49 protein-coding genes (2 of these 49 cut by a window edge) are annotated in these 57,671 nt (G+C 62.0%); 26 read left to right on the forward strand and 23 right to left on the reverse strand.

Features of this window, described 5'->3' with window-relative positions; all coding sequences use genetic code 11:
- A protein-coding gene (locus A3AI_RS0113480; RefSeq protein ID WP_024516083.1) for an AMP-binding protein crosses the window boundary here: on the forward strand, positions 1-236 show its end. Its footprint begins 1,150 nt before the window's first position; 236 of the gene's 1,386 nt are visible here — the last part of the coding sequence; its start codon lies beyond the left edge, outside the window; the stop codon is at positions 234-236.
- A complete protein-coding gene (locus A3AI_RS0113485; RefSeq protein WP_024516084.1) occupies positions 229-957 on the forward strand; it encodes an SDR family NAD(P)-dependent oxidoreductase in 729 nt (242 codons plus the stop codon). Before A3AI_RS0113480 ends, A3AI_RS0113485 begins: the two co-directional genes overlap by 8 nt.
- A 91-nt stretch (positions 958-1,048) precedes the next feature.
- On the opposite strand, the gene A3AI_RS47505 is transcribed toward A3AI_RS0113485, so the two are convergent.
- Both A3AI_RS47505 and A3AI_RS0113495 read right to left on the reverse strand, forming a co-directional pair.
- Positions 1,049-1,270, reverse strand: coding sequence for a hypothetical protein (locus A3AI_RS47505; protein ID WP_024516085.1), 222 nt, complete (start codon positions 1,268-1,270; stop codon positions 1,049-1,051).
- A gap of 46 nt (positions 1,271-1,316) precedes the next feature.
- On the reverse strand, positions 1,317-2,222 hold the full coding sequence (locus A3AI_RS0113495; protein ID WP_024516086.1) for a LuxR C-terminal-related transcriptional regulator: 906 nt from the start codon (positions 2,220-2,222) through the stop codon (positions 1,317-1,319).
- A gap of 405 nt (positions 2,223-2,627) precedes the next feature.
- Between A3AI_RS0113495 and A3AI_RS0113500 the strand changes: the two genes are divergently transcribed.
- On the forward strand, positions 2,628-3,272 hold the full coding sequence (locus A3AI_RS0113500; RefSeq protein WP_024516087.1) for a LuxR C-terminal-related transcriptional regulator: 645 nt from the start codon (positions 2,628-2,630) through the stop codon (positions 3,270-3,272).
- 162 nt (positions 3,273-3,434) lie between these two features.
- On the opposite strand, the gene A3AI_RS0113505 is transcribed toward A3AI_RS0113500, so the two are convergent.
- From A3AI_RS0113505 to A3AI_RS0113515, 3 genes are all read right to left on the reverse strand, one after another.
- On the reverse strand, positions 3,435-3,935 hold the full coding sequence (locus A3AI_RS0113505; RefSeq protein WP_024516088.1) for a DUF4399 domain-containing protein: 501 nt from the start codon (positions 3,933-3,935) through the stop codon (positions 3,435-3,437).
- A 21-nt stretch (positions 3,936-3,956) separates the two neighbouring features.
- A complete protein-coding gene (locus tag A3AI_RS0113510; protein WP_024516089.1) occupies positions 3,957-5,507 on the reverse strand; it encodes an SUMF1/EgtB/PvdO family nonheme iron enzyme in 1,551 nt (516 codons plus the stop codon).
- 818 nt (positions 5,508-6,325) lie between these two features.
- Positions 6,326-6,673 (reverse strand): hypothetical protein, encoded by a 348-nt coding sequence (locus tag A3AI_RS0113515; protein ID WP_024516090.1) that lies wholly within the window; start codon positions 6,671-6,673, stop codon positions 6,326-6,328.
- A 912-nt stretch (positions 6,674-7,585) separates the two neighbouring features.
- Between A3AI_RS0113515 and A3AI_RS42670 the strand changes: the two genes are divergently transcribed.
- The 4 genes from A3AI_RS42670 to A3AI_RS0113535 all read left to right on the forward strand — a co-directional run bounded on the left by A3AI_RS42670 (position 7,586) and on the right by A3AI_RS0113535 (position 12,291).
- Positions 7,586-9,922: a coiled-coil domain-containing protein gene (locus A3AI_RS42670; protein WP_051382388.1), complete on the forward strand. Its 2,337-nt coding sequence runs from the start codon at positions 7,586-7,588 to the stop codon at positions 9,920-9,922.
- Between the two features lie 65 nt (positions 9,923-9,987).
- Entirely contained in the window at positions 9,988-11,028 is a 1,041-nt protein-coding gene (locus tag A3AI_RS0113525; RefSeq protein ID WP_024516092.1) for a TAXI family TRAP transporter solute-binding subunit, read from the forward strand.
- Positions 11,025-11,657, forward strand: coding sequence for a hypothetical protein (locus A3AI_RS0113530; RefSeq protein ID WP_024516093.1), 633 nt, complete (start codon positions 11,025-11,027; stop codon positions 11,655-11,657). Before A3AI_RS0113525 ends, A3AI_RS0113530 begins: the two co-directional genes overlap by 4 nt.
- A gap of 37 nt (positions 11,658-11,694) precedes the next feature.
- Positions 11,695-12,291, forward strand: a complete 597-nt coding sequence (locus tag A3AI_RS0113535) for a DsrE family protein (RefSeq protein ID WP_024516094.1) — start codon at positions 11,695-11,697, stop codon at positions 12,289-12,291.
- A gap of 52 nt (positions 12,292-12,343) precedes the next feature.
- Here A3AI_RS0113535 and A3AI_RS0113540 read toward each other — a convergent pair whose 3' ends face one another.
- Entirely contained in the window at positions 12,344-12,532 is a 189-nt protein-coding gene (locus A3AI_RS0113540; RefSeq protein ID WP_024516095.1) for a hypothetical protein, read from the reverse strand.
- 626 nt (positions 12,533-13,158) lie between these two features.
- On the opposite strand from A3AI_RS0113540, the gene A3AI_RS0113550 reads away from it, so the two are divergent.
- On the forward strand, positions 13,159-13,470 hold the full coding sequence (locus A3AI_RS0113550) for a hypothetical protein (RefSeq protein WP_024516096.1): 312 nt from the start codon (positions 13,159-13,161) through the stop codon (positions 13,468-13,470).
- A 155-nt stretch (positions 13,471-13,625) separates the two neighbouring features.
- Here the strand turns inward: A3AI_RS0113550 and A3AI_RS46215 are convergent, their stop codons facing one another.
- The 3 genes from A3AI_RS46215 to A3AI_RS0113570 form a co-directional block, all read right to left on the reverse strand.
- On the reverse strand, positions 13,626-13,826 hold the full coding sequence (locus A3AI_RS46215; protein WP_024516097.1) for a hypothetical protein: 201 nt from the start codon (positions 13,824-13,826) through the stop codon (positions 13,626-13,628).
- A gap of 1,196 nt (positions 13,827-15,022) precedes the next feature.
- A complete protein-coding gene (locus A3AI_RS45245; protein WP_084800912.1) occupies positions 15,023-15,508 on the reverse strand; it encodes an ester cyclase in 486 nt (161 codons plus the stop codon).
- A 1,040-nt stretch (positions 15,509-16,548) separates the two neighbouring features.
- Complete coding sequence (locus A3AI_RS0113570) at positions 16,549-17,187, reverse strand: hypothetical protein (RefSeq protein ID WP_024516100.1); 639 nt, start codon at positions 17,185-17,187, stop codon at positions 16,549-16,551.
- Between the two features lie 893 nt (positions 17,188-18,080).
- Here A3AI_RS0113570 and A3AI_RS0113580 point away from each other — a divergent pair.
- Positions 18,081-20,834, forward strand: a complete 2,754-nt coding sequence (locus A3AI_RS0113580) for a cation-translocating P-type ATPase (protein ID WP_024516102.1) — start codon at positions 18,081-18,083, stop codon at positions 20,832-20,834.
- A gap of 104 nt (positions 20,835-20,938) precedes the next feature.
- Here the strand turns inward: A3AI_RS0113580 and A3AI_RS0113585 are convergent, their stop codons facing one another.
- Positions 20,939-22,633 carry a Na/Pi cotransporter family protein gene (locus tag A3AI_RS0113585; protein ID WP_024516103.1) on the reverse strand — a complete coding sequence of 565 codons (1,695 nt, stop codon included), beginning with the start codon at positions 22,631-22,633 and terminating at the stop codon, positions 20,939-20,941.
- Positions 22,634-23,253: 620 nt separating this feature from the next.
- On the opposite strand from A3AI_RS0113585, the gene A3AI_RS0113590 reads away from it, so the two are divergent.
- Positions 23,254-24,156, forward strand: coding sequence for a polyphosphate kinase 2 family protein (locus A3AI_RS0113590; RefSeq protein ID WP_024516104.1), 903 nt, complete (start codon positions 23,254-23,256; stop codon positions 24,154-24,156).
- A gap of 251 nt (positions 24,157-24,407) precedes the next feature.
- On the opposite strand, the gene A3AI_RS0113595 is transcribed toward A3AI_RS0113590, so the two are convergent.
- Positions 24,408-29,966 (reverse strand): trifunctional serine/threonine-protein kinase/ATP-binding protein/sensor histidine kinase, encoded by a 5,559-nt coding sequence (locus tag A3AI_RS0113595; RefSeq protein WP_051382389.1) that lies wholly within the window; start codon positions 29,964-29,966, stop codon positions 24,408-24,410.
- Between the two features lie 224 nt (positions 29,967-30,190).
- Here A3AI_RS0113595 and dusA point away from each other — a divergent pair, with 224 nt between their 5' ends.
- A complete protein-coding gene (dusA, locus tag A3AI_RS0113600; protein WP_084800913.1) occupies positions 30,191-31,186 on the forward strand; it encodes a tRNA dihydrouridine(20/20a) synthase DusA in 996 nt (331 codons plus the stop codon).
- 112 nt (positions 31,187-31,298) lie between these two features.
- On the opposite strand, the gene A3AI_RS0113605 is transcribed toward dusA, so the two are convergent.
- Positions 31,299-32,600, reverse strand: coding sequence for an MFS transporter (locus A3AI_RS0113605; protein WP_024516107.1), 1,302 nt, complete (start codon positions 32,598-32,600; stop codon positions 31,299-31,301).
- Positions 32,601-32,766: 166 nt separating this feature from the next.
- Between A3AI_RS0113605 and cyoA the strand changes: the two genes are divergently transcribed.
- The 7 genes from cyoA to A3AI_RS0113640 are packed head-to-tail and all read left to right on the forward strand — an operon-like array spanning position 32,767 to position 39,712.
- Positions 32,767-33,933 (forward strand): ubiquinol oxidase subunit II, encoded by a 1,167-nt coding sequence (cyoA, locus tag A3AI_RS0113610; RefSeq protein ID WP_024516108.1) that lies wholly within the window; start codon positions 32,767-32,769, stop codon positions 33,931-33,933.
- Between the two features lie 11 nt (positions 33,934-33,944).
- On the forward strand, positions 33,945-35,954 hold the full coding sequence (gene cyoB / locus A3AI_RS0113615; RefSeq protein WP_024516109.1) for a cytochrome o ubiquinol oxidase subunit I: 2,010 nt from the start codon (positions 33,945-33,947) through the stop codon (positions 35,952-35,954).
- Positions 35,951-36,586, forward strand: coding sequence for a cytochrome o ubiquinol oxidase subunit III (gene cyoC, locus A3AI_RS0113620; RefSeq protein ID WP_024516110.1), 636 nt, complete (start codon positions 35,951-35,953; stop codon positions 36,584-36,586). Before cyoB ends, cyoC begins: the two co-directional genes overlap by 4 nt.
- Positions 36,583-36,963 (forward strand): cytochrome o ubiquinol oxidase subunit IV, encoded by a 381-nt coding sequence (cyoD, locus tag A3AI_RS0113625; RefSeq protein ID WP_024516111.1) that lies wholly within the window; start codon positions 36,583-36,585, stop codon positions 36,961-36,963. The genes cyoC and cyoD overlap by 4 nt, the downstream gene beginning before the upstream one ends.
- Entirely contained in the window at positions 36,960-37,820 is an 861-nt protein-coding gene (locus tag A3AI_RS0113630) for an SURF1 family protein (RefSeq protein WP_024516112.1), read from the forward strand. Before cyoD ends, A3AI_RS0113630 begins: the two co-directional genes overlap by 4 nt.
- The gene (locus A3AI_RS0113635; RefSeq protein ID WP_036048244.1) at positions 37,792-39,189 is read left to right on the forward strand and encodes an ATP-binding protein; all 1,398 of its coding nucleotides are present in this window, start codon (positions 37,792-37,794) and stop codon (positions 39,187-39,189) included. Before A3AI_RS0113630 ends, A3AI_RS0113635 begins: the two co-directional genes overlap by 29 nt.
- The gene (locus tag A3AI_RS0113640; protein WP_024516114.1) at positions 39,179-39,712 is read left to right on the forward strand and encodes a response regulator transcription factor; all 534 of its coding nucleotides are present in this window, start codon (positions 39,179-39,181) and stop codon (positions 39,710-39,712) included. Before A3AI_RS0113635 ends, A3AI_RS0113640 begins: the two co-directional genes overlap by 11 nt.
- Before the next feature lie 10 nt (positions 39,713-39,722).
- On the opposite strand, the gene A3AI_RS0113645 is transcribed toward A3AI_RS0113640, so the two are convergent.
- The 4 genes from A3AI_RS0113645 to A3AI_RS0113660 form a co-directional block, all read right to left on the reverse strand.
- The gene (locus A3AI_RS0113645) at positions 39,723-40,235 is read right to left on the reverse strand and encodes a TIGR02281 family clan AA aspartic protease (protein ID WP_024516115.1); all 513 of its coding nucleotides are present in this window, start codon (positions 40,233-40,235) and stop codon (positions 39,723-39,725) included.
- Positions 40,236-40,260: 25 nt separating this feature from the next.
- Positions 40,261-40,461 (reverse strand): DUF1289 domain-containing protein, encoded by a 201-nt coding sequence (locus A3AI_RS0113650; protein ID WP_024516116.1) that lies wholly within the window; start codon positions 40,459-40,461, stop codon positions 40,261-40,263.
- 41 nt (positions 40,462-40,502) lie between these two features.
- Positions 40,503-42,116, reverse strand: coding sequence for a sensor histidine kinase (locus tag A3AI_RS0113655; RefSeq protein ID WP_024516117.1), 1,614 nt, complete (start codon positions 42,114-42,116; stop codon positions 40,503-40,505).
- A 161-nt stretch (positions 42,117-42,277) separates the two neighbouring features.
- Positions 42,278-43,147 (reverse strand): NAD(P)-dependent oxidoreductase, encoded by an 870-nt coding sequence (locus A3AI_RS0113660; protein ID WP_024516118.1) that lies wholly within the window; start codon positions 43,145-43,147, stop codon positions 42,278-42,280.
- Positions 43,148-43,318: 171 nt separating this feature from the next.
- Here A3AI_RS0113660 and A3AI_RS0113665 point away from each other — a divergent pair, with 171 nt between their 5' ends.
- The 4 genes from A3AI_RS0113665 to A3AI_RS0113680 all read left to right on the forward strand — a co-directional run bounded on the left by A3AI_RS0113665 (position 43,319) and on the right by A3AI_RS0113680 (position 47,606).
- Positions 43,319-43,756, forward strand: coding sequence for a VOC family protein (locus A3AI_RS0113665; RefSeq protein WP_024516119.1), 438 nt, complete (start codon positions 43,319-43,321; stop codon positions 43,754-43,756).
- 105 nt (positions 43,757-43,861) lie between these two features.
- A complete protein-coding gene (apbC, locus tag A3AI_RS0113670; protein WP_024516120.1) occupies positions 43,862-44,995 on the forward strand; it encodes an iron-sulfur cluster carrier protein ApbC in 1,134 nt (377 codons plus the stop codon).
- 201 nt (positions 44,996-45,196) lie between these two features.
- On the forward strand, positions 45,197-46,288 hold the full coding sequence (locus A3AI_RS0113675) for a TRAP transporter substrate-binding protein (protein ID WP_024516121.1): 1,092 nt from the start codon (positions 45,197-45,199) through the stop codon (positions 46,286-46,288).
- A 229-nt stretch (positions 46,289-46,517) separates the two neighbouring features.
- Positions 46,518-47,606: a TRAP transporter substrate-binding protein gene (locus A3AI_RS0113680; protein WP_024516122.1), complete on the forward strand. Its 1,089-nt coding sequence runs from the start codon at positions 46,518-46,520 to the stop codon at positions 47,604-47,606.
- 81 nt (positions 47,607-47,687) lie between these two features.
- On the opposite strand, the gene A3AI_RS0113685 is transcribed toward A3AI_RS0113680, so the two are convergent.
- From A3AI_RS0113685 to gph, 5 genes are all read right to left on the reverse strand, one after another.
- Positions 47,688-49,289: a TRAP transporter large permease gene (locus A3AI_RS0113685; protein ID WP_024516123.1), complete on the reverse strand. Its 1,602-nt coding sequence runs from the start codon at positions 49,287-49,289 to the stop codon at positions 47,688-47,690.
- Positions 49,286-49,825 (reverse strand): TRAP transporter small permease subunit, encoded by a 540-nt coding sequence (locus A3AI_RS0113690; RefSeq protein WP_024516124.1) that lies wholly within the window; start codon positions 49,823-49,825, stop codon positions 49,286-49,288. Before A3AI_RS0113690 ends, A3AI_RS0113685 begins: the two co-directional genes overlap by 4 nt.
- Positions 49,826-50,198: 373 nt before the next feature.
- Positions 50,199-51,233 carry a GTP 3',8-cyclase MoaA gene (moaA, locus tag A3AI_RS0113695; RefSeq protein WP_024516125.1) on the reverse strand — a complete coding sequence of 345 codons (1,035 nt, stop codon included), beginning with the start codon at positions 51,231-51,233 and terminating at the stop codon, positions 50,199-50,201.
- Positions 51,234-51,369: 136 nt separating this feature from the next.
- A complete protein-coding gene (locus A3AI_RS0113700) occupies positions 51,370-51,843 on the reverse strand; it encodes a hypothetical protein (RefSeq protein ID WP_024516126.1) in 474 nt (157 codons plus the stop codon).
- A gap of 156 nt (positions 51,844-51,999) precedes the next feature.
- Positions 52,000-52,689: a phosphoglycolate phosphatase gene (gene gph / locus A3AI_RS0113705; RefSeq protein ID WP_024516127.1), complete on the reverse strand. Its 690-nt coding sequence runs from the start codon at positions 52,687-52,689 to the stop codon at positions 52,000-52,002.
- 201 nt (positions 52,690-52,890) lie between these two features.
- On the opposite strand from gph, the gene rpiA reads away from it, so the two are divergent.
- Genes rpiA through gor form a run of 3 tightly spaced genes read left to right on the forward strand, consistent with a single transcriptional unit; the run spans position 52,891 to position 55,571 of the window.
- Positions 52,891-53,589: a ribose-5-phosphate isomerase RpiA gene (rpiA, locus tag A3AI_RS0113710; RefSeq protein WP_024516128.1), complete on the forward strand. Its 699-nt coding sequence runs from the start codon at positions 52,891-52,893 to the stop codon at positions 53,587-53,589.
- Positions 53,590-53,610: 21 nt separating this feature from the next.
- Positions 53,611-54,144 carry a DUF2059 domain-containing protein gene (locus A3AI_RS0113715; protein WP_024516129.1) on the forward strand — a complete coding sequence of 178 codons (534 nt, stop codon included), beginning with the start codon at positions 53,611-53,613 and terminating at the stop codon, positions 54,142-54,144.
- Between the two features lie 41 nt (positions 54,145-54,185).
- Positions 54,186-55,571, forward strand: a complete 1,386-nt coding sequence (gene gor, locus A3AI_RS0113720; RefSeq protein ID WP_024516130.1) for a glutathione-disulfide reductase — start codon at positions 54,186-54,188, stop codon at positions 55,569-55,571.
- A gap of 218 nt (positions 55,572-55,789) precedes the next feature.
- On the opposite strand, the gene A3AI_RS0113725 is transcribed toward gor, so the two are convergent.
- Complete coding sequence (locus A3AI_RS0113725; protein WP_024516131.1) at positions 55,790-56,431, reverse strand: 2-dehydro-3-deoxy-6-phosphogalactonate aldolase; 642 nt, start codon at positions 56,429-56,431, stop codon at positions 55,790-55,792.
- Between the two features lie 14 nt (positions 56,432-56,445).
- Positions 56,446-57,360, reverse strand: a complete 915-nt coding sequence (locus tag A3AI_RS0113730) for a 2-dehydro-3-deoxygalactonokinase (protein WP_024516132.1) — start codon at positions 57,358-57,360, stop codon at positions 56,446-56,448.
- Between the two features lie 172 nt (positions 57,361-57,532).
- On the opposite strand from A3AI_RS0113730, the gene A3AI_RS0113735 reads away from it, so the two are divergent.
- Positions 57,533-57,671, forward strand: the 5' portion of a protein-coding gene (locus A3AI_RS0113735) for a hypothetical protein (protein WP_024516133.1). 41 nt of this gene lie beyond the right edge of the window; the window shows 139 of its 180 coding nt (coding positions 1-139); the start codon lies at positions 57,533-57,535; the stop codon falls past the right edge of the window.

A 57,671-nucleotide genomic window follows, 5' to 3' on the forward strand; every position in this document is an offset into this window, starting at 1 on the left:
AGTCCGTGCGAATGTCGCGTGCGCGATCGCGCAGAAGCCCAATCACGGGCGCTATCGTGGTCGCCGACGTCGTTCTCGCTGACGGCATCGATACAAGCCACCGCGAGGCGATCCGTACGGAGATCATCGGCAGATGCAAGGATACGTTGGCGGCACACAAGGTTCCGGCGGTGATAAGCTTCGTCGAGCGGCTCGACGTTACCGCCGCGGGGAAACTGGCGCGGGCCGATGCATAACGTCCTTGTCACAGGAGGTAGCCGCGGCATCGGCCTTGCGATTGCGCATAGGCTTGCCGCATCCGGCAACTACAACGTTATCGCAATAGCGCGTCACGAGAGCCAGGATCTAGGCCGCGCCATCAGCATGGCAGGGGAGGACCGCCTGCACTTCAAAGCCTTCGATCTCGGCCGGACCGAAAAAATCCCTGCCTTCGTGAAGGAGATACGCGATGCGTTCGGCGCGATCTATGGCCTCGTCAACAACGCCGGGACCAGCAGCGAGGGGTTGCTCGCGACGATGCGCGATTCCGAGATCGAAGGGTTGATCCATCTCAACGTGCTGTCGCCGGTCGTCCTGACGAAATACGTGGTGCGCCACATGATGGCCGAGGGCCGCGGCCGCATCGTCAACATCTCGTCCATCATCGCTTCGACCGGCTACAACGGCCTGTCCGTCTATGCCGCATCCAAGGCCGCGAGCGCCGGTTTTACCCGTTCGCTGGCCCGCGAAGTCGGCAGACTCGGCATCACCGTGAACGCGATCGCGCCCGGCTTCGTCGATACCGAGTTAACGAAGTCCTTGGACAAAGAAGGTCGCCGGCGCATTGCGGGCCGTAGCGCGTTGCGCCGCCTGACCGAAGGCGAGGACGTCGCTTCCATGGTCGAATATCTGCTCGGCGAAGGCGGCCGGAATATCACCGGCGCCATGCTGACGGTCGACGCCGGCAGCACTGCCTGATCGCCGAAATTGCCTATCAGAGCGGCTTCTCAGTTGATGCGGTCTCAAAAGAGGGGGGCCTAACAGACAAGGCTGGCCGACCGCTAGAACCTCAAGAAATGCCCTTCTCGCCCTGATCGGGAGCTGAGATCAGCTTTACGCGCTCCTGCTCCAGAGCTCGCATGCCATTGCGATGCAGCCAAAGCAGCCCGATTGCGAGTTGTCGCAGGTCGTTTCTGCTTTGACCAACGGGAAGTCGTCTTGCGCGGCGCAAGGTTTCCGCAACCTGTCTTTCCAGCGGCGACAAATCTTCGTTCCATGGCTTCGGCGGCATTGGGGTCACCAATGCCGCTGCAGGGCGGAAAAAAGTGAGCGGCCTCTTATTTGCGAGGCCGACTCGCGGCTTCAGCTCTGAAGCCGGCATCTTTGCGAATGAAACGCTCGATGCGAGCCACTTCAGCGTGATTTGCCTGTTCGACCACGGTCGAACAAACCGGCTCACCGATCTGTGCGATTTGTGAGCTCTGTCCCACCGCACTTGGTAACCGCTTCACCAAGGCAGGTGACAATGGCGGTGCGATGGTGCCAGTGGTCCCGGACAGGCATCCATTGTTCATCCCCCAGATCGCGGCTTGTGTGCGATTATGGACGCGGATTTTGCGAAGGATGGCCTTGACATGCACCTTCACGGTGGCCTCGGCGATATCCATTTTTCTCGCGATGGACTTGTTCGAATCGCCTTCAATGAGGCAGCGCAGAATCAACCTCTCTCGAGGCGAAAGCTGTGGTGCCGGATCGCCAACTTCCGCGACAAGGATATTCTTGTCGTCCTCGTCACGGCCGTTATCGCCCAACTGACTTTCTTGCGGACCGAAAACATACGACAGAAATGCGGGTGGCAGGACTGTTTCACCCATCATCACCAATTCGAGAGATCTGATGAATACATCACACGTCATGATGTCTACGAAACAGCCGTTGGCACCTATTCGAAACGCTGAAATCAATTCGTCCGGTCGATAGCGGTCTGCCACGATCGCTATTCGTCCATCCGGATAGTTATCCCTGAAAAACTCGATCTGGCCGGCCACGAAATCGAAATCATCGCCGGTATGGACGATGAGAAACAAGGGGTGGTGCTCTTGTAATTTGCCGGGCAAATCATCGGCGGATGATACTGAAGCTACGATGCGAAAATTTGCTGAACGGAGTATCTTAGCAATGCCCTCTCGAAGTAAACTGCTCCTTCCAACAATAGTGGTCGCGAACGAAGGTCGCTTACTCATGTTACTCTCCCAGCCTGATACAAAAATTACACACGTGTTGGGCGGGTGAGTTCCTAGCCCTCACCTGTCCTGTCGATTTTCCGGCGTACTTAGGGATCGTCTCTGTCTGGTATAATGGTGGGACTTTTGGCTTCGGTAGGTCCCCTTTATGGCAACGGCTTCATCCAAGATTGGCTTTGGAAAAAAAGTGGCACCTAGGTCGGCTTGCTGCCTTCTGGCTTATATTTTGATAAACTAAAGCTAAATCCGTGATATCTCTATATATCTTTAGATATATGTAGTGGGGTGAGATGGAGCGGGATAGTAGCAAGGAGATAGTGCAAGATAGCAAACGGGGGGTATGCCTTCTATTTTAGCGATGGAGCCTGCGAAGATGATTATGGGGGGGAGAAATGCGAAGTTTGGATGGATTATATTCGTGTCGTAATCGCACATCCGCATCCGGTAATTGTGCAGGGCTTGAGCAGCGTGCTCGAGGCGCAGCGCGAATTTAAGATTGTTGCACGTTGTGCCGATGTTGCCAGTTGCATCGAAGCGATCCGGATGTTTAAGCCTCATATCACGATTGCGGGCATCTCGATGCCCGGCATCGGTGGGTTAGAGATTCTTGCCTTTGCAAATTCCGAAGAAGTGTCCACCCGAGTAGTTCTATTCGCCTCGGCCGTGGAAGATCGCGATTTGCAGACGTTTGCGGGCGCCGGGGCCTATGCGGTCCTTCCCCACGACGTTGATCTCGAAATTCTGATACAGGTCTTGCGGCAGGTCGCAAGTGGTCGGAGGCTGCGCCCCTCCGACCGGCTTGCGCCCGAGGAGCAAGGTGTTGTCGAAAAGTCTGTGCCGACGCTGACTGACCGCGAGCGCCAGATCATGCGTTTGGTATCTGAAGGGCTGTCGAACAAGGAGATTGGGCGGCGCCTGAATCTTACCGACGGGACCATCAAAGTTCATCTTCATCACATCTTTCAGAAGCTCGAGGTTAGCAACCGGACGGCACTCGCCGCGTTCGCGATGTCGCAGGATGATCCCTTTGACTCTTCTGTCGAAGATTGACGCCCTTGGCAGCATCTTGCTGGCGTAACGTGCCGAAAGGCTGACACTCAATCCGATCACCGGGGTGGCAACGATTGTTTATGAAGGTCGCCAATCGCGACAGCGCGAGCAGGCGTTCACGTGCGCGCCAATCGGCCTTCGTTCCGGCGCTCAGCCGCATTTTTATTCTCGACTCGCTGCATGATGATGGCTGTCTCCGCCAGGTCCAAGCTGGTCGGCCGTTCTTGCCGGCGAGCCTTCTTTGATCGTTACCGTCAATCTTTCCGAGACAAGCGGCGGGTTGAAGGGATAATGCTTGGCGTCGCCTAACACCAATTGGAGCGTATGCTTGCCAGGTGCCAGTTCGAGACGCGCCTCGGTCTGCCCCGCACCGAAGTGAACATGGTTCTTGTCTTGCGGGATTGGCTCGTTGACATTGAGTGGCTCGTTCACGTCAATCAGTAGATGATGGTGTCCGCTGTTCGGGAAATCGTCGCCGGCGTGGGTTACGCCCATGCCCCGCAGGCCAAAGCGACACCAGAACCCGCCTTTGATCACCGCGCCGTTCTGCGGCCAGATGAAGTACAGCAGCGCATCCTTTGGTGCGGCCTTGCCTTGAGCCTGAGCAAGGGTCGGAGCAAGCGCGAGCGTCGCGGCCACCATGACAAGCCGAATGATCCTCATCGAGATGCTCCCAGCCAAGCCTCAAGGAGAAAGCGCAATCCGAAATCCGTGAGTTGGATATCGAACGTTGGTGTCGTAACTGTCGCGGTTCGCCGGCCGCGCATAGCGCTGGTCATTCCTCCATGATCCCGAACGAATGACATGCGAGGTGCAGTCGCCTTCGACCCATGCGGAGCCGTCCGTTGGCGCGCCGTGATAATTCTTGTGCCAGCAGTCCTCGACCCATTGATCGACACCGCCGCCCATATCATAGAGGCCAAACGGATTTGGCTTGAAACTGCCCACCTTGACCGGCTGCTCGGTCACCGCAACGTCTGCGCAATTCTTGCAATTGGCCATACCGGGTTGAAACTCATCGCCCCACCAGTACCGCGTCTGGGTACCGCCGCGCGCCGCATATTCCCATTCCGCTTCGCTCGGGAGTCGATAGGGCTTGTGAGTCGCTTCCGCGAGCCATGCAACAAATTGCCTCGCATCAGTCCAGCTGACGTTGGTGACGGGAGCGTCGTCCTTGCCGGTCGCTGTGAACGCACAGGCGTTCGCAGCGGCACACTGGTTCCACTCACGAACGGAAATTGGGTATCGGCTGATGGCAAGCGGCTTGACCGTTACCTGTCGAATCGGTTTTTCGGAAATATCATCGTTGCTACCCATCATGAAGGCGCCGCCCCGAAGCATGTTCATTTCGGGCTCACGGATCGGGGACGACGACTGCTGCGTTGCAGGAGCGCCCCGTAGCGCGGCTTGCTTCGCAGCAGGAGCAGCCGGTGCCGGAGCGGGCAGGGGCGGCAGAGCCTGCTTCATTTCATGCGCGGCAGGCGAGGGCACCGAGTCCGGCGTCTGCGGCGAAACGGAAGCCGACGGCTGACCTCCCGTTCCTCCATATGGAAGCGGTAGCCAATGCCAGAGCGCAGCACACCCGATAGCCAACATAATGATCCCCAGAAGGAAGATCAGAAAAGTCTCCCGTCGTCTCCGCCTGTTGAGGGCGGCCGGATCTGGCAGCACTCGGTAAACCCTTACCGGATCGGTGATGTTCTTGACTCTGCGATCTCCGAGTGACTCATACCCGCAAACCAGCTTGTGCTTGATCTGCTCGTAGATACCCCCCGAGATGTACACGTCACCTGGCTCGGCGATACTCTCGAGACGGGCGGCAATGTTTACGCCATCACCATAAATGTCATCCTCCTCGATGATGACATCGCCTAAATTGACGCCGATCCGATACTCGATCCATTGCTCCTTCGGGAGCGCCGTGTTGCGTCCGAGCATGTTTTGCTGGATTACGATACCGCAGCGCACGGCCTCGACGGGACTGTCAAATATAGCAAAAAAGCCGTCTCCAGTCGTCTTGACGAGGCGACCGTGGTGTTCGGCGATGCTGGGCTCGACAAGGTCTCGCTGGATGCGCTTCACCCGCACGTGGGTGCCTTCCTCGTCAAGCTCCATCAAGCGGCTGTAGCCGGCAATGTCGCCGGCCACAATCGCAGCCAAGCGGCGCGGCATTACACCGCGCGGCGGCAAACCGCTGCTCTTGGCAGAACTAATATCGCGGACTTTCTCGCCCATGGCGCCGTTCTAGGCCGTCCAACCGGTATGCTGGCCGGTTCATCCTGCAATTACGCAAATCGAAAAGTCGTCCAGAGCGCCCTGTCGAGACGCAAATGATCAGCCAAACAAACCATAGCAAGAAGTAAGGTATGCTGCCAGAAGGTTCACCGCAGATCACGACATAGTCACGTCAGTGACCTTGACGTTCGCGAGTTGGATCGCGGTCGGACGAGTTGCGACGCGATCTAATTCGTCTTCATTGCGGAGCCAACCACATGTGATCATAAGGCCCCTCCGTCAGGGCTCTATGATTGCCTCTGTCCCTGCGGCTCCCAGTCGAAATACCGTTGCGGGTGAGATGGACGGCCCCGCCGTCCACCTGGCACGGCGGGGCCGCGGCCTGGCGAACCATGGTGGGGTCGTGCGGGAGTCCGGCAGGCGTCACCGACCGTACCTTCGGCGATGACATGACACGAGCGCGCGACGGAGGTACTCAAGCATACCCGCTCACGCCTGCAATTGCCCTTGCGAGTTCGTTTCAGAAAAAGCCCTCTTTTGGCAGTCGCGCGGGATTTGGCTTGATCCCACAACGGCCGAGTGCAACTGCGCGATTAGGGGTCGCTGCCGGGAGGCGGCGGCCCCGCCGACTTTTCGGGGGGGCGGGCACCGTCGGCGCACGCGCGCGCGCCCGAGGCACGGACTTAGCCAGATGCACGCTGGCTGCAGTGCCGGATATCAATGTCCCGGGCGTGAGACCAGTCTCGGGAGAGATCACCAATGCGACGGGTTTGAAGAGAAGCCCCGCGCTCAGGCTCGGGCGTGGCGATCAACGTCCATCATCGGCGGAGCGGCCGGCGCTTGCGGACCGGGGTATTGTGACGGACCGAGGTATTGTGGTTTTCGCGAATTTGGCAGTGAGGAAATTGACACTCAATGTTTTCAGTGTCGCGACAATGATAGGCGTCTTCCATATTGCAGGGCTTCGTCGTCGGCGGCTTGACTGCCTCTTCACGCATGGCGTCGGCGAGCCAGCGCATGACTTCCTCGGCGAAGAGGTCGACTTGAATCACCTCGTCCTCGAGAAAAATATCGTATCTCATCGCGATCCCTTTTTGCCGGACCGCGAACTGTACCCTGATCCGCTTGCCGCGATGCGAGACTTCAAGGATCGGTTTGGTCACCATCGTCGTCGTCCCGTCGGAATGTCGGGTGCTCGTGATGGGCGGCCACAAGACCGCCGATCATCTGGTTCAAGCGCCCGAGCGCGCTCAGTTACTTATCGTACACACGGTGAGCCACGCGTTCAAACAGCGCACGTTAAGCTTTGATCGCCATCCTGGCACTGGAGGTAGTCCGTTCGCGCACACAGCCCGGCGGAGCATTATCCTACGGCACACGACGAGACGGGTTGGGATTGGAGTTGAGCCTATCGCGATTGAAAAGTCTGACGAGCAGCGCCAGCGTGGTGATAGGATCAGCCAACCTTTGAATATGATGCTTCCGAGGTGTTGTCCAAACATCTCGCATTCTGGCCAAGCAGTCCGTCGCCCGGCGTATCAAGTGTCGCTGACCAGCTCGTGCACGCATGTACGAGGGAAGCAGCAACGGCAACGCTCAAGCGTAGCTATTATATGCGGCAAAATCTTAATTCGAGCTTAGCCGGACTGAACCTTCTTTGCCGTTTGGCGGTACGTCATAACCGTAGCCGAAGATATATAACGCCCGAGCCGCCAGGCTTCGAGGCGCGGGCCCCCTCTTCTTCGCAATTGCTGTTAGCCCGAAATGGGTAGGTCGGCTCTCCTTGCTGGGCATAGGAGTCGTCTCGCTGCCAAGCGTATGGTGATCCATCAGACCGGGGGCATGTCGCCATGCGGCAGCTTATTGAGGATCCACTCGGAAATCGGACGGCCGTCAACGATGACGTGAGCGCTGGCTGTCGAGCCGATGGAGACATCGGTAACTCGGTCTTCGCCCGAGGGTCCATCAGAGGAGTCTCCGCACGCGCCGCGCGATCAGTGCCCGTGTGCATCATTGCATCATCTCTCCTCGTGACAACCTGGATGCAGGAATCGCGGGCTTCTCCCGAGGCGCGATACATGCAAGCCGATGCGCGCAGCCGCACGCAATGGATCGTCCGCCAAGTCGATTTCGGCGGAGCAGCGGGCGATCGCGTGCGCGCGGATGGATTCGCCGGCGCATTGGTGCGACTTGCCCAAGCAACGCCCGACGATCCCGAGGATCTGCGGAAAAGACTGGACCTGGAGCACCGCAGGGCGGAGTTGCTGGCGCATGAGCTCTCGATCACGCGGCACCTCGAAATGCTGTTAACATTGCAGCAGGGCCGCGCCGAGGCGGCGCGGATCAAGCAATTGCCGGAGAGCGCTCGTACCGAGCTGCCAGTCAGCGTCGATCAGGAGCACGCCCGCCTGAGACGGGAAGCCGAGAGTGGCGCCGCCGAGCTGTGCAGAATTTTGCCAGGCAATCCAGTGGACCTGTCGGAGCCGGCCGCCGCCGAGCTACGGACGTCGCTACAACAAGAGCGCGACCGGGCCGCCCGTCTGGAGCAGGATCTTGCCGCGGCCAAGCGAGATGGAGCGGTACAAGCCGCGCTGATGGCCAAGACGAACCCGAACGCTGCGCAGGTGGAGGGAGCGACGGAAAGCAATGCGGCGGAGCTGAAAAAATCCCTGCAGCAGGAACGAGAGCACGCGGCGCAGATGGAGAAGGATCTGGCCGCGGCGCGGCACAATGTCGAGACCCAGACGGCGCTCGCCACCCGGGCAAGCGAGGACGCGAGGCAGACGAAGGCGGCCGCGGAAAGCGGTGCGGCGGAGCTCAAGAAGTCCCTGCAGCAGGACCGAGACCACGTAGCGCAGATGGAGAAGGATCTGGCTGCTGCTCGGCACGATGTCGAGATCCAGACGGCGCTCGCAGCCCAGGCGAGCGAGGACGTGAGGCAGACGAAGGCAGCCGCGGATAGCAGTACGGCGGAGCTGAAGACGTCCCTGGCGCAGGAACGGGAGCACGCTGGGCGGCTGGAGAAAGACCTCGCCACGACGCGGCGCAATGTCGAGGCCCAGACGGCGCTCGCAGCAAGGGCGAGCGAGGATGCGAGGCAGGCGAAGGCAGCAGCGGAAGGCGATGCGACGGAGCTGAAGAAGTCCGTACAGCAGGAAAGGGAGCACGCAGCGCAGCTGGAGAAGGGTTTGGCGGCGGCGCGGCGCGATGTCGAGACTCAGACGGCGCTGGCATCCAAAGCGGCCGAGGAAACCAACCAGCTGAAGCAAGCCTCCGAGCAGGGTTCTGTCGAACTGAAGCGATCGCTGCAGAAAGAGCATGAGCGGGCCGAGGCGTTGGCAAAGGACCTCTCGACAGCGCACGCAACCATCTACGCGTACGAGGCTCAAACACGCAAGGCCAGCGATCAGGCGGCAAAATCCCAGCAGGCAGGCGAGAACGACGCGACGGCGCTGCGACAATCCTTGCAGCAGGAGCAGGAGCGGGCGGGGAGGTTGGAGCGGGAGCTCGCGGCAGCGCGGCGTGACGTTGAAAGCCAAACTGCGCTCGTCGCCAAGGCGAGCGAGGATGCCGTCCGGTCGAAGGACGCCGCACAGAGTGGCTCCGCCGAACTGCAACGCGCACTGCAAAAGGAGCAGGAGAGGACCTCGGCGCTGGTTCAGAACCTGTCAATGGTGCACACCGCGATCTACACCTACGAGGTTCAAGCGCGTATGGCTAACGACCAGGCAGTAGCCCGCGCGGAATCGGCCGCGAGCAGTGCGGCAGAGCTGCGAAATTCCCTTCAGCAGGTACAGGCGCGCGCGACGCGACTGCAGCAGGATCTGGCAGCTGCGCGGCGCGATCTTGAGACGCAGACTGCGCTGGCGGCCAAGGCGGGCGCCGAAGGGGCCCGGCTGAAACAAGCTGCCGACGACAGCTCCGCCGAGTACCAGAAATCGTTGCAGCAGGAGCGTGACAAGACCGCGCGGCTGGAGCTGGAGCTCGCGTCCGAGCGGAAGACGAAGGACATGTCCGCCACCGTGACCGCGGCTCGGATCACGCCGGACAAGCCGCTCGCGATGGACGCGATCAAGCCGGTCGCAGTCAACCAGGCACCCGCTACGGCTGCGCGAGGCGACGCCAAGCCAGATCCCGTGAATGCTGCGGAAGTCGCACGATTGGTGGCTCGCGCAAGTGTGCTGCTTGAACAAGGCGATATCGGTTCGGCGCGGATAGTGCTTGAGCGCGCCGCCGACACCGGCAATGCGCAGGCAAGTTTCGCGCTCGCGGAGAGTTACGATCCGCTCGTTCTTCGCAAATGGGGAGCGTATGGGACGCTCGGTGATGTGGCGAAAGCGCGCGATCTCTATGCAAGAGCGCAGGCCGGCGGCATCAAGGAAGCGAGAGAACGGTTCGATGCGCTGCGCCGATGATGTTCGAAGTTAACGAGCAGCAGCGCGAGCGGAATGGGAATTTGCACCAGAAAGGAGCCGATCAAATGAGCACTCCCAGGCTATGGCCACTGTTCGCGCTGGCGGCATTGGTGTCGGTGCTCTCGGCGCTTCCGACAAGCTGGCTCGATGCGCGGACCAAGGATGGCAAAGCGCGAAGCGTTCATGTGGTGCCGCGGCAGGCGCCGACGCCTGCGCCGCAGGAGACCATGAACGCCTGGACGGTCGGTCTGGCCGGCGGCCTCATCGAGGGCGCGCCGATCCGCTTTGCCGCGGAGATTTCCCGCGTGGTCGACGATGGAGACAATCTGCATGTTCTGCCGGTTGTGACGCGGGGACCGACGGAGAATGTCAATTCGCTGCTCTATCTACGGGGCATCGACGCAGCAATCATCAATTCCGACGTGCTCGATGAGTACAAGAGCCAGGTGCCGGATATCCAGCACCGGCTGACCTACGTGCTCAACCTCTTTCCCTCCGAGCTGCATATCTTCGTACGGCCGGAAATTCAGAGTCTGAAAGACCTCGTCGGCAAGAAAGTGAATTTCAATACCCAGGGTACTGCCGCAGCCTATTCGGGACCGCTGATCTTCAGTCGCCTCGGTCTCGATGTGGAGCAGACATTCATCCCACATCAGGTTGCGCTGGAACAGATGCGCAAAGGCGAGATGGCGGCGGTGGTGTTCATCACATCGAAGCCTGTCGATGCGTTCGTGCGCGGACGCTGGGAGCCTGGTTTCAAATTCCTGCCCGTCTCCTACGACAGCAAGCTCGAGGACTATTATCTTCCTGCCTCTCTTGAGGCGACCGATTATCCCGGCCTTATCAAGCAGGGCGAGCACGTGGCGACGATCTCGGTGCCGACGGCCCTGGTTGCGTACAACTGGCAGCCAAATACAAACCGCTATGAACGCGTCGCGCGCTTTGTCGACCACTTGTTCTCGCGGATCGACAGGTTGCAAGCGCCGGGCTTCGATCCGAAATGGAAATCGATCAATCTTGCGGCGACGGTTCCGGGGCTTGTGCGCTTTCCCGCCGCACAAGCATGGCTCGACGCTCACTCGCGCCCGACGCAGGCATCGCAATGAAACGCGCGACTCTCTTGACCTCGGTCGCGGTCGTACTGACGGGTAGGATCGCACTGGCGCAGGGGGGAGACGATCCGATTGCGCAGCTTCGCGCCTGCTCACTGATGGAACGGGCGGATCGGCTGGAATGCCTGGACAAGCTGTCACGGTCCACCGTCCCTGCGACTGCTCCGGTGCCGAGAGAGGATGGTTGGACTATCAGTCAGACGAGATCACCTGTCGATTACTCGCCGATCGCCACCGCGACAAAATCGTCGCGTGAGGTTGCAGGCAGCGGTGCGATGCAGCTCTCGATTCGGTGTCGCGGCGGACGCACCGAAATTGCGATCGCCGGACCTGCCGTCTCGGGCCACGGCGATGATTACGCCATTTCCTATCGAGTCAATGGCGGTCAACCCGTGCAGATCGCGGCGGCCGCACCGGCGCTGGGTAGCGGCGTCGCTTTCAAAGCCGACGCGGTCGCCTTGATACAGTCGTTGGCCGGCGATGGTGAATTCGCCGTGCACCTCTCGCCCCGTGTGGGAGCCTCTCAAGATGCCGTTTTCTCTCTGACCGGACTGGAGACGGTGCGCGCAAAGATCAGCGCTCCATGCAAATGGCCACATGCCATCGCGAGGCCGAACGAGTGACGATCGGTGGAAGACATTCCTCAATGGGAGACGAATCATGATCAAGCTTCGATACATTGCGAGAGTAGCGGCGTTTGGAACCACGGCGCTCCTGCTCGGCGCATCGCCGTCTATGGCCGGTGAATATTGGCATCCGCCGGGCACACCGGACACAGCAGTTGAACGAGCGAACCCGACGACAAAGCATGCGGCGCTTTCCAGGATCGCGCGGATGCGCAATCGCGCGGCGTTTGCGCGTATGACCGAGCCCGCAACGGTCAAGAGCAAGGAGCACCATCTGATCCTGCAGGTGAATACGAATGATCCTGGCGCGATGAATCTCACGCTAAACAACGCGATGAATGTCACGCAATACTATAAGGACCGCGACGAGAAGGTGAAGATCGAGGTGATCACGTTCGGGCCCGGCCTGAATATGTTGCGTCAGGACACTTCGCCGGTGAAGGCGCGGATTGAGACCATGGCGCTGAGCACGCCGGAAGTGTCGTTCAAGGCCTGCGGCAACACCCAGGAGAACATGCGCAAGGCCGAGAACAAGGACATCCCGATCGTTCCACAGGCCCAAGTTGTCAAATCCGGCGTCGTGCGCGTCATGGAACTCGAGGAGCAGGGCTGGACTTACGTGAAGCCATAAGCAGGATCATTGTTCAACGGCGAGGATGGCGCCGTTAGCCGTACCCGCGAGGTCAGCAACCTGAGTAGCGAGGATCGGGCTCCATAATCTCTCGCAGATAGGCTGCACCGAAGGCCAGAAGCTGTTCGTCGGTTTTGCCGGTCGACGCCAGCAATCGCATATAATTCAAAAGCCTTTGTTGGGTCGGTCGGCTGACCTCGCCACCGTAAGAACGCACAACGCTGTTGACGATGTTGTCCAAGGCTACACCGCAAACTCACTTTACTACGCCGACGCGCGCAGTGCAGCATTCGGCCCGCGGGCCGTCAATATGCTCAGGGGTATCGATGCCGGCAATTTGGAGGAGGAGGCTCGTCGAGCTGGCTTTGGTGTCTCGCGCGGCCCGGTCTCAACGGGGCAATCGTCATGGGAGGTTGGGAAAGTTAGCGGTGAGCCGTTTGTCGGTTCTTCATTCGCCTCGGGAGGGTCCGACAAAACGTCAATGTCGATCGTCTATATCGAACGACATAGACCAACTGGAATTTTACCATCGAAACTATTTCGAACCGTAGATTTACAATTCCTGGAGACTGTACTCAGCATCGGCAGTTCACACGTGGCTCTCGCTGCAGGGGTAGGTCTCAATGGATTGGTTTGAGCGCTCTTTCGTGATCTCGGCCGTTGCCGGCGTCCTGGTCTTTTCGGCGCTCGTGGCTTGGCTAGCGACGCTGGGATGATCGGACGAGGTGGGACCGACCAGGCGAGTTGTGCGTAGAGTAGACGCGCTCGTCCGTGCCTCTCCTCTCATCGGCTCAAGGGAATCGGGGCAGACCGTCCTGGTGCTGCTTCCGTTCTGTTCGGCATCGCTTTCATTCTGGAGTTCCGTTTATGCGTGTTTCACCATCAATTGTCGCCCATAGGGTCGGCCAAGACACCTATCTCGTACTGGACAACTTTGGCCAACTCGGGCGAGCCTGGCGCGAAACCGACGAAGAGAGTGCTGACCGCGAGACCGTGATCCGCGACCTGCTTACGGGTGAGTACGAGAGCCCCGTCCGTATTGTCGCCTTCAATACGGCTGAGGGCTGGTCCCGTGACGTGACTTTGGATATAGCCGACGAACTGCGCCGACGTTACGTTGAGTGCGACGAGGTACCGGCCTCGGTTCTGGGATTCGTGGAGACCGCAAGACGGCGTTGATTCGGGGTGCCAAAGTCTGCGTGCGCGGTCACGAGGGCCGTGCTCGCTTCGATAATTCCGACGAAATCGCCAGCACCACGCTGACCGGGTCGCGACCGGTGAGCTTCACGGATGTGCTGCGTCGCCGCTCTCGTCTGCGCCAATTCCGCCCGAAACTATCTCTCTGGTCGCTCCGTGACATCGCCGGAGACATTCGCTGCAATGGCTTGCTCGACTTCAGACGCCAAGATGCTCAAATGCTCTGCGAGCCTTGCGAACAGCTCTTGCTTCTCCAGATCGGCGGCCAAATCGCTGATCAATTTGCATTCAAAAGCACCCGTGCGGAGCTGTTCCAACTGCTCCCGAAGATCTTTCATTACCCATGGCCTATTCAGACAAATTGATTGGTTTGTATTTCAAGTCGCGCCGATCCATTTCCGAACGAAGCAATTCAGCATATGCACGCAGATTATGACCCACAACGCGGGAGCGTCCTCCGTTCGTGCGATCGGCTTGCACTTGCCGTCGGACACTTTCCCAAAGCGACAAAAGGCTCTCGTCTCGGGAGCTTAAAAAATTCACCGCCAATCTCCTCAAGCAGGCACGCGGATGTTAGCGGCATCTCAAGGGCTGGATTGTTCGCTTGTGAACGTTCCGCGTACAACCCAGATCGCTGTTGCACTCCGGCCACAAGGGCGGGAGCCATTGCTTAACGAACGCCTCGAAGCCGAGCTGCGCTACCTTCGAAACGGATAGATCAGGAGCACGATCCGGTACGGCGGTCTCCCGGCGTTCTGGAGGCGATTTTATGAACAGCCGCGAAGGTCCGAGTAATAGTGTGCCGCAAAGACTTTTCGTGCGCGAAGTTCTCGGGCTCTGTCAAATGACCAATTTTTACGATCAACTTGTTGATCAGGGACGTCACGCGCCGATCATGCGAGTTAAGCGACCGGAGGACGATCAGTCGCCGTCGTGTCTCAAGTAGGTCGAGGCGTGATCGCAATCGAATTGTCCTGGTTCCGCGAGTTATCGGCCAGTGAACCCTTCCGGTTGGGAGTCTGCGCCCGGCGCAGCGCGCCGTCCATTCTCGGCTTGGGCTACTCCTTCTGCGCGCCCGTGGCGGATGCCGTCCTGGCGCGTCCCGCAAGCGGGGTAGCACAGCACCGTAGATATCTTGCTGGAGCGGGACCAGGGTAAGGGGGAAGTCACCTACCGAGGTGGTCGGATGCCGATGCAGATTGCCGTCACAACAGAACGGCCCCGCACGCGAAACCGAAGCGGGGCCGGCCTCCGGAAGAGAAGCGTTTGCAGGCGCCCGGGGCCAAGCCAGTCTGCAGAGAAGCGCGGCCGGAGGAAACTGCTCAAGAGAGGCGTGGCGCCTACCCCTTTGGGGTGATCGCGACAGCAATCCGTTGTCTTTTGCACTTTGGAATGCGCTTCGCCGTGGCGGGTTTTGCTCGCTCGCCCCGGTTCGGGCGGATTGGCTTGGCCCGGCGATCCCCTGGACGTAACGGGCCTTCGAGCCAAACAAAAGGAACCGCCTGAGGGCGGTCCTTTGCCAACGGTCACTCTCTCATGCCGCTCGGCTCTGTCCGGATGTCGCGCCTGCTGCGCCAATCTGGACCAAGAGTGTGAGCAGGTCGAAATAATGCACGTCGGATTTGATCCTTTCGCCTTCGACCTGGATCACGGAGCACGCCGGCAGTTCGACCGCGCGGTTCGATGCCGGAATGGTTCCCGTCGGTGTCTGCAGCGGCCCGGTCTGTGTGCCAGTCCAAAGAAGTTCGAGGACGGCGACGTCCCCGATGACCAGTTCGCGGACGATGGTGCCGTTCGCATCAGGGAAAGCGGTCGCCCACATTTGCAGACCGTCGATGATCTGTTGCGGGCCCTGGATGCGGCGGTTGGTTGCCTTCTCGTCATACACCGCATCGCTCGCATAGAGCGCCTTCATTCTGTTCCAGTCCTTATCGTTGAAGGCGGTAATTGAGGACTTCGCGATTTCAAGAGCGTTCGCCATAGTTTGCAACTCCTCCTGCGCGCGCCAAAGAGGCTGCATGCCCAAGCGGCTGTGATCGCCTCATGTGGAGCGGTGCGGCGCGGAGCATCGCCCCACGATTGATTGGTCTTGGGAGGGCGCCCGCGGTTCAGGCCCTTTCAGCAAGACCCGGAACGCCCGCCGGACGACGGGTAATCTGCTTCGTGCCGTGCCCCGGGCGGAGCGCAACCGGCCGGTCAGAAGACGAAAAGAGCCCGGTGCTGGAGTCAGGCTGGTTGAGCAATCTGCGGCGAATCGTGCGATGGCATACGCTGCAACGGCGGTAGGTGTTCCACAGACGCGTTTGTCGGTGTTGGGTAATCCTTCTGCGTGCTCACTTTGTTGCGCTACTGGAGAATAATCTGAATCGCCCCCGGACTTTAGCCCAGCCCCCCGTCCGGCGGGTGGGCGGCCCTGCCGAGGTCGGTAGGGGCGGGGCCGTTCGGGGGAGATTTTCGGCCGGGTCGGGAGTTGCCGCGCTTCTGTACCCGCTCGGTCGTCAGCGCGAGGCCGAGGCGGCCGGGTGAATTCACTAGAGCTTCGAAGCCAACCGAAAGTATGCGCAATTGCGGTTTCCGGTATTGGCGCAAGCGACCTTATCAGCGATGCGCCGACAATTCGACCTGCCGTCGCTTCTGGCGAACAGTTCCACTGCTCGTTCGTGATATCGACGACAAGCCTTCAGGCAGCGGGAGCGGTGTCAGCCCGATTGCAGTGGCTCCCCGCAGACGCGGACATACCAACCTGCGCGCCGATCGGAATGACCTTCGCGGACCTGGCGGCAATTGGCGCTGCGGGCGCCAAGTTCATCGGCACCCAACTTCAAAGGCTTACAAAACCGAGCCCGATGAGTACGAGGAAGCTCGTCGCCGCAGCGACGAAGAACCAGCGCTCTACGATGTCCATGGCCCCAGCCCCTACGCAAAGGTCATCAGAACGAAATCTTGCGTCGCGGAGTTGGTGGCTGTCTATATCAAACGTGGGATTAATCCTTTCGGGTGATGGCGGATCCGCGAGACGAACGGCCGCCGCGTCGGCCTCGGTCAAGTCTTTCGACCGATTCATGCCGCAGCCGTATCTTCCTTGTCCGCGTCAAGTCTCGCAACTTTGCGCGCGGGCGGCCACCATTGCCGGATCATGGCCTGACGAGTTGCTGAATGACTGGAAGGCCGGAAAGGCGTGGGCATGGCGCACTCCAGGCGGTCGATCGCGCGACTGGCGCTTAGTGCATGCTGCTCGCCGTTGAAGCGGACTGTCTCAATGGCACGATCGTTCGGCATCGTCCTTTTGAAACCGAGATGCGCCAGTGCTGCCAGTTGCAGGAGATCGTCGCTCCTGAGCTCGAGGCGAATTCTGTCTTCGCGCGGTAGCATTTGTCCGCGACAGGTCTCGAACCCCTTGCGCCAGCAGGCACGTCCCACGGCGTCTCCGAAGGTCCAGAGGCTCGCTTGGTAACGCTGAAAGGCCTTCTCCGACGACGGGTCGCAGGGAAGAGCTTCCACAGCTTCGATGGCTTTGGTGACATGCTGCGGGATAGCCAGTCCAACCGTATGATAGTGTGACTGAAGTCCCCGGAGGATCTCGCGCGTCGCCAACCGAATTCCGGTTATACGCCCCTTGCTGAAGTAAGATCTTGCGCAGGAGAAGACGGCGGCGACAAGCAGAAGCTGCAAGGTCAGCATAAAGACAAAGACATCCATCGAGGAACCCCCATCACGGCAACCTCACGCCGGTCCGGATGTCAGCCGCAAAACATCATGCGCTTCCCGATGACTGTCGGGTCGCGTTTTTGGCAGCTTTCCGATTTATGCGTGTTCCCCAGGGCTGCATCATCGCAGTTTGAGGTTACCGGCAGGTATACGTGAGTTCCGCTTCAGCCGCGCTAGGCGCGATACGGGCAGACCATTGGTGCTGTCGGATTCCACGCTGCCGAACCATCGATCACATGACCACGGGTTGCGGAGCCACGACGGATAACGCTTCGACGGAGGAACATGTTGTTGCCCATCGAACTGGGCCCGCTTGCGGATCGCGTCTGCGATTCTTCGCGCAAGAGTCGGCTGACGCGCCTCACCCAAAGATACTCGTGCTCGTGATTATGCCCAACGATCGGGAGGGTGTGCTTGAGCGCGGTCCAGGACCGCCAACATCTTGTTTGCCGTCGGGTTCGACCGCCGCCAACATAGGCGAGACCGCGGTTCATCCAGGTGGCTTCACTGCCGCACGTGCGAAGCGCACCAGGCTCTTTCCGGATCGGATGTTGCGGGTTGATGCGGGTCAATGGATTGACGGGATATGATGCCGCAATTCGTCCTTGCGTTGTGTTTTGCCACGGACGGTGCGAAGATGCCGACGCTCACAGGCGTCGCAACTGAATGCCGTCGTGCCGAATTTTACGTTGACCGCCGGTCTTGGAGGATCGGTCATTGGACGACCGGCAACGCGGCCGCGGCGTTGCTGACGCCCGGTCGGGCGTCGCGCCGCCCGAGATCGTTGAGGGGACGATGCGCTCCATGATGAGACATCACGGTTGCTTCGAATCCTTTCGTCCGGATCGGACGGGCGAGGGAGCCGATTTGGCGGAGTTATGAGCATGAGTCCAGCAGCGAGTGCCACGAGCACGGCCAACGACGTCGTAGCCTGGCACGCGATACCTCAGCATGAGGTCGTGGAGCGACTCGCCACTAGTTCCGCGAAAGGTCTCGATCCAGCCGACGCCGCGGCCCGGCTGCGAAAATACGGGCCCAACCGTTTGCCGGAAGGCAAGAAGCGCGGCCCTTTTGCGAGGTTTCTCACGCAGTTCAACAACATCCTGGTCTACGTGCTGCTCGCCGCAGGATTCACCAAGTTGATGCTGAACCTGTGGGTCGACGCGGCCATTATCTTCGGTGTGGTCGTTCTCAACGCGCTGCTTGGGTTCATTCAGGAGGGCAAGGCGGAGAAGGCACTGGATTCCATCCGCAACATGCTGTCCGCCGAGGCGCGGACGGTGCGCGGCGGCGAGACCCGCATGATCCCCGCCGAGCAACTTGTTCCGGGGGACATCGTGCTGCTGGAATCGGGCGATAAGATTCCCGCAGACCTGCGGCTCATCGAAGCGAAGAATCTTCGGACCGAAGAGGCTGCCCTCACTGGCGAATCGGTGCCGGCGGAAAAGAGCGTCGATGAGGTGTCTGCCAACGCAACGGTCGGGGATCGCGAAAGCATGGCGTTTTCCGGCACGATGGTCGTGTCCGGCCGCGCGACCGGGGTGGTGGTCTCGACCGGCAATCAGACCGAACTCGGCCGCATCAACCAACTGCTCGCCAGCGTCAGCCCGCTCGAGACTCCGTTGCTGCGCCAGATCAAGAAATTCGGCTACGCCATCACCGCAGTGATCGGAGTGATCAGTGTCCTGATCTTCGCCTACGGCAAATGGATGAAGGACATAGACTTCGTGGAGCTGTTCCAGGCAGTCACCGGTATCGCCGTCTCGCTTATTCCGGAAGGCTTACCGGCACTCATCACGATCACCTTGGCCATCGGCGTGCAGCGCATGGCCCAGCGCAACGCCATCATCCGGCGGTTGCCTGCGGTCGAGACGCTGGGTTCAGTGTCGCGGATCTGTTCGGACAAGACGGGCACGCTGACGCTCATGGAAATGATGGTGGTGTCCGCCGTCACCGCCGAGCAAGCCTATCAGGTCACTGGCGACGGCTATTCACCGAAGGGCGAAATCAAAAGAGAGGGGCAGCCGGCGGGCAAGGACCCGGTCCTTACGCTGATGGGGCGCGTCTCCCTGCTTTGCAACGACGCGGAGCTGTTCCAGGAGGAAGGCTCTTGGAAGGTGGAAGGCGATCCGACTGAAGGCGCGCTCTACCCCTTCGCCGCCAAGCTCGGCATGGATCGGCAGGCCGAGCAGGCGGCGTCTCCGCGCATCGACGCCATTCCGTTCGAATCCGAGCACAAATTCATGGCGACGCTGCAGAGAGCCGCGAGCGGCGAGCAAGTCCTGCTGGTCAAGGGCGCCCCGGAAGTTATCCTCGATCATTGCGACCGCCAACAGACCGCCGATGGCCAGCCGAAGCCGCTCGACCGCGAGCACTTCCTGAAACAGTCAGACAGGCTTGCGGCCCAGGGGGAGCGCGTGCTGGCGTTCGCGTGGCTCGAAAATCCGGATGTGAAGGCTGGCGGTCTTACCGCTGCCGACCTGCCGAGGACGCTCGTCCTGCTCGGCCTGATTGGCCTGCTGGATCCGCCGCGTAAGGAGGCCATCGAGGCCGTGAAGGAGTGCCACGGCGGCGGCATCCGGGTCACCATGATCACCGGCGATCACAAGATCACTGCCGCGGCCATCGCCAAGATGCTCGGTCTCGGCGATGGCAAGACGGCGATCACGGGCGCCGAGATCGAGGAGATGGACACCGCGACGTTGCAGGAACGCGTCCGCGTTGTCGACGTCTTCGCGCGCGCCAGCCCAGAACACAAGCTGCGCCTGGTGAAGGCGATCCAGGCCAACAATCAGATCGTGGCGATGACCGGCGATGGCGTAAACGACGCGCCGTCTCTCAAGAAAGCCGACATCGGCGTCGCGATGGGGATCAAGGGCACCGAGGTCACCAAGGAGGCCGCCGGGATGATCCTGGCCGACGACAATTTCGCCTCGATCTCGGCAGCGGTGAAGGAGGGGCGCACCGTCTATAACAATATCGAGAAGGCCATGCTCTTCATGTTACCGACCAACGTCGCGCAGGCGCTGGTCATCGCGGTGGCAATCTTTTTTGGGTTCACCATGCCGATCACGGCCCCGCAGGTGCTCTGGGTCAACATGGTAACCTCGGTTGCGCTTGGTCTCGTCATCTCCTTCGAGCCGCACGAGATCGATGTGATGCAACGGCCGCCGCGCGCGGTGGACCGCCCGATCGTGACCGGCTTCGGGATTTGGCGCATCATCTTTGTCGGCCTGGCGCTCCTTATCTACACCCTGCTGGCATTCTTCTGGATGGAGGCCCAGGGTGCATCGGATGGGCTGGCGCGGACGGTGGCAGTCAATGCCATCACGATCGGCCAAGTCTTTTATCTCTTGAACAGCCGCTATCTGCTGGACTCCTCGCTTTCCTTCAAGGCGCATACGGGCAACAGGTACCTGCCGCTCGGCATCATTGCGGTCGTGATCCTGCAACTGATCTTCACCTACGCGCCACCGTTCCAGGCGATGTTCGGCAACGAGGCCATTCCGCTTTGGGTCTGGCCCTGGCTCCTGGCAGGTGGTTTTGTGTTCTTTCTCGTCGTCGAGGTGGAGAAGCTGATCATTCGCTCGTCAGGTTCGTTGCGAAAGGCGGTTGTCGCCGTGGAAGCCGGCGCGTGAACGATCTGTTGCCGCGCCATGGCGTTTTCGAGCGAAGTGGATACCGGTTTGCGTGAAGAAAGCGCGTCACAACAAGAATCTGCAGCGTCGAGAGAGGCGATGCTCTAGGCTCCTAGGCCGACAAGATGTGCGGCGGAGCGCCAGGCGTGATATGCCAATGTCTCGAGGCGCCGCACGACATCGACGCGAGCGATTGCTTCGTCTGCGGTCAACGCTCCGCTCGCCACCGAACTCAGTGTCGCACTGCGGTGGTCTCTCCGCAGCTCGCCAAGTGCTTTCGCGCAGTGCTCCAGTTGGATAATGGCCTGCTCGGTCGACGCTCCCTCGGCAGGCAGCTCTTTCTTCGAGTCGAGCGGCTCCTTTGACCCGTTGCTGATTGGGGCGGCGTATGAAGAGGCGGGCAGGGTGGCGACCTCTGCCGCGAGCGCTGCTGCGCCACGCATAGCCTCCGCGCACACCTCCGCGGCACGCAGATCCTCAGATCCGTCGAACGGCGTCGCGAATGCAGCTTCGCCCACTGTTTCGGCCAGGCGGGAGGCGTGGTCGAGCGCATGCAATGTGCTGGTGAGCCGTTGTTGCTCGTCCTCCGATTCCGCTGGACCGCTTGCCTCCGACATGAATTCCTGGGCCTGGCGCAGGGCATCGGCAGCCTCCGCCACCGACAGGGCATCCTTGCCGGAACGGGTGGATGCGCCCGGCTTCGCAGTCGCCAGCACTGTCGCGAGCGATCCGCACATCGTTCCGAGCGCGCGCGCAATCGTCTGCCTCACAGCTTCCACGGTCGCGACCGGCGTCACAAGCGCAGCCGGGTCGAGGCTCCGCGTCAGTGGCGAGCCGCGTTCGGGCAGAATACGCTCGACCAATCGCGTGAATCCCTGGATCACCGGCAGCAGAATCAGGACGCCGACGACGTTATAGGCGGTGTGATAGCCCGCAAGCAGCGTCACGCCGTCGATGGTATTGGAGGCACGGATCAACAGAGGCATGGTGACCGGGAAAAGCACCAGCGCGATCACGGCCGCGATCAGCTTGAACAGGATGTATGCGAGCGCCAGGCGCTTGGCGGTGCTGCTCGCGCCGATTGCGGCCATGGCGGAGCTGGTCGCAGTCCCGATATTCTGCCCGATGATCAGCGCGCAAGCCTGGTCCAGTCCGACAGCTCCCGCATAGTGAGCTGACAGCGTCACCGCGATCGCCGCCGTTGACGACTGCATCACGGCAGTCATCAGCAATCCGACCACGACCAGTGCCAGTACGCCGTACAGGCCAGACCACCAACTGGTGCCGAGAACCGCCGGCAGGTCCGCCGGGTGTAGCCGTTCGGCCAGTCCCCCCATGCCCTGCTGCAGCGTTGTCAGGCCAAAAAGCACTAGGGCAAACCCCGCGAGTGCGGCTCCTCCGGCAGACACACGGCCGCGGCCCAGCAACTTGATCAAGGCGCCGACGAAGATCATCGGCAATGCAGCGGCGGTGAGCGAGACGCGGATACCGATCAGTGCAATCAGCCAGCCCGTTCCCGTTGTGCCGACATTCGCACCGAATACGAGGGCTAGCCCCTGCGGAAACGTCAGCACACCGGCGCTCACCAGCCCGATCGTTGTCATGGTCGTTGCGCTGGATGATTGCACGATTAGCGTGACGACGGCGCCCCAGAACGCACCAGACAGAGGGGTCGCCGCCGCCTTGCTGAGAACCGTCCGCAGCCCCGATCCGGCGAGGCCCTTGAGGCCGGCGGTCATCACGCTCATGCCGAGCAGGAATAGACCGACGCCACCGAGGACCGAGACCGTCGTCGACATCAGCGCTCCCTCCAGGGGGCAATCTACAATTGGACCATCCAATATAACGCAGCTGCAACATCTCGCCAGCCAAAGTTGAATGGTTGCTGATCGGGCGATGAAGTCCAAGTCTTCAGTCGCGGCATCCCGTTGGAAGGCCGGTGTCGCTGATGTCGTCGTGCACTGATCAGCTTGTGAACTTCGTTTATACGGCGATGCAGCACATCGATGCGCTGCATCAACTGCTCTTGCTTCTTCCTCACGGGCCTGCGGAGAGAAGGCCGGGGATGCCGGGCTGGCTTTCCCGAACCGTAAGCAGGCAACCAAAACGAGTCGCAGGACCGTCGCGTCGTTGCGTAGGGCGACATCCTTCAAGTGCGCATCGCAGCCCTTGAAATCCTATCGCCGGCAGTGAGCAGTGATCGATCAGCTGTACGTCGGTCCCTGCGCGAATGTCTTGCGTCGCTCCGAGCGATGACGGTTGTGCAGCATTCAGGGGGGAGTGCGCCCGGAGCATCATTGCCGTATAGAATGGTCAAGGCACGGCCATCCAGAGCGCAGAAAGCCTCGGGCAAGGTCAAGTCCCGTGCCGTCGAGCAGACAGCGCGGGAGTGTCTCTTCAAAAAATGGGAGGTTACTCTATGCCGAGAAAAGAGATTCTCGACCAAATCCAGCACTACATCCACCCGTTCAGAGTTACCAACGGCAAGGGCTTTCAACTAAAGGATTTCGATCCTGATGATACGCGCGGCCTGAAGATGGAAAAGGGCGAAGCCGCCGAACTCCTTCAGCGCGGCACTCAGTGGCTCGCGGAAGAACAGGATATGCTCTATGCCCAGGATCGCTGGTCGCTGCTGCTCGTGTTTCAGGCGATGGATGCAGCTGGCAAAGACAGCACGATCAAACACGTCATGTCAGGGGTAAATCCGCAGGGCTGCCAGGTCGTTTCGTTCAAGCAGCCCTCGCGAGAGGATCTCGCCCATGACTTCCTCTGGCGCTATGTCATGCGTCTGCCGGAGCGTGGGCGGATCGGAATATTCAACCGCTCCTACTACGAAGAGGTCCTGGTCGTACGCGTCCACGAGGATATCCTGAAGCGGCAGCGGCTGCCGCCTTCGTTCATGGGCAAGCACATCTGGGACGAACGGCTCGCCGACATCGCGCACTTCGAGAACTATCTTATGCGGCAGGGCGTAGTCATCCTCAAGTTTTTCCTGCATGTGTCGCGCGAAGAACAGAAGAAGCGCTTCATGAAGCGCCTCGACAGCCCGGAGAAGAACTGGAAGTTCTCTGCTTCGGACGTGCACGAGCGCAAGTACTGGCGCGACTATATGCGCTCGTTCGAGGAAGCGATCGGGGCTACGGCAACCGAGCACGCGCCGTGGTACGTGGTGCCGGCTGACAACAAATGGTTCACCAGGCTTGTCGTCGCCGCGGCGATCGTGGAGGCGGTGGAGCAACTCGATCTGGCATATCCGAAGGTGAGCGCAGAGCAGAGGAAGGAGCTGGCGGCCGCACGTGCGGAACTTGCGCGCGAAGCTTAACGCCTGTGGAATGGATGAATTTGATGGCCGCGAGCGGCATGGGACGTCCCAGGCCGGCACCGCTCGCCGCGACCTGCTGCGTGCATTGGCCGGCGTCGCGAGTATCAGCGCGGGGCCGCAAAGCGCATGGTCGATATCCGGTCGGGCGATTCGGACGAGGACGTGAGCCATGGGGCTTTCGAGCATCGGGTAACGCACAGCCCCGCTTCGTCCCACGTGGGCCGCGCCTCGCGACGAGACGTCGATTTCGCTTATCTGGCCGACGGGCCCGGCGGAATGGTCTCGCTCTGTTGAGGCAGGGTGAACTCAAATCTGGCTCCCTCTGATCCGTTCGCGGTTGCCCATAATCGTCCACGATGCGCTTCGATGATTGAACGGCAAATCGACAGCCCCATGCCCAAACCAGTCGGCTTGGTCGTGTAGAAGGCCTCGAAGATGCGCTCCAGAGCGGAGGACGACAGTCCGGGACCTGAATCTTGAACGACCACGTGCACGTCGCCCGACTCCGACTTCCTTGTTCTGATCAGGAGTTCGCGCGGGCGGTCGCTGACGCCGCTCATCGCCTCGACAGCGTTGATGATCAAATTGAGCATCACTTGCTGAAGTTGTACTTGATCTCCGCGAATGAGTGGCAAGCCTTCGGCGAGTTCAGTTTTGATCGAGACGCGATTTTTTTCGGTTTCGCCTCGGGTCAGCTCGATCACCTCGAGGATTGCGCCGTTGACGGCCAGCAAATCCTCTCGTGCCGGTTCTTTCCTGATGAGACCGCGGATTCGACCGATCACCTCGCCTGCGCGCGTGCCATATTTGGCAATTTGATTGAACGACTGACGTACCTGCTCCGGATCGGGCGGTTGACGGTCGAGCCGTCGCAGAGCCGTCTGCGCGGCGATCACCATCCCGGTGATAGGTTGATTGACTTCATGGGCGATCGAGCCCGTGAGTTGGCCCATGGTGGCGAGACGGCTCGCATGCGCTAGCTCCATCTGTACTTCCCGGTAGCGCTGCTCGCTGTCGCGGGCGGCGGCTTCCGCTCGCTTGCGCTCGCTCAGATCGAGAACGTAGGCGACTCCCTGATTCGGTTGTGCCTCGAATGCGGCGGCACCGATCAGGACCGGCACTCGGCTGCCGTCTTTCCTGAAAAACTCCTTTTCACGAGCGCGCATGGCGCCCGTCGTCTTGAGCTCTTCGGCCTCGTGGATGACGTGTTGTTCCTGCCATTCGGGAGGAGTCATATCGAACCACCGAAGCCCTGCGTTCAAATCCTCTCGCTCGTACTGCAGCATGCGGAGAAACGCGTCGTTGGCGTCGATCAGACGTCCGTCCAGATCCCAAATGACGATTCCGATGACATCCGAATCGACCAGGCAACGAATCCTTGCCTCGCGTTCCGCGAGATCCCGGTACAATTTGGAATTCTCGAGAGAGACCGCAGCCTGCGAGGCGAGCAGCTTCAGGACTGGAAGCCGGCTAGCGGCGAAGACCCAGGGGGACAGGTTGTTCTCAAGATATAGCACGCCGAGCAACTTCGCCTGGTTGAGCAATGGCAGGCAGAGAATTGAACGCGCTCGGCGTTGGCGGATATAGGGATCAGCAGCAAACTCCGGCTGCGCTGCGGCATCGTTGAGGATGACACATTCCCGGATGCGCCAGACGTAATTGAGCACCGCCTCCGGCAGCACGCTGCCTGCGACGTCCTCGTCGCGCAGCTGCACGGTTACAATATCTCCGCGCGTCGTGGCTTCTGCGGCGATCCGCTGCGTGGTCCCCTGCGCAAGAATGAGGAGAGCGCGCTCGGCCCCTGCCTGGGTCATCGCCGTTCGCATGAGCGTCTCGAGGAGCTTTTCCAGGAGGATCTCGCTCGAGAGAGCCTGGGAGACCTTGATCACAGTTGCGAGGTCGAGGTGTTCGAGCGGCTCACCGATCGTCCGCATCGGGCTCTGCGTTTGCTCTTCGCGAACAAGGTGAGGGTAGAGCAGATCGAATTGCCGTTCCTTGCCATCGGCACGCCAGCTTCGATAGCAGTGCCTCGCATTACGGCGATACGCGTCAGCGATTGTCTGAGAGCCCCGCGCAGCCCAGAATCGCGCAGCCAACTCGTTGGCGATGCCTTCGTGTTGGACGAAACCCTGCTCGCGCGCCAAGTGTACTGCCTCGTCGTAAAGGCGGATTGCATCAAGCTCGCGCCCCTCCAGCCGGGCCAATTCAGCGTCGAGGAGCGCCGCCCGATGGGCGAGGTTCTTAAGTCCACTCGTTGCCCAGAGCGCGATTTGCTCGTGATGAGCCCTGACTTTTTGTAAATAAAGGGATCGCTCTCCCGCTGTCGTGGAGTCGCAGTGTCCCGCCCAGGCAAGGGCCGCGTAGAAATGGTACTCCGGAAGCTCGATCTGACTCGGCAGTGTCCAAAGTAACCTGTCTGCCCTCAACGCGGCCTCGACCGCATTGGCATAGTGGCCAGCATAAACGGCGGCCTGCAACTTTCGAATCCAATATCGCGAGGCGGCGATGACCAGCCGGGTGTCGTTCTCAAGATGCCGCTCGAATGCGCGCTCGCGGAATTCCGGGTCATTGAATGAGCCCAGGTCCGAGGTCTTTCCCCGGAGCGCCCGGATAAGCCTCAGTTGCGCAACAATGACGTGCCCGATCTGGCCGAACCGGGCTCCCTGCACGAACGCGAGCGCGCTTTCGGCCTCACTTTCCACGTCCTCCAGAGATTCTCCGAGAGCGAGAAGAGTGGTGACGAGGTCAACGCGGGCAAAGGCGGCAAAGGTGAGATCACCGGCTTCCCTTGCAGCCTCGAAGGCGCGTCGCAGCCAGATCCCGCACTCTGCCAAAGGTTGCGTCCAATGGGCGACGTGAACCGCAAACACCGAATAGACAGCCCCTTTGAGGCGGTTGAACCTGCGTTTCTCGACGAGATCCAAGGCAAGCCTGCCGACGCGAACGGCAGCCTGAGGCTGGCCCCAGTAGATCGCGAGGACGCCACCCAGCAAAGCGTAAGCCACGCATGAACCATCGGTGTTGCCATGCTCCAGGCTGAGCGTTGCCATGCGAATGATGATGAGGCGGAATAAATTCAAATCCGTGAACTGCGCTGGTGACAGCAGCGCGGCGAGCACGTTCATGGTTGCGCGCCGGTCCGGATCGCTCATCATTGGCAGATCGAGCAGCGCTTCGAGCGAGCCAGCTTCGAGTTGCTGCCACAATTGACTGCATTCGTGGTTGACGACCTCCGCCGTCGGATGCAGCGACCACTGCGGTTCATGGCGGCGGAGGTATTCAAGGCCGACCGCGACGGCATCGTCACTTCGATCCAGGATCGTATAGAGATTGAGGCGCGCGCAGGCGACGGCAGCGGAGTCGACGACGGTCCGGGCACGTGTTGCCAGATCAGCGAGACGTTGTTCAGCCTCAGCCAATTTCCCGATCAAATACTCGCATTCGCCCCGGTGAAGCTCGAGCTCGAAGATCAATTCGTACCGGTGCTCCCATGATCTTTCGGGTAACAGTGCCGCACCGGCAGTGAGATAGGCGAGCGCGGATGCATACGCCGTCGAGGACTTTGCGCGTTTGCCCGCAGTCAGGTTGAGCTCAGCCACTTGCTCGCGCTCCTCACGTGAAGTGATAAGCGAAGCACCGCGGTTGAGCTGATTGACGATGTCGAAGATCGCTTCCTCCCGTGTTTCGGGAGGCGTATGTGCCGCGAGCAGTCTCCCGATTCGAAGGTGCGCCTCGCCGCGCAGCTCCTCGGGGATCAGGGAGTAGGCGGCCTCTTGAACGCGATCGTGGACGAACCGGTAGGCCCCTGCAACGCGCTCGACCAACTCCTGGCAGCGAGCCGACCATAGAGCCGCGTCGACCTGCTCCTCCGCAATTCCGAGAATCATCGAAAGCGTCGTGACTTCGGCAGCGTTTCCCAGGCAAGCCAGCTCACGCAACGCCTTCTGCGCGTCCGCCGGCAGTTGGACCAGCCTTCCGACCATGAGATCGACGACGTTATCCGTGTATCCCTTGTTGTGAATGCGGTCGAGATCCCAGGACCACTGCGCCGCGTCATGATCGAAGGTGAGCATTCGTTCTTCGGCGAGCGAAGAGATGAATTGAATGGCGAAAAACGGATTGCCGCCGGTTTTCTCGTGCACCAGCCGCGCGAGTGGTGCGGCATGTGCCGGTGGGCAGCGAAGCGCGGCCGCAATCATCTGACCGAGATCTTCCCGGGCGAGAGGCGCAAGCGTGATCGCCGCTATCTTTCCGCCGGCAGTCCTGATGGCGTCGAGCGTCCGCATCAGCGGATTGGCGGCAGTGACCTCGTTGTCGCGATAGGCGCCGATCAGCATGAGGTGCTGCAGATCCGACCGGGTCATCAGATCCTCGATGAGATCGAGCGTCGCGGCATCGAGCCACTGCAGGTCGTCGAGGAACAGGGCCAGCGGGTGTTCCGGCCGGGCAAAGACGCCGAGAAACCGGCGAAACACCAGCTGGAAGCGCCGCTGCGCATCCCGTGGCGCAAGCTCGGAGACCGGCGGCTGCTCTCCGATGATGAGCTTCAACTCGGGGACGACGTCGACCATGAGCCGGCCGTTGGGGCCAACGGCCTCCAGAAGGGCCTCACGCCAACGGTTCAGCTCGGCATCACTCTTGCCGAGGAGCGGACGGACAAGGCTCTGAAAGGCCTGAGCGAGCGTCGCATAGGGGATGTCGCGTTTGAACTGGTCGAATTTGCCCGCGGCGAAGAGCCCGCGCGACGGTACCAGCGGCCTGTGCAGTTCGTTGACGACCGAGGACTTGCCGATCCCGGAATAGCCCGAGACCAGCACCAGCTCTGGCGCACCACCTTGGACGATGCGATCGAAGGCGGCGAGCAAGGCTTCGACCTCGCGCTCGCGGCCATAGAGCTTTTCGGGGATCAACAGCCGGTCGGGCGTATCCTGTTGGCCGAGGGGGAAGTCATCGATCATTCCCCGGACTTCCCATTCCGCGAGGCAGCGTCGCAGGTCGTGCTCGACGCCGGCCGCGGTCTGGTAACGCTCCTCGGCCGTCTTGGCGAGCAGCTTCATGATGATGGCCGAGATCGCGGCCGGGATAGTCCTCACCCGCTGGCCAGGCGGCACGGGCTTTCTTGCAACATGGCAGTGCACCCACTCCATGGGGTCGGCCGCAATGAATGGCAGAGCGCCCGTGATCATCTCGAACAGCGTGACGCCGAGCGCATAGAGGTCGCTGCGGGCGTCGATCGAGCGGTTCATGCGCCCGGTCTGTTCGGGCGCCATGTAGGCGAGGGTGCCGGCGATCGTCTCGGGTGGCTCAGGCGCGGGCCGCTCGCGTGGCGACCGTGACGCGATGCCGAATCCTGTGAGCCTGACTTCGTTGGTCGTGGCGTTGACCAGAATATTGGCCGGCTTGATATCCTTGTGAACGAGGCCGCGTTGGTGCGCCTTGCCGAGAGCACTGGAAATCCCGATGGCGAAGCGGAAGAGGCGTCCCAGCTCCAGGGGCGCGCCGAGCAGGCGGGAGAGCGGCTCAGCACCCGGATCCTCCAGCACCAGCATGCTCCGACCGCCCTCGCGCACGAGCTCCAGCGGACGGACTGCCCAGGCAGCATTCAGCTCATTCCTCAGGCCATATTCGTGTGCGAGACGATCGATACCGGCGCGTGTCGGGTGGTCCGTGGCAAGCAGAACGGCGAGCACCGTGTCCTGGTCGCCGTCAGCGGACCCGCGGTGGGCCCGACAGAAGATGCGATCCCCGTCCTGCCACAAGACCTGGAAGCTGCGATCGCCGTCGGAGGAGAACTGACTCAAAGGACTCATCGGCGGGTCTCCGCCATCAAGCCCGTGACGGCTGTCGCGCTGCTCGCTGGAGCACGGGATGGCAACCGGGTGAGTGTGGCCATGGCCGTCTGCACTACCTATTTTATTTGATGTATGCCTACGTGTGCGCCGGGCGGTCAACGCGGGTACAAACGCGCGCAATTTGGGTTAATTTGGAACGCAGATGTTCCCGATCCATCCCGTGCAGAGGATAGGGTAAAGAATTGAAATCGCAAGACTATCGATTTTCCGTCGCGCCCATGATGGATTGGACCGACCGCCATTGCCGTGTCTTTCATCGGCTGTTGTCGGCTCGCGCGCGGCTTTACACCGAGATGCTGACGAGCGCGGCCATCGTCCATGGCGATCGCGCGCGGTTGCTTGGCTTTGACCGAAGCGAGCACCCCGTCGCGCTTCAGCTCGGCGGGGCCGATCCTCGCGAGCTCGCCGTCGCCGCAAAGATCGGCGAGGATTTTGGCTATGACGAGATCAACCTCAATGTCGGCTGCCCGTCCGATAGGGTGAAGGAGGGGCGGTTCGGGGCCTGCCTGATGGCCGAGCCCGCGCTCGTCGTGTCCGGCGTGGAGGCGATGACGCGCGCGGTTGAGATTCCGGTCACGGTGAAATGCCGCATCGGCATCGATGATCAGGATCCCGAAGTCGCACTCGACGTTCTGGCGCGTGGCGTCGTGGAAGCGGGCGCCGATGCGGTTATCGTGCATGCGCGCAAGGCCTGGCTGCAGGGCCTGTCGCCGAAGGAAAACCGCGACATCCCGCCGCTCGATTATGACCGCGTCTACCGGCTCAAGGCCGCGATGCCCGATGTGCCCGTCATCATCAACGGCGGCATCGGCAGCATCGCGGAAGCCAAGGCGCATCTTGCCCATGTCGATGGCGTGATGCTGGGGCGCGCCGCCTACCAGGAGCCGTGGCGCCTGCTCGAGGTGGATTCCGAATTGTTCGGCGAGGCCGCGCCGCAGGCAACGATGAAGGACGCGCTCGAGGCCATGTTCCCGTATATCGACGCGGCGCTGGCGAGGGGCACGCGGCTGCATGCGATCACCCGACACTTCGTCGGCGCCTATCATGGCGTGCCCGGCGCGCGCCATTTTCGCCGTCATCTCGCCGAGCACGGCACGAGGCCGGGCGCCGGGATCGAGGTGCTGCGCGATGCGATCGCGCTGGTGGAAGATCGCAAGCCGGTCGCAGTCGCGGCCTAAAAAGCATTTTCGGTTCTGATTGAATCAGAACCGAAGCTCTAGATTCTTGCTTTGACGCGTTTTCTTCACGCGAACCGGTGTCCACTTCGCTCGAAAACGCTAGCTCCTTGCTTTACTCGATCGTCTTGTCGGGCCCGCTGAGCCACAGCGCGAGCAGGGTCCAGAACGCCCCCGACAACAGATAGGCGCCGGCCGACATCAGGCCGAGGCGGCTCGCCAGCAGCAGTGCTGCCAGCGGCGCAAATCCCGCGCCGAACAGCCAGGCGAGGTCTGAGGTAATAGCGGAGGCCGTGTAGCGATAGGTCCGGGCAAAGTTGGAGGCGATCGAGCCGGAGGACTGGCCGAATGACAGCCCGAGCAGGATGAAGCCGAGCACCATGTAGATGGTCTCGCCGGCCGGACCGGCATCGAGCAGTTGCGGGGCGAAGCCGCTATAGACCGCGATCGCCAGTGCCGAGCCGATCAGCAGCGATTTACGTCCGATCCGGTCGGCCAGCACGCCGGAGGCGATGATGGCGAGCACGCCGAAGGCTGCGCCCTCCATTTCGATGGCCAGGAATCGCACCGGGCTCTCGCGGGTGAATAGAAACACCCAGGACAGCGGGAATACCGTGACCATGTGGAACAGCGCAAAGCTTGCCAGCGGCGCGAACGCGCCGAGCATCACATGGCGTCCTTCGTGGGCGATGGTGTCGCTGATGCGGGCCGGCTGCAGCTCGCGGCTTTCGAACAGCGACGAATATTCCGGCGTCGCCACCATGCGCAGCCGAGCGAACAGCGCCACCACGTTGATGGCAAAGGCGACGAAGAACGGGTAGCGCCAGCCCCAGTCGAAGAAGTCGTCGGCCGAGAGATAGCCGGCAAAGAAGGCAAACAGCGCACTCGCCACGATCAGTCCGAGCGGCGCACCGAGTTGCGGCACCATGGCGTACCAGCCGCGGCGATCGGGTGGCGCGTTCAGCGCGAGCAGCGAGGCTAGCCCGTCCCACGCGCCGCCCCAGGCAACGCCCTGGCCAATGCGGGCGAGCGCGAGCAGCCAGATCGCGGCCGCGCCGATCGCGTCGTAGCCCGGCAGGAAGGCGATCCCGACCGTCGCGGTGCCGAGCAGGAACAGAGCAATGATCAGCTTGACGCTCTTGCCGTAGTTGCGGTCGACCGCCATGAAAATCACGGTCCCCAACGGGCGGGCGAGGAACGCGAGGGCGAAGATCCCGAAAGAATAAAGAGTGCCCGTGAGCTCATTGACGAACGGGAACACCAGCTTCGGGAAAACGATCACCGAGGCGATGGCATAGACGAAAAAGTCGAAGAATTCGGAGGTGCGCCCGACGATCACGCCGATCGCGATCTCTCCGGGATGGGCTCCTTCGTGTGGATCACCTCCGGCCAGCGCCGGCGCATCTATCATCGCCATAATGCCATTCGTCTTCGCTTTTGGGGCAGGGCCCCGATTGTGTCATCCGGCTGTTTCTGCGTTTTGTGGGCACTGCAACATTGGACAAATTGTCCAATGTCGGAATTGTTGCGGCGCAGCTACCCGTTGGCCCGAAAAGAGAAAATCTGCTCCTACGGGTTGCCTCGTGAATCGCTTGAAACTCCTGATCCTGCTACCTCTGGCTTTAGCCTTGAGTGGATGCGACTTTGTCGTGTTGGCTCCGGCCGGTGATGTCGCCCTCCAGCAGCGCGACCTCGTCATCATCTCCACCGTCCTGATGCTGCTGATCGTGCTGCCGGTGATGGCGCTTACGGTCTTGTTCGCCTGGCGCTACCGCCAGTCGAACGCGGCGGCGCGCTACGAGCCGGAATGGGATCACTCCACCCAGCTCGAACTCGTGATCTGGTCGGCGCCACTTCTGATCATCGTATGCCTGGGCGCGGTGACCTGGATGGGGACGCATTTGCTCGACCCCTACCGCATGCTCGGCCGCATCGCTTCGGACCGTCCGGTCGACAGCGGACGGGCGCCGATCGAGGTGGAGGTGGTCGCGCTCGACTGGAAGTGGCTCTTCATCTATCCCGATTACGGTGTCGCCACGGTCAATGAGCTGGCAGCACCCGTCAACCGGCCCATCAACTTCCACATCACCGCATCCTCGGTGATGAATTCCTTCTACGTCCCAGCGCTGGCGGGCCAGATCTACGCCATGCCCGGCATGGAGACCTCGCTGCATGCGGTGGTCAACAAGGAGGGCACCTATAAAGGCTTTTCCGCGAACTACAGCGGCGCCGGCTTCTCCGGCATGCACTTCGCCTTCGAAGGCCTGACCGACGAGGGCTTTGACGCCTGGATCGCGCGCGCCAAGGCGAGCGGCAATACGCTCGGCCGCAGCGACTATCTCGAGCTCGAGCGTCCGAGCGAGAACGTGCCCGTGCGCCGCTATGCCTCCGTCGATCGCGAGATATTCAACGCCGTGCTCAACATGTGTGTCGAGCCCGGCAAGATGTGCATGAGCGAGATGACGGCCATCGACGCCAAGGGTGGGCTGGGCATGGCCGGAATCGAGAACACCCTGCCGCTGAATTACGACAAGTCCGCACGGCGCGGAGCAGTGTTCGGCCCCGAGCCCGCCTATGTTCTCGGCGCCTGCTCAACCGACGCGCCGGGCGCGCGCGAGGCGAGGGATATCAGGGCGCCGGTCAACGCCACGCCGCTGATGGGCGCCGGGCTGAAGCCGCCTTACCTCGGCCAATCGCGCCGGTCCTCCACGTCGTTCCTCTCGGCACTGCGTCCGAAATCCGATTCTTGAACGAGAGCGCAATGTTCAACAATCCCGACCTCCTCAAATTCATCTTCGGCCGGCTGACGCTGGACTCGCTGCCGCTGCACGAGCCGATCATCCTCGGCACGTTCGCCGTGGTCGCCATGGGCGGCGTCGCGGTGTTCGGCGCCATCACCTATTTCCGCCTGTGGAGCTATCTGTGGCGCGAGTGGTTCACCACGGTCGACCACAAGCGCATCGGCATCATGTACATGATCCTCGGCATCGTGATGCTGCTCCGCGGCTTTGCGGACGCGCTGATGATGCGCATGCAGCAGGCGATTGCTTTCAACGGTTCGGAAGGCTTCCTGCCTGCGCATCACTATGACCAGGTGTTCACGGCGCATGGCGTGATCATGATTTTCTTCGTGGCCATGCCGCTGGTCACGGGCCTCATGAACTACGTCGTGCCGCTGCAGATCGGCGCACGCGACGTGTCGTTCCCGTTCCTGAACAATTTCAGTTTCTGGATGACGACGGCCGGCGCGGTGCTGGTGATGATGTCGCTGTTCGTCGGCGAGTTCGCCCGCACCGGCTGGCTCGCCTATCCGCCGTTGTCGAACCTCGGCTACAGCCCCGATGCCGGCGTCGACTATTACATCTGGGCGCTGCAGGTGGCGGGTGTCGGCACACTGCTATCGGGCGTCAACCTGATCTGCACCATCGTGAAACTGCGCGCGCCCGGCATGACCATGATGCGGATGCCAGTGTTCACCTGGACCGCGCTCTGCACCAACGTTCTGATCGTGGCGTCCTTCCCGGTGCTCACCGCCGTGCTCGCGCTGCTGTCGCTCGACCGCTATGTCGGCACCGATTTCTTCACCAATGATTTCGGCGGCAATCCGATGATGTATGTCAACCTCATCTGGATCTGGGGCCATCCCGAAGTCTACATCCTCATCCTGCCCGCCTTCGGCATCTTCTCCGAGGTCACCTCGACCTTCTCGGGCAAGCGGCTGTTCGGCTACACCTCGATGGTCTACGCCACGGTGGTCATCACCATCCTGTCCTACCTCGTCTGGCTGCACCACTTCTTCACCATGGGCTCCGGCGCCAGCGTCAACTCCTTCTTCGGCATCACCACCATGATCATCTCGATCCCGACCGGGGCGAAGATGTTCAACTGGCTGTTCACGATGTATCGCGGCCGTATCCGCTTCGAGTTGCCGATGATGTGGACGATGGCGTTCATGCTGACGTTTGTGATCGGCGGCATGACCGGCGTGCTGCTCGCGGTGCCGCCGGCCGACTTTGTGCTGCATAACAGCCTGTTCCTGGTCGCCCATTTCCACAACGTCATCATTGGCGGCGTGGTCTTCGGGATCTTTGCCGGCATTGCCTACTGGTTCCCGAAGGCGTTTGGCTTCCGGCTCGATCCGTTCTGGGGCAAGCTGTCGTTCTGGTTCTGGGTGGTCGGCTTCTACTTCGCCTTCATGCCGCTTTACGTGCTGGGACTGATGGGCGTGACGCGGCGGTTGCGCGTGTTCGACGATCCATCGCTGCAGATATGGTTTGTGATCGCGGCTGTCGGCGCGCTCATGGTCTTCCTCGGCATCGTCTGCTTCCTGGTGCAGATCGCGGTCAGCGTGCTCAGGCGCGAGCAGCTGCGCGACGTCACCGGCGATCCCTGGAACGCGCGGACGCTGGAATGGGCGACCTCGTCGCCGCCGCCGGACTATAACTTCGCCTTCACGCCCGTCGTCCATGACAGCGACGCCTGGTGGGACATGAAGCACCGCGGCTACAGCCGTCCGCTCACCGGCTTCAAGCCGATTCACATGCCGAGCAACACCGGCACCGGGGTCATTCTTGCCGGGCTGAGCACGGCGTTTGCAGTGGGCATGATCTGGTATATGTGGTGGCTCGCGGGCCTCAGCTTCATCGCGCTCATTGCGGTCGCCATCGGCCACACCTTCAACTACCACCGCGACTTCCACATCCCGGCCGATACGGTCGTGCGGGAGGAAAACGCGCGGACGCGTCTGCTTGGCGCGGGAGCAAAGCCATGAGCATCAACGTCAATCCCGCGCAGGCCTCGACCGCGCAGCCGATCTTTTACGTCCTCGACGAGCACGACCACGCCGAGGGCGGCAGCACCATGCTCGGCTTCTGGATCTACCTGATGAGCGACTGTCTCATCTTCGCGATCCTGTTTGCCACCTATGGCGTGCTCGGCAGCAACTATGCTGCCGGTCCCGCGCCGAAGGATCTGTTCGACCTGCCGCTGGTCGCGGTCAACACCTCGATGCTGCTGTTGTCGTCGATCACCTACGGCTTTGCGATGCTCTCGATGGAGCGGTCGCGGATCGCGGCGACGCAAGTCTGGCTCGCGATCACCGGTCTCTTTGGCCTTGCCTTCGTCGGCATCGAGCTCTCCGAGTTCCGCCACATGATCCATGAAGGCGCGACGCCGCAGCGCAGCGCGTTCCTGTCGTCGTTCTTCACCCTGGTCGGCACCCACGGGCTGCATGTCTCGTTCGGCCTTGTCTGGCTGACGACGCTGATGGTGCAGGTCTGGCGCTTCGGCCTGATCGAAGCCAACAAGCGGCGGCTGATGTGCCTGTCCATGTTCTGGCACTTCCTCGACGTGGTCTGGATCGGCGTCTTCACCTTCGTCTATCTCCTGGGAATGTTGCGATGAGCGCAGAAACTCACTCCGGCCACGTGGCGCATGACGACCACGGCATGGCGCATGGCGAAATCACGCTGTCGGGCTATCTGACCGGCTTCTTCCTGTCGGTCGTTCTGACCGCGGTGCCGTTCTATCTCGTCATGAGCGGCGTGCTCGGTGACAAGCAGGTCACCGCGCTGGTGGTCATGGCCTTCGCCGCGGTGCAGATCGTAGTGCACATGATCTACTTCCTGCACATGAACACGACGTCTGAAGGCGGCTGGACCATGATGGCGCTGATCTTCACCGTCGTCATGGTGGTGATCGCCATGACCGGATCGCTCTGGGTTATGCATCATCTCAACATCAACATGATGCCGACCCACGAGATGGGCCGGATGCAGTGACAGAGCAGCGGCCCGGCGACGCCTCGAACGCCGTCTCCGAGGGGGCGGCGAGTAAGGTGCGCGCGAGGCCGTTTTCACCATGGCTGGCGCTTGTTGCGCTGCTTGTCATTGCTGGCCTGATCGCGCTCGGGATCTGGCAGGTCGAGCGTCGCGCCTGGAAGCTTGCGCTGATCGACAGGGTCGAGCATCGTCTCCACGCCGTGTCCGAGCCGATGCCGGCGCCGGCATCCTGGTCTGCAATCGATGCCGTCAAAGACGAATACCGGCGGATCACCGTCACGGGTCGGTTCCTGCATGATCGCGAGACGCTGGTGAAGGCCGTCACCGATGACGGCGCCGGTTTTTGGGTGCTCACGCCGCTCGAGACGGCAGACGGTGCCGTGGTCCTGATCAATCGCGGCTTCGTGCCGCCGGAGCGGCGCGACCAGGCGACGCGGCGTGACCGCGATCCGGCTGCACCGGTGGTCATCACGGGCCTGTTACGGCTAACGGAGCCCAAGGGCGGTTTCCTGCGCAACAATGACCCGGCGGGGGAACACTGGTATTCGCGGGATGTTGAGGCCATCGCCGCCGCCCGAGGCTTGCCGCGCGTCGCCCCATTCTTTATCGATGCCGATGCCACGCCTAACCGGAGCGGCTATCCGCGCGGCGGGCTGACGGTCGTCAAGTTTCACAACAACCACCTGATTTATGCACTGACATGGTTTGGCTTGGCCCTTATGTTGGCCGTCATGCTCGCCGGCGCGTTGTTGCGTTCCGCCGGTGCCGCCCGCTCTGTCCGCCTGTCGCCGGGCGGAGCCCGCGTCCTCACGCGCAGGACGGGACCAGATGCTGAAGAGGTTGCAGGGTCCATCTGAGGCCGCCGGGACGTCCGCGCTCGGCGAGGACGCTGCCGCATTGGCTTTGCCCAATCGCGCTGGCCCCGAGGCTGTCGGCACGGCCGTCTCGCCGCCGACAGGCGACACGACCAATCGCAAGAACATGGTGTTGCTGATCCAGCTGCGCTGGACCGCAGTGATCGGGCAGGTTGCTACCATCACCTTCGTCGATTTCTGGCTAGGCATCGCCTTGCCGCTCGCCGCCATGGGCGCGGTGATTGGTGCCCTGGTGACACTCAATATCGCGAGCATGATCTGGGTCCGCTATCGCACCGAGATCGGCAGCCGGGAATTGCTGTTCGCCTTGATGTTCGATGTCGTCGCACTGACCTTGCAGCTCTATCTGAGCGGTGGCGCGGCCAATCCCTTCACCTCGCTCTATCTGCTGCAGGTCACGCTCGGTGCGGTGCTGCTCGACGCCCGCTCGAGCTGGTCGCTGGTGGTGCTGAGCTGCGTGAGCTTCGGCTGGCTCACGATTTCCTATCATCCGCTGGAACTGCCGCATCACATGGATGATCCGTTCAGCCTGCATGTCGCCGGCATGTTCGTCGGCTTCATGCTGGACGCAGTGCTGCTCGTGATTTTCGTGACCCGCATCAACCGCAATTTGCGGGAGCGCGATGCGCATCTCGCTGCGCTGCGCCAGCATGCCGCCGAGCAGGACCATATCGTCCGGATGGGCTTGCTCGCCTCCGGCGCCGCGCATGAGCTCGGAACGCCGCTCGCTTCGCTGTCGGTCATCCTGAGCGATTGGCGCCGCATGCCCGCGCTGACGGCGGAGTTGGAGATCGCCGACGACCTCGCCGAGATGGAAGCCTCGCTGCAGCGCTGCAAGACCATCGTCACGGGCATTCTCGTCTCGGCCGGCCAGGCGCGCGGCGAAGGCTCCGCGCCGACCACCATCACCGCATTCCTCACCGCGCTGGTCGAGGAGTGGCGCGAGGCGCGCTCGGTGAATTGCCTGCAGTTCAGGAACGCGGTTGGCACTGACCTTACCATCGTCTCCGACGTGACCTTGAAGCAGGCGATCTTCAACGTGCTCGACAATGCGCTGGAAGTCTCGCGCGACTGGGTTGAGCTTGCGGTCGAGCGCGACGGCGACACTTTGGTGCTGTCCGTCAGCGATCGCGGCCCCGGCTTCCCGCCCGAAATTCTCGCGCAGCTTGGCCGGCCCTATCAATCCAGCAAGGGCCGTCCGGGGAGCGGGCTCGGCCTGTTCCTGGTCGTCAACGTCATCCGCAAGCTCGGCGGCGTGGTGACGGCGCAGAACCACCGCAAGCGCGGTGCGACCATCAGGCTTGCGCTGCCCTTGGCGACGCTTGCCATCGGAGGCCACTTTGACGGCTGAACGGAACCTGGTGATCGTGGAGGACGATGACGGCTTTGCCCGCACGCTGAAGCGCTCGTTCGAACGCCGCGGCTACGAGGTCGTGGTCACGGCGTCGCTGGACGAGTTGCGCAAGGTTCTGGAGGAGAAATCTCCCGGCCATGCCGTGGTCGATCTCAAGCTCGGCGGCGCGTCGGGCCTTGCCTGCGTCGAGGCGCTGCATGCGCATGATCCGGAGATGCTGATCGTGGTGCTGACCGGCTTTGCCAGCATTGCGACCGCGGTCGAGGCCATCAAGTTAGGGGCCTGCCATTATCTGGCAAAACCAGCCAACACCGATGATATCGAAGCCGCGTTCCAGAAGGCCGAAGGCAATGCAGAGATCGCGCTCGCCGAGCGCCCGACCTCGATCAAGACGCTGGAATGGGAGCGCATCCATCAGACTTTGATCGAGACCGACTTCAACATTTCGGAAGCCGCGCGCCGCCTCGGCATGCACCGCCGGACCCTGGCGCGAAAGCTCGAGAAGCGGCAGGTGAAGTGAGGCTGCTGCTTTAGGGATAGCCGCGCAGCATCAAATGGTCTGAGCGGACCTCCCAGCTTTCCAGCCGGTCGAGGAAGCTCATGCCGAGCAGGTTGGTCTTCATCTGGCCATGCGGCACCACCAGCGCCGGGACCGAACGCTCGACCAGCTTGCCGATCGCAAGCCGGTCCAGGGTCAGCCGCGCCGCCTTGGTATGGCCGCCGGCGGTCTCGACGTCGACATCGTACTCCAATAGCTCCAGCGGAAGGCCCGCGGCGCGCGCGGTTTCGTAGGTGAGCACCACCGAGGTGGCGCCGGTGTCGACCACCATGGGAGCGATGACGCCGTTGATTCTGGCGCGCAGTGCGAACTCGCCATTCTGGCCGCGCGCGATCTGCACCGCTCGGGAGGTTGACAGCGAGCGCTCGCGCATCACTTCCGACAGCGTCTCGCTGGCGCGCGCGACCCGCTCCGGATCCTTGTAGGCGACCACGGCGCCTGCGGTGAAGGCCAGCATGATCAGGACCAAAACCATGCGGCTCATCGCGCGCCTCCTGCGTGGCGGCGCGTCAGCCCGCTTTGCCGCCGCCTGACGGCTTGAGCCCAGCGTCCAGCATGCGCCGGGTGAGGGTGGCCATCACGGCCTGCCGCTCGGCGCTTTCCAGGCGATGCCAGCTTGCGATCTCCGGCAGCGTGCGGCCGCAGCCGTAACAGAGGCCACTTCCGGGATCGATCATACAGACTGCGATGCACGGCGATTCTTTGCTCATCAGGAATGATAGTGAAGGCGATTTCAATGCCGGCGCAAGAGCTAGATTCCTGTGCCGGCACTCATGATCGGCTTGTGCCGCACGCGCCGCCTTTCCTCCGGGGTTGCGGTGCCTGCGGTCTCCGGCTGCAGCGGCGGCGCCTCGTCGATCGTAGGTTCGACCATCGGGGCGAGCGCCGACATCACCCGTTCCGGCGGGAAGGTGACGATGACCTCGGTGCCGATCCGCAGCTTCGATTTCAGCGTGAAGGTGCCGCCATGCATGTCGACCAGGCTTTTGGCGATCGGCAGGCCGAGGCCCGCGCCTTGCTCGGCGGATTTGATCGAGTTGGAGCCCTGGCCGAAGGAGGCGAGCACGATCGGGATTTCCTCTTCGGGAATGCCGGAGCCGGTGTCCTTCACGCTCAGATATTGTCCGCCCGACGCGGTCCAGCCGACCTTGAGCCAGATCTCGCCGCCTTGCGGGGTGAACTTGATCGAGTTGGACAACAGGTTCAGCACGATCTGGCGGACCGCGCGCTCATCGCCCCAGATTTTCGGCATGCCAATCTCGAACATCTCGTGGATGGTGATGCCGCGGGTCGATGCGCGCAGTTTCAACAGATGATGGCAATCGGCCACCACGTTGACCAGCGCCACCGCTTCCTCGTTGAGCTCGTAGCGGCCGGCTTCGATGCGCGAGAGGTCGAGGATCTCGTTGATCAGGTTGAGCAGGTGCACGCCGGAATTATGGATGTCGGCAGAATATTCCTTGTAGACCGGCACCGCATGGGCGCCGAAGATCTCGCTCTTCATCACCTCGGAGAATCCGAGGATGGCGTTGAGCGGCGTGCGCAGCTCATGGCTCATCTGCGCCAGGAAGCGCGACTTCGCGACATTGGCCGCTTCCGCCCGATAGCGCGCCTCGTCCGAGATCGACTTGGCCTGCTCCAGCTCGCCGATCAGCGCGTCTTTTTCCGCGCGCGCTTCCAGCGTCGCAAGCGTCGTCGAATGCAGGCGATGGGCGAGGAGCGCAAAATAACCTTCGGCGGCGAGCGCGAGCGCCGCCAGCACATATTTGTCGAACGTGCCGGCCAGCAGGAAATTCATCGCGATCGCGACCGTCACCGGCACGGTGGCGGCGAGTGCCGCGATCGGCAGGTTGGCGGCGAGCATGCTGGAGACCGCGACCACCAGCAGCGTCAGGAACATCATCACGGTGTCGGAGACGACATCGAGCGCCGGATGGGTCAGAATCGCCATCCAGCACAGGCCGTAGAGCAGGTCGAGCAGCACAAAGCGCGTGCGCCATTTGCGGGTCGAGGCCGGCGTCTGCGGTTCGGACAGGAAGCGGTAGCAGCTGCGCATGATGGCGGCATGGATGCAGAGCATGCCGCAGGTCCAGGCCGCCGCCGGGATCGGCTGCATCCAGAGGCCGAACAGCATGCCCGTCGCGACCACGAGCAGCATCACGACATAGGAGGCGGAGATGCGGGTCTGGGCGTATTGCCGGAGCAGCTCGTGATCGAAGGCCGGACGCGTGCCGCTGGTCGAGGTTAACCGATCGCGCGCCTCGCGCACCCGTTGCTGCGCGGCCCGCCGATGGCTCGCGGAAGCCGCCGCCGGCGGCTCGACCGGAAGCTGTACAACCTCGGGCTTTTCGGCGGGCGCACTCATCAAACAACACAAATCCTGCCCACGAACCGCGCGGGCTTTTTGCATCGTCTATCTCTGGCGCCAAATCCTTAAGAGCTGCCTTAAGAAGCTAAGAATTCTCGTTAACGGATGGTTAAATTAATGACTGTGAGCGCGTCGTCGACGCGCTCAGCATGGCCCGTTCACTTCTCCAGCCGCGCCAGGAGGCTCGACGTGTCCCAGCGCTTGCCGCCGAGCTTCTCGACCTCGGCATAGAACTGGTCGACCAGTGCGGTGACGGGAAGCGTGGCGCCGTTGCGCCGGGCTTCCGCGATGCAGATCGAGAGGTCCTTGCGCATCCATTCCACGGCAAAGCCGAAATCGAACTTGCCCTCGTTCATGGTCTTGTAGCGGTTCTCCATCTGCCAGGACTGTGCGGCGCCCTTGGAGATGGTGTCGATTACGGCCTGCACGTCGAGGCCGGACTTCTTCGCAAAATGAATGCCCTCCGAGAGGCCCTGGACGAGGCCTGCGATACAGATCTGGTTGACCATCTTGGTGAGCTGGCCGGCGCCCGCGGGGCCCAGGCGTTTGCACATCCGCGCATAGGCCGCGATAACAGGCTCGGCGCCGGCGTAAGCGGCTTCGTCGCCGCCGCACATCACCGTGAGCACGCCATTCTCGGCACCGGCCTGGCCGCCGGAGACGGGGGCGTCGACGAATTTGAAGCCGCCCTTGTTGGCCTCAGCGTAGAGTTCGCGTGCGACCTCGGCGGAGGCGGTGGTGTGATCGACAAAGGTCGCGGCCTTCTTCATGCCGGAAAAAGCGCCGTCGGGACCGATGGTGACCGCGCGCAGGTCGTTGTCATTGCCGACGCAGCACATCACGAAATCCTGGCCTTCGGCAGCGGCCTTCGGAGTCGGCGCGGCGCGGCCGCCGAACTTTTCAACCCATTGCCGAGCCTTGGCTGCGGTGCGGTTGTAGACCGTCACCTCATGGCCGCCCTTTTTCACGAGGTATCCAGCCATCGGGAATCCCATGACGCCGAGACCGATAAAAGCGACTTTAGCCATCTGTTCTACCTTGCTACCTTGGGTTCTTGGCCCAGCCGCTTGAGGCCGGGCGGAGGGAAGGGCGCACCATACCCCCTCGAATGTGAAGGGCAACGCCTTCCGTGGCTGTAGGCGGTAAATTCGTGCTAGGATATCCTGTCAACGAAGGCCCAAAAAAAGGGAGTGTTTCGCATGAGCGTGGGCGTGCTCGATCATTTCAACATCCGGACCCGGAAGCTTGCCGATACGGTCCGTTTCTATGAGGACGTTCTGGGGCTGGAGAATGGCGCGCGGCCGAACTTCGCGTTCCCGGGGGCCTGGATGTACAGCGAGGGCAAGCCGGTGGTGCATCTCGTCGATATTTCGCCGACCGCGGAAGCCCAAAAGCCCGATTCCGGCTGCGTCCATCATGTCGCCTTTGTCAGCCGAGGGTTTGATGCCATGCGGCAGCGGCTGCAGTCCAAGGGCATGCAATTCGAGGCACGGCAGGTTCCCGGCGGCGATCTCTGGCAGATCTTCGTCAATGACCCCAACGGCGTCATGATCGAGCTGAATTACGAGGCTGCCAAGGAAGCCAGCGGGGCCGCGCCGGACGTGGCCGCCGACGATATCGGAGCGAAGGTCGCGTAGGCGGGCTGGCCCTGCCGAAGCTCGCAGAGCAAAGGCGGGAACCGCTGTTCTTTTCTGCCAATCCGTCCTATCTGTCCGGAAAGATAGATCGGACGGAGAAGCGTTTTGAGTGTGACGCAGCAACAGGTTCTCGATGCCCTCGCTTTGGTGAAGTCGCCGCGCGGGGTTGCGCTCACCAACGCCAATGTGCTGTCGGCGATTGCCATCAATGATGGCAAGGTGTTTTTCTCCATCAATGTCGATGCGGCCGAGGCGCGCGCCTGGGAAGACGTGCGGGCGGCGGCCGAACGCGCGGTGCGCGCGCTGCCCGGCGTTTCTACTGCGATGATCGCGCTCACCGCCGAGCGCAAGCCGGGAGCGGCTCCGCAGGCTGCAAGGCAGGCTCCAGGGCCGGGCGTGGCGCCGGTCTCATCACACCGTCCGCCGCACAGTCCCGCCGGCTCGCCGATGGCGCGGCAGGCGGAGATTCCCGGCATCGCCGCGGTGATTGCGGTCGCCTCGGGCAAGGGCGGCGTCGGCAAGTCGACCACCGCGCTCAACCTCGCGCTCGGCCTGAAGGCGCTGGGCTTGCGCGTGGGCCTGCTCGATGCCGACATCTACGGTCCCTCGGTGCCGCGGCTAACGGGCATTCGCGAAAAGCCCGAGCTCAATGACGGCCGCAAGATGATCCCGATCGAGCGTTTTGGTCTCTCGATCATGTCGATCGGCTTCCTGGTCGAGGAAGACACCGCGATGATCTGGCGCGGGCCGATGGTGATGTCGGCGATCACCCAGATGCTCCGCGACGTCGCCTGGGGCACGCTCGACGTGCTTGTTGTCGACATGCCCCCGGGTACGGGCGACGCGCAGCTGACGCTTGCGCAGAACGTTCCGCTGAAAGGCGCCGTCATCATCTCCACCCCGCAGGACCTCTCCCTGATCGATGCGCGGCGGGGCTTGGCGATGTTCAAGAAGGTCAACGTCCCAGTGCTCGGCATCATCGAGAACATGAGCTACTTCCAGTGCCCGCATTGCGGCACGCGCTCGGATATATTCGGCCATGGAGGGGCGCGGCATGAGGCTGAGCGGCTCGGTGTTCCGTTCCTCGGCGAAGTACCCCTGCACATCGCGATTCGCGAAACCTCGGATGCCGGAAATCCCGTGGTGGTCAGCGAGCCCGACGGCCCGCATGCTGCGATCTATCGCGCCATTGCAGGTCAGGTGCGCGAGCAGCTCAAGGGTGTGATCGCGGCTGCCTGACGAGGGAGACGGGTCGATCTGCGACTTTGGTTTAATCACCCGTCTGTTTCACCACCTCGTCATGCCAATGTTGCGTTTTCGACCGCGACTTTCCGTGTTAAAGGCCCGCCTCTGAGCGCTTCGGTTCGACTTCAGGTCGCGTCGCCGGAAGCATGCTTGCTATGAATTGGAAAAAACGCGCCACAAGGAGAAGGCCATACAATGAAGCGTCGTGATTTTTTGAAGGTTTCGGCAACCGGAGCGGCCGCCGCGGCAGCAGTTGCATCGCCGGCGATTGCCCAGTCCTCGCCTGAAGTCAAATGGCGCATGACGTCGAGCTTTCCGAAGTCGCTCGACACCATCTATGGCGCGTCGGTCGAGTTCGCGAAATACGTCGCAGACATGACCGACAACAAGTTTCAGATTCAGGTGTTCTCGGCCGGTGAGATCGTGCCGGGCCTGCAGGCGCTGGACGCGACCTCCAACGGTACGGTGGAGATGAGCCACACCGTCTCCTACTATTACGTCGGCAAGGATCCGACCTTCGCGATCTACGCCTCGGTGCCGTTCGGTCTCAATGCACGCATGCAGAATTCCTGGTGGTATCAGGGCGGTGGCCAGGAGCTCGGCAACGAGTTCTTCAAGAAGTTCGGCGTGATCGCGTTTCCCTGCGGCAACACCGGCACGCAGATGGGCGGCTGGTTCCGCAAGGAGATCAAGACGGTCGCCGATCTCTCGGGCCTGAAATTCCGCATCGGCGGCATCGCCGGCCAGGTGTTGCAGAAGGTCGGTGTCGTGCCGCAGCAGCTCGCGGGCGGCGACATCTATCCGGCGCTGGAGAAGGGCACCATCGACGGCGCCGAGTGGGTCGGTCCCTATGACGACGAGAAGCTCGGTTTCCAGAAGGTCGCGAAGTACTACTACTATCCGGGTTTCTGGGAGGGCGGTCCGACCGTCCATGCCTTCTGCAATCTGGACAAGTGGAATTCGCTGCCGAAGAGCTACCAGGCGGTGCTCGAAAATGCCTGCGCCAACGCCAACACCTGGATGGCCGCGCGCTACGACATGCAGAACCCGTCGGCCCTGAAGCGGCTGGTTGCCGGCGGCACGCAGCTGCGCCCCTTCACCAACGAGGTCCTGGAAGCCTGCCTCAAGGCGACCAACGAGCTGTGGGCTGAAATCTCGGCCAAGAACCCCGACTTCAAGAAGTCGATCGACGCCATGCAGGCCTACCGCTCCGACGAATATCTGTGGTGGCAGGTGGCCGAATACACCTTCGACAGCTTCATGATCCGCTCGCGCACCCGCGGCTGATCCTATCCTTAAGTCGTATAGAGAAGCCCGGTCTCGCCAGAGGCCGGGCTTTTTTGCCGCGTCCGGACCTCAAACAGGGGATGGAAATCGGAAACCGTTTGTTCCATGTTTCTGGCATGATCCGGAAAAGTGTGTAGCGGTTTTCCGAACAGATCATGCTCAGTCAAAGAGCCAAGCCTCGGGAAGAAGGCAAATGACACAGTCAAAAACACAATCAGAGGGAGAGAACATGAAACGTCGAGACTTTATCAAGGTCACCGGCTTGGGCGTGGCAGGCGCCGCAAGCGTGGCGGCTCCGGCAATCGCGCAGAGTATGCCGGAGATCAAGTGGCGCATGACGACGAGCTGGCCGAAATCGCTCGACACGCTGCATGGCGGCGCCGAGATGATGGCCAAGATGGTCGGAGAAGCCACCGACAACAAATTCCAGATCCAGACGTTTGCCGCCGGCGAGATTGTGCCCGGCCTGCAGGTGCTGGATGCCGTGCAGAGCGCGACGGTGGAGATGGGCCATACCGCCTCCTACTATTATTTCGGCAAGGACCCGACCTTCACCTTCGGCTCCTCGATCCCGTTCGGGCCCGACATGCGCATCAACCAAGCCTGGTACATGATGGGCGGCGGCAAGGAGATCCTCAACGACTTCTACAAAAGCTACAACATCACCTCGCTTCTTGCCGGTAACACCGGTTGCCAGATGGGTGGCTGGTTCAGGAAGGAGATCAACACCGTCGATGATCTGAAGGGCCTGAAATTCCGCATCGGCGGCTTTGCCGGGCGGGTGATGCAGAAGCTCGGCTGCGTGCCGCAGCAGCTTGCCGGCGGCGACATCTATCCGGCGCTGGAAAAGGGCACCATTGATGCGGCGGAATGGGTCGGCCCCTATGACGACGAGAAGCTCGGCCTCTACAAGGTCGCGCCGCACTACTACTATCCGGGCTGGTGGGAAGGGGGCCCGATGCTGCTCGCCTTCATCAACCTCGACAAATGGAACGCGCTGCCGAAATATTATCAGAGCCTGCTCGAGCAGGCCGGCCACTTCGCCAACAACTGGATGATGGCGAAATACGACACAGTGAATCCAAACGCGCTGCGCAAGCTGCTCGCGGGCGGGGCCAAGCTGCATCCGTTCTCACCGCCGATCATGGAAGCATCGTTCAAGGCAGCCAAGGAGCTGCACAACGAGGTGTCGGCGTCGAACGCGAACTTCAAGAAGGTCTACGAATCCCTGACCAACTATTCCAACAACAGCTACGCTTGGTTCCAGGTCGCCGAAGTCGGCTACGACAACTTCATGGCAAGGCATACGCAGAGTTGAGGGTGGCTGAGAGCGCAAATGTGAAACCCCGGAGCGAGAGCTCCGGGGTTTTTTAAGTGCTGAGCGCAACTGCCGAACGGATCACTGCTTCGGTGGTCCCAGATCCAGCGGCGGCAGGTCGATCTGCGGGACTTCGATCTTGACCTTGTTGAGATCGATATTCTGGGGCTTGTCCAGCAGGCCGGTCACAGTGATCGGGAAGGCGATCACGAGCGCGACCATCAACGCCTGCAGGCCGATCCAGGGCATGGCGCCCCAATAGATGTCGGAACTCTTGACCTCCTTCGGCGCCACGCCGCGCAGATAGAACAGCGCGAAGCCGAATGGCGGGTGCAGGAATGAGGTCTGCATGTTGACGCAGAGCATCACGCCGAACCAGATCAGCGCCGGTCCTTCTCCCACCACCGGCCCAAGGATCTTCTGTGCAATCGGCGCGATCATCGGCAGGATGATGAAGGCGATCTCGAAGAAGTCGAGGAAGAACGCCAGGAAGAAGATGAACAGGTTGATGAAGATCAGGAAGCCCCAGACACCGCCGGGCAGGGACGTCAGCATGTGCTCCAGCCACACGCCGCCGGAGACGCCGAGGAACACCACCGAGAAGCAGGTCGAGCCGATCAGGATGAAGGTAACCATGGTGGTGATGCGCATGGTCGTCTGATAGCCCTGCTTGATCAGGTCGCGCAGCTCCGGGATGCGAGCGGCTTCGACGCAGATCCAGGCCACCGCGAAATAGGTAACGGCAAAGGCCAGCTTGAAGATCAAGTTCTCCGTGTAGAGCATGGCGATGACGGTGCCGATGCCAGCCGCGATCACGCCAACGATCAGGATCTTGCTGCCGGTGCGGCTGAAGTCCTTGTGATGTATGGCGGCAAGCACGATGGCGCCGACCGCGCCCATGGCGCCGGCTTCAGTCGGCGTCGCCAGCCCCATCATCATGGTGCCGAGCACGACGAAGATCAGCACCGCCGAGGGGATGATGCCGAGCAGGCATTTGCGCCACAATGGCCAGCCGGTCAGCGTACGCGCTTCTTTCGGCACCGGCGGCACGTGGTCGGGCTTGAAGATGCCGAGCACGAAGGTGTAGCCGGCGAACAGGATGATCTGGAAGATCGACGGGCCCCAGGCGCCGAGATACATGTCGCCGACCGACTTGCCGAGCTGGTCGGCGAGCACGATCAGGACCAGCGAGGGCGGCACCAGCTGCGTGATGGTGCCGGAGGCCGCGAGCACGCCGGTGATGTAGCGCATGTTGTAGCCGTAGCGGATCATCACCGGCATCGAGATCAGCGCCATGGCGATGACCTGCGCCGCCACCGTGCCGGTGATGGCCCCCAGGATGAAGCCGACGATGATGACGGAGTAGCCGAGGCCGCCGCGGATCGGGCCGAACAACTGGCCCATCGAATCCAGCATGTCCTCGGCAAGCCCGCAGCGCTCCAGGATCGCGCCCATGAACGTGAAGAAGGGGATCGCGAGCAACAGCTCGTTGGAGAGCACGCTTCCGAACACGCGGCCCGGAATCGCCTGCAGGAAGTTGAGGTCGAAGAAGCCGAGATGGATGGCGAGGAAGCCGAACGAGAGTCCGACGGCGGCGAGCGTGAAGGCGACCGGAAAGCCGATCAGCATCGCCAGAACCAGGCCGCCGAACATCAAAGGCGGCATCATTTCCAGCGTGATCATTGGGTCGGCCTCTCATACTTGGCGTCGATCGTCACTTCGCCCTTCAGAGCTGCGACGCGCTTGATGACCTCGGAGACGCCCTGCAGCGCCAGCATCACGAAGCCCGAAGGGATGACGAATTTAATGGGCCAGCGGAGCAGGCCGCCGGCATTGCCGCTCATCTCGCCGACCGAATAGGACTGCATGAAGAACGGCCAGGATAGATAGGCGAGCAACAGGCACGACGGGATCAGGAAGAACAGCGTGCCGATCATGTCGAGCCAGAGCTGGCCGCGCTCGGACAGGAAGAGATAGAAGATCTCGACCCGCACATGCTCGTTCCTCTTGAAGGTGTAGGACGCCCCGAACATCACGAGGATCGCGAACATGTACCATTGCGCCTCGAGCCAGCCGTTGGACGAGTAGTCGAAGGCGTAGCGGATCATGGCGTTGCCGGCGCTGAGCAGACAGGCGAACAGCACCATCAGGTTGCAGACATAGCCGATCTTCTCGTTGATCTGGTCGATCGCAGTACTGATTGCCAGCAATGGGCGCATCGTATTCTCCGCGGCGGTGCCGTTATGGGCGCGCGCCGAAAACTGCAATAAGCATCGTTTCGCCACTGCGAGCGGAATTCGCGCAGTCGCGGCTCACCTGTCGGAGCGATTGCAATGACCGTCCCTCCCACATGAAGCTTTCGCCGTCTTGACTACGCGACCCGGCGTAGCGGCCCATCCGGCCCAGCAGGCATCGAAAGCAATCGCACGTAAACCAGCGCGCCTTTCGCCGTCAATCGGAAAATGGGCAAATTGACGCGTCCGCAAGCCGTTGCGGTGCCTTGGTAAATCGGACACGTGGAGGAGGGGGCGTCGCTTCTCCCTCTCCCGCAGGCGACCGCAGGCGGGGCGAGGTGGAATGCGCGGGAGCGCCTCAGCCCCCCGTCACGCTCATATGGCGAGAGACGCTGGGGCGGTTGTGGCGGCGGTCGATGATGAAATCATGGCCCTTGGGCTTCAAGCCGATGGCGCGGTCGATGGCAGTGGCGAGCAGCTCGTCGTCGGCAGAGAGACGCAGCGGCTTGCGCAGATCGGCGGCATCCTCGTGGCCGAGGCAGGTGTGGAGGGTGCCGGTGCAGGTGATACGCACGCGATTGCAGGCCTCGCAGAAATTATGGGTCATCGGCGTGATGAAGCCGAGCTTGCCGCCGGTCTCGCTGACATGGACATAGCGCGCCGGGCCGCCCGAGCTCTCCGCAAGGTCGGTCAGCGTGTATCGCTTGGCAAGGCGCGCACGCAGCACCGAGAGCGGCACATACTGGTCGATGCGGCCTTCGCCGATCTCGCCCATCGGCATCACCTCGATCAAGGTGAGTGCCATGCCCTTGCCGTGCGCCCATTCCATCAGGCTGGGGATCTCGTCCTCGTTCAAGTTCTTCAAGGCGACCGCGTTGATCTTCACGGCCAGGCCCGCGGCGCGGGCGGCCTCGATGCCGGCCAGCACCTTGTCGAGTTCGCCCCAGCGGGTGATGGCCCGGAATTTTACGGGGTCGAGCGTATCAAGGGAGACGTTGATGCGCCGGATGCCGCAATCGGCGAGCTCGGCGGCATGACGCGCAAGCTGCGTGGCGTTGCTGGTCATTGTCAATTCGTTCAACGCGCCGCTCTTGAGGTGACGCGAGAGCGATCGCACCAGCGACATCACGTTGCGCCGGACCAGCGGCTCGCCGCCAGTGAGGCGAAGCTTCTTCACGCCCTTGGCGATGAAGGCCGAGCAGAGCCGGTCGAGTTCCTCTAGCGTCAAGAGATCGGCTTTCGGCAGGAAGGTCATGTCTTCCGCCATGCAATAGAAGCAGCGCAGGTCGCAACGGTCGGTGACCGAGACACGCAGATAGCTGATGGTCCGTCCGTAAGGATCGGTCATCGCGCGCGAGGCGTGGGAGAGAGTGTCAAACGGGGCGTCGGTCATGAAGGAACTCAAGCTGCGGCGGCCGCAAGCCGCTGCGGGCCGCTTCCCATCACCGCAATGTAAGCATCAATACAAGCCCCGACAATCCGACGATTGCCGGATTGAGTCGCGAAGCGTTCACGCTGCGCTGCGAAAGTCAGCGGCTTCCAGGAGGCGGGGCGGCGTTCGAATCGGGGAACGCCGAATCGGCTGGCGCTGCCAGCTTGGGCTTCGTCTTCGGGTGCATCTTGCGTGCCTTGGGCGGCGGTCCCGCCGGCTGCAGTTCTGCGAACACCGGGTTCGGATCGGTCGTGGTGGTGGCGGACGTGGTGAGGTCGCCGGGGTTCTTGACCACTGCTACAGTCACGGTCGCCGGCTGGTATTTGGCGAGGGCGTAGGTCACGGTGAAGCTCGCGTCAGGGGCGGGCACCGAGACCGAGCAGGGGGTCTTGCAGCCAGGTCCCAGCGACGTCTTGGCGTCCGCGCCCGATGGCTGCGACTCCAGCTGGACCTGGATGTTCGGCGGCTTGGATTTGAAATAGTCGCTGAAGGAGGTGGACGAGCAACCACCCAGGCTTGCTCCCGCAAGGGCGCAAGCCCCGGCTAAGGCAGTCGCGATAACACGCCGCATTTTGGTCGATCCGTCACTCTTTGCGGCAAGTTGCCGTAATCCCGCGGCGACCATAGGAGGGTCAAGATAGCGGCGCAACCGCGCGGGAGCGCATCGTTAATTGATGGTTAATGCATACCGGTACGAGAGTCCCGAAACGGAACAGTTTTCAAGGGTTTAGATGTGGCCTGGAACTGCCGAGAGCTCGCCGACGGCCTCCGGCAGATCGCGCATATGGTGGATCAGCCGGTCAGGCTTCAGTTCGACGATGGGAACATCGGTGTAGCCGAAGCTGACCCCGATCACGGGCATTCCGGCGCGGCGGGCGACCCCGATGTCATTGCCGGAATCCCCGACCATCACACTTGAAATGACAGTGCCTCCGGCCTTGGCGACAGTCTGGCGCAGGATGGTCGGATCCGGCTTTGAAACCCCGAAAGTGTCGGCACCGCAGATCGCGGCAAACCGGTCGGTCAGGCCCAGTGCATCCAGCAGCCGCCTGGACAGCCATTCCAGCTTGTTGGTGCAGACCGCAAGCTGGTAACCGCGCGAGACGAGGTCATCCAGCGCCGCTTCCAGGCCCTCGAAGGGTCGAGACGCGTCCGCGATATGGTCGGCATAGAATTCGACGAAATCCGCGGTCATGCGGTTGAGGTCGTCGAAGGTAGCCGCACGTCCCTCCACCTCCAGCCCGCGCTCGATCAACTTGCGGGCACCGGCGCCGATCATGTTGCGGGCCGAGGCCAGGGGAACCGCGGGCAGGCCCTCGCGCGCCAGCACATAATTGAGCGCGGTGATCAGGTCGGGCGCGGTGTCTACCAGCGTGCCGTCGAGGTCGAAGACGATGAGGGGGCAGGACGCAGCCATCCCTTACAGCGCTATCGGTCCCGAGGTGATCACGCAAGGGGCCGGACCCGAATGCCGGGCGAGTGTGGCTTTTGGATTGCACTTATGGCCGCCATTAGCGCTATCCGGCCGGGAAAAACGAGGCTAGATATGCCCGCGCCGGTGCCCGGGGGCGAGGCCGGCGCAAGCTCTTTGGGCGTTTCTGGGGCCGGGTTCTTGAGTATGTCGATGGACGAGTTGAAACGGCAGGCAGCGGCGCGCGCGTTGCAAGAGGTACGCGACGGCATGCGGCTCGGGCTCGGCACCGGCTCGACGGCCAAGTATTTCGTCGAGCTGCTCGGCGACAAGGTCCGCGCCGGGCTTAACGTCGTGGGCGTTCCGACCTCGGAAGCGACCAGGGCTGATGCGCTCCGCTGCGGCGTGCCCCTGACAACGCTGGACGAGATCGACCGGCTCGATCTCACCGTGGACGGCGCCGACGAGGTCGATGGCGCGCTCGATCTGATCAAGGGCGGGGGCGGCGCGCTGCTCCGCGAGAAGATCGTGGCCGCCGCCTCGGATCGCATGATCGTGATTGCCGACGAATCCAAATGGGTGGCGACGCTGGGCCGCTTTCCCTTGCCGGTCGAGGTGATCCCGTTCGGGCTTGCCGCCACCAGGCGCGCCATCGCGCAAGCCTGCGCGGAAAGCGGCGTTTCCGGGGAGATGGTGCTGCGCAAGGCCAAGGATGGCCACGTTTTTGTCACCGATGGCGGCCACTGGATTGTCGACGCCCATCTTACTCGCATACAAGACGCCCGCCGGCTGGCGGGTCTTCTAAGCACCATACCCGGCGTCGTGGAGCACGGGTTGTTCGTCGGGCTGGCCACTCAGGCAATCTTGGCGGGCGCGCAGGGAATACGCGTCATAGATCGGCCTTGAGCCGCAATAGGAGAAATCGGAATGAAGAGCGTTTTCAAAATGTTGCCGGCTGCTTTTGTGGTGCTGGCAGTGGCCGGTCTGCCCGCCTCGGCCCAGCAGGCGCCGGCGCAGCAGCAGGCGCCTACGCTCAAGCCGGGCTCTCCTGCGGCGATCGCGGCGGCCAAGGAAATCCTGGCCATGAAGAACGCCGCCGCGATGTACGCCAACGCCGTTCCGAACATCGTCGAGCGGACCAAGGATACGCTTCTGCAGTCCAATTTGAACTACCAGAAGGATCTCAACGAGGTCGCGGTGATCGTGGCGCAGCGTCTTGCCGGCCGCGAGAAGGAGATCAACGAGGGCATGGCGCAGATCTATGCCAATGAATTTACCGAGCAGGAGTTGAAAGACCTCGTCACCTTCTACAAATCACCGCTCGGCCAGAAGCTGCTGGCCAACGAGCCGCGCGCCATCCAGTTCAGCATGTCCTATATGAACCAGTGGGCGCAGCAATTCGCCGAGATCGTCAACGGCGAATTCCGCGCCGAGATGCGCAAGCGCGGCAAGAACATCTAACCAGCCCAGGAACAGGTCGGGGAACAGGTCGGGGTACGACTATGGCTGATTTCGACGTCGACCTGTTTGTGATCGGAGGCGGTTCGGGCGGCGTGCGCGCCGCGCGGATCGCGGCGGGCTACGGCGCCCGCGTCATGGTGGCGGAAGAATACCGCATGGGCGGCACCTGCGTGATCCGCGGCTGCGTGCCCAAGAAGCTCCTGGTGATGGGCTCGCATATCCGCCATGAGCTCGCCGATGCCGCCGGATTCGGCTGGACCATTGCGAACGCGACCTTCGACTGGCCGACCCTGATCGCCAACAAGGACAAGGAGATCGGGCGGCTGGAAGCGGCCTACACCACCAATGTCGAGAAATCCGGCACCCGCATCGTCAAGACGCGCGCGGTGCTGGAGGACGCGCATGCGGTGCGGCTTGCGACCGGCGAAAAGGTCACCGCGAAATATGTGCTGATCGCCACGGGCGGCGCGCCCAACCACGGCCGCATGATCGAGGGCATCGAGCATGTGATCTCCTCCAACGAGGCGTTTCACCTGGAAAAGCTGCCGCGGCGGATCGTGATCCAGGGCGGCGGCTATATCGCGCTGGAATTCGCCTGCATCTTCGCCGGCTTCGGCTCCGACGTCACGGTGGTCTATCGCGGCGACAACATCTTGCGCGGCTTTGACGACGACGTCCGCGCCCATGTCCGCAGCGAAATGGAGAAGGAGGGCATCTCGATCCTGACCGGCTGCACGGTAGAGAAGGTCGAGAAGTCAGGCGAGGGATATATCTCGCATCTGTCGAGCGGCTCGAGCCTTGCCTCGGACCAGGTGATGTTCGCGATCGGCCGCCATCCGAACGTCGCCAATCTCGGGCTGGAGAACGCAGGCGTCGCCATCAATCCTGCCAATGGCGGGATCACGGTCAACGCCTATTCCCAGACATCGGTGCCGAACATCTATGCCATCGGCGACGTCACAAATCGTGTCAACCTGACGCCGGTGGCGATCCGCGAGGGCCATGCTTTCGCCGACACCGTGTTCGGCAAGCGCGACGTGAAGGCCGACCATGTCGACGTTCCGACCGCAGTCTTCACCCAGCCCGAGATCGGCACCGTGGGGCTGACGGAAACGCAGGCGCGCGCGCAATATAGCCATGTCGACATCTACAAGACCACGTTCAAACCGATGAAGGCGACGCTGTCGGGCCGCGATACCCGCATCCTGATGAAGCTCGTGGTGGACGGCGCGACTGACCGAGTGCTCGGTTGCCATATCGTCGGGGACTATGCCGCCGAGACCATTCAGGCGGTCGCAATCGCGGTGAAGATGAAGGCGACCAAGGCCGACTTCGACTCAACCGTCGCGCTGCATCCGACCGCAGCGGAAGAGCTTGTGACCATGCGGACGCCGACCGCGCGGCACGTGCGGCTGGCGGCGGAATAGGCGCGTCTTGTCTAAAGCGCGATGAGATTCGGTTGAATCATCATCGCGCTTTAGGTCCTTGATTGAGCATGATCTGTTCGGAAAAGCCGCTACACACTTTTCCGGATCATGCTTTTAGAGTGTTTTCGAGCGAAGTGGGGACCGGTTCGCGTGAAGAAAACCCGTCAAAACAAGAATCTAGAGCTCCGGTTCTGATTCAATCAGAACCAGAAATGCTTTTAGCCCGTCGCGCCTTGCACGGCCGCGTCATAGGCGTCGATCGTCATCCTGGCGCGCTCTTTGATGTCTGCTGCGGTCATCCCCGGCTTGTACAGGCTGCCACCAAGACCGAAGGCAAAAATTCCGGCGCTGACATAATCAGAGAAATTCTTGTCCGAGACGCCGCCGACGGCGGCGATCATCAGGTCCGCCGGCAACACGGCGCGGATGGCGGTGATGCCCGCAGCCCCCAGTACGCTGGCAGGAAAAAATTTCAGGCCGGAGGCGCCGCATTTTGCCGCCAGCAGCGCTTCGGTCGCGGTGAAGACGCCGGGCATGGTGACCATACCGCGTGCTCGTGCCCGCGCGATCACGTCCGCGTCGGTGTTCGGCGTCACCATGAGCCGGCCGCCGACGTCATGCAACTGCTCGACGGCCTCGGTGGTGAGCACCGTGCCGGCACCGATCAGCACTTCGGCAGGCGCCATCTTCACCGCGATCTCGATGGAGCGGAACGGATCCGGCGAGTTGAGCGGAATCTCGATCGCGGTGAAGCTGCTCTCGAGCAGCTGGCCCACGATCGCTTGCGTTTCGTCAGGCCTGATGCCGCGCAGGATTGCAACCAGCGGGCGCTTCATCGCGGGGAAGGGAACGTGGCTCATTCGCTGCTATCCTCTTATCTCTTCCAGATCGCCGAGGCGGCCCGGGAGAGGCCGGCCAGCACGGCCTCGTCGGCATCGATCGGCTGCACGGCAACCGAGAGCGTGTCGAACGCCAATCGATAGAACGCCGCTAACCTGCCCGACGCCACCAGCGTGACGCTTCCGCGCGGCATATGCTTCGCAAGCCCCGCGGCAAGTTCGAGCCCGATCAGCGTCCCCGAAATCGTCCCGCGCGCTTCGGCCGGCGTGCCGCCGAACAGGAGCTGGCGCGAGCGCACCCGGAACAGCAGGTTGGCGGCGAACGCAGGGGCCTTGAACGCGGCCACGACGGCGTCCTGGAACGCGCCGCGGTCTTCTGTCGCCTCGGCGCCTGTCAGCGCATGCGACAGGATGGTCTCGCGCGAGATGGCGCTGAAGAGCTCACCAGTCATGAAGGTTGCAAAGCGTGCAACCGTTCCGCTTCTCACCTCGGCCCATTTCGAATGCGTGCCCGGCATGCACACCAGCGCCTCACTCACGGCTTCGTTGCCAAGCGCGCCGAGCAGCTGGGTTTCTTCGCCGCGCATCACGTCCGGCGCGCTTGTGTCGCGTTGCGCGATGCCCGGCAGGATACGGATGTCGCGGGACTGTCCTGATACGCTCACGGCGCCCGCCAGGATCGCATCAAGTGGAGCCGGGGCGTCGACATAGCCGGCTTCGACCCAGCCCTGGCGCGCGCCGGCCATGCCGCAGATGATAACGGGCAGGTCAGGCGCGGCGTCGACAGCTGCAAGATGCGACTGCAGCACGGCGGAAAAGCCGCTTTTGGCCGCCACCGTCATGCCCTCATCGCTGCGCCGCTCAGTGAGCGGCTGGCCGGAGCGGTCTACCAGCCAGAGGCGGAAGCTGCTCGTACCCCAATCGACGGCGGCGTAGGCAGCCTGGTTCATCCCGATCGTCCCATTCCCGTGACATATTGCCGCCGCCCGCGTTGTCCGGGCCGACGAAGATTCGGACGATGTTAGATCGAAGCGGCGGCTTATTCAAAGCCGCCGCTCGTGTCAGGTCCCACGTGCAATTTTCAGGCGTTATGACCGCGTCACGATCGCCCCGGCGCAGGCTTTGGACCAGGTCATCGTTGCAGTGACCCGTTGGATCGTCGGCCTGTCTGCGATCGCCTTCGGCACGCCGTACAACATCCTGATCAACCGGCCCGGCCTGCAAGCGCAGCAGCAAGGACTCAGCGTAGATTGCCAAAGGG

It is taken from the genome of Bradyrhizobium sp. Tv2a-2 (assembly GCF_000472425.1).
Classification (GTDB): domain Bacteria; phylum Pseudomonadota; class Alphaproteobacteria; order Rhizobiales; family Xanthobacteraceae; genus Bradyrhizobium.

Coding starts and splice junctions, on each gene's coding strand:
- A3AI_RS0113485 (WP_024516084.1), top strand. CDS start 229: ATGCATAACGTCCTTGTCACAGGAGGTAGCCGCGGCATCGGCCTTGCG.
- A3AI_RS47505 (WP_024516085.1), bottom strand. CDS start 1,270: ATGCCGCCGAAGCCATGGAACGAAGATTTGTCGCCGCTGGAAAGACAG.
- A3AI_RS0113495 (WP_024516086.1), bottom strand. CDS start 2,222: ATGAGTAAGCGACCTTCGTTCGCGACCACTATTGTTGGAAGGAGCAGT.
- A3AI_RS0113500 (WP_024516087.1), top strand. CDS start 2,628: ATGGATTATATTCGTGTCGTAATCGCACATCCGCATCCGGTAATTGTG.
- A3AI_RS0113505 (WP_024516088.1), bottom strand. CDS start 3,935: ATGAGGATCATTCGGCTTGTCATGGTGGCCGCGACGCTCGCGCTTGCT.
- A3AI_RS0113510 (WP_024516089.1), bottom strand. CDS start 5,507: ATGGGCGAGAAAGTCCGCGATATTAGTTCTGCCAAGAGCAGCGGTTTG.
- A3AI_RS0113515 (WP_024516090.1), bottom strand. CDS start 6,673: ATGGTGACCAAACCGATCCTTGAAGTCTCGCATCGCGGCAAGCGGATC.
- A3AI_RS42670 (WP_051382388.1), top strand. CDS start 7,586: ATGCAAGCCGATGCGCGCAGCCGCACGCAATGGATCGTCCGCCAAGTC.
- A3AI_RS0113525 (WP_024516092.1), top strand. CDS start 9,988: ATGAGCACTCCCAGGCTATGGCCACTGTTCGCGCTGGCGGCATTGGTG.
- A3AI_RS0113530 (WP_024516093.1), top strand. CDS start 11,025: ATGAAACGCGCGACTCTCTTGACCTCGGTCGCGGTCGTACTGACGGGT.
- A3AI_RS0113535 (WP_024516094.1), top strand. CDS start 11,695: ATGATCAAGCTTCGATACATTGCGAGAGTAGCGGCGTTTGGAACCACG.
- A3AI_RS0113550 (WP_024516096.1), top strand. CDS start 13,159: ATGCGTGTTTCACCATCAATTGTCGCCCATAGGGTCGGCCAAGACACC.
- A3AI_RS46215 (WP_024516097.1), bottom strand. CDS start 13,826: ATGAAAGATCTTCGGGAGCAGTTGGAACAGCTCCGCACGGGTGCTTTT.
- A3AI_RS45245 (WP_084800912.1), bottom strand. CDS start 15,508: ATGCAGCCTCTTTGGCGCGCGCAGGAGGAGTTGCAAACTATGGCGAAC.
- A3AI_RS0113570 (WP_024516100.1), bottom strand. CDS start 17,187: ATGGATGTCTTTGTCTTTATGCTGACCTTGCAGCTTCTGCTTGTCGCC.
- A3AI_RS0113580 (WP_024516102.1), top strand. CDS start 18,081: ATGAGTCCAGCAGCGAGTGCCACGAGCACGGCCAACGACGTCGTAGCC.
- A3AI_RS0113585 (WP_024516103.1), bottom strand. CDS start 22,633: ATGTCGACGACGGTCTCGGTCCTCGGTGGCGTCGGTCTATTCCTGCTC.
- A3AI_RS0113590 (WP_024516104.1), top strand. CDS start 23,254: ATGCCGAGAAAAGAGATTCTCGACCAAATCCAGCACTACATCCACCCG.
- A3AI_RS0113595 (WP_051382389.1), bottom strand. CDS start 29,966: ATGAGTCCTTTGAGTCAGTTCTCCTCCGACGGCGATCGCAGCTTCCAG.
- A3AI_RS0113605 (WP_024516107.1), bottom strand. CDS start 32,600: ATGGCGATGATAGATGCGCCGGCGCTGGCCGGAGGTGATCCACACGAA.
- cyoB (WP_024516109.1), top strand. CDS start 33,945: ATGTTCAACAATCCCGACCTCCTCAAATTCATCTTCGGCCGGCTGACG.
- cyoC (WP_024516110.1), top strand. CDS start 35,951: ATGAGCATCAACGTCAATCCCGCGCAGGCCTCGACCGCGCAGCCGATC.
- cyoD (WP_024516111.1), top strand. CDS start 36,583: ATGAGCGCAGAAACTCACTCCGGCCACGTGGCGCATGACGACCACGGC.
- A3AI_RS0113635 (WP_036048244.1), top strand. CDS start 37,792: ATGCTGAAGAGGTTGCAGGGTCCATCTGAGGCCGCCGGGACGTCCGCG.
- A3AI_RS0113645 (WP_024516115.1), bottom strand. CDS start 40,235: ATGAGCCGCATGGTTTTGGTCCTGATCATGCTGGCCTTCACCGCAGGC.
- A3AI_RS0113650 (WP_024516116.1), bottom strand. CDS start 40,461: ATGAGCAAAGAATCGCCGTGCATCGCAGTCTGTATGATCGATCCCGGA.
- A3AI_RS0113655 (WP_024516117.1), bottom strand. CDS start 42,116: ATGAGTGCGCCCGCCGAAAAGCCCGAGGTTGTACAGCTTCCGGTCGAG.
- A3AI_RS0113660 (WP_024516118.1), bottom strand. CDS start 43,147: ATGGCTAAAGTCGCTTTTATCGGTCTCGGCGTCATGGGATTCCCGATG.
- A3AI_RS0113665 (WP_024516119.1), top strand. CDS start 43,319: ATGAGCGTGGGCGTGCTCGATCATTTCAACATCCGGACCCGGAAGCTT.
- A3AI_RS0113675 (WP_024516121.1), top strand. CDS start 45,197: ATGAAGCGTCGTGATTTTTTGAAGGTTTCGGCAACCGGAGCGGCCGCC.
- A3AI_RS0113680 (WP_024516122.1), top strand. CDS start 46,518: ATGAAACGTCGAGACTTTATCAAGGTCACCGGCTTGGGCGTGGCAGGC.
- A3AI_RS0113685 (WP_024516123.1), bottom strand. CDS start 49,289: ATGATCACGCTGGAAATGATGCCGCCTTTGATGTTCGGCGGCCTGGTT.
- A3AI_RS0113690 (WP_024516124.1), bottom strand. CDS start 49,825: ATGCGCCCATTGCTGGCAATCAGTACTGCGATCGACCAGATCAACGAG.
- moaA (WP_024516125.1), bottom strand. CDS start 51,233: ATGACCGACGCCCCGTTTGACACTCTCTCCCACGCCTCGCGCGCGATG.
- A3AI_RS0113700 (WP_024516126.1), bottom strand. CDS start 51,843: ATGCGGCGTGTTATCGCGACTGCCTTAGCCGGGGCTTGCGCCCTTGCG.
- gph (WP_024516127.1), bottom strand. CDS start 52,689: ATGGCTGCGTCCTGCCCCCTCATCGTCTTCGACCTCGACGGCACGCTG.
- rpiA (WP_024516128.1), top strand. CDS start 52,891: ATGTCGATGGACGAGTTGAAACGGCAGGCAGCGGCGCGCGCGTTGCAA.
- A3AI_RS0113715 (WP_024516129.1), top strand. CDS start 53,611: ATGAAGAGCGTTTTCAAAATGTTGCCGGCTGCTTTTGTGGTGCTGGCA.
- gor (WP_024516130.1), top strand. CDS start 54,186: ATGGCTGATTTCGACGTCGACCTGTTTGTGATCGGAGGCGGTTCGGGC.
- A3AI_RS0113725 (WP_024516131.1), bottom strand. CDS start 56,431: ATGAGCCACGTTCCCTTCCCCGCGATGAAGCGCCCGCTGGTTGCAATC.
- A3AI_RS0113730 (WP_024516132.1), bottom strand. CDS start 57,360: ATGAACCAGGCTGCCTACGCCGCCGTCGATTGGGGTACGAGCAGCTTC.